Annotated in this window: 51 protein-coding genes (1 of these 51 running past the window's edge); 28 read left to right on the top strand and 23 right to left on the bottom strand. The window is 45.3% G+C overall.

Features of this window, described 5'->3' with window-relative positions; genetic code table 11:
* Positions 1–881, bottom strand: the 5' portion of a protein-coding gene (locus VJL_RS08475; RefSeq protein WP_038877196.1) for a LysR family transcriptional regulator. Its footprint begins 16 nt before the window's first position; the window shows 881 of its 897 coding nt (coding positions 1–881); the start codon lies at positions 879–881; its stop codon lies off the left edge, out of view.
* Positions 882–1,036: 155 nt separating this feature from the next.
* Here VJL_RS08475 and VJL_RS08470 point away from each other — a divergent pair, with 155 nt between their 5' ends.
* From VJL_RS08470 to VJL_RS08430, 9 genes are all read left to right on the top strand, one after another.
* Positions 1,037–1,435 (top strand): RidA family protein, encoded by a 399-nt coding sequence (locus VJL_RS08470; RefSeq protein WP_038877194.1) that lies wholly within the window; start codon positions 1,037–1,039, stop codon positions 1,433–1,435.
* A 98-nt stretch (positions 1,436–1,533) separates the two neighbouring features.
* Entirely contained in the window at positions 1,534–2,994 is a 1,461-nt protein-coding gene (locus tag VJL_RS08465; protein WP_038877193.1) for an aldehyde dehydrogenase family protein, read from the top strand.
* 67 nt (positions 2,995–3,061) lie between these two features.
* A complete protein-coding gene (locus tag VJL_RS08460; protein ID WP_038877191.1) occupies positions 3,062–4,054 on the top strand; it encodes a membrane dipeptidase in 993 nt (330 codons plus the stop codon).
* A gap of 143 nt (positions 4,055–4,197) precedes the next feature.
* A complete protein-coding gene (locus VJL_RS08455) occupies positions 4,198–5,766 on the top strand; it encodes a BCCT family transporter (protein WP_439654159.1) in 1,569 nt (522 codons plus the stop codon).
* 117 nt (positions 5,767–5,883) lie between these two features.
* On the top strand, positions 5,884–7,620 hold the full coding sequence (locus tag VJL_RS08450) for a hypothetical protein (protein WP_038866532.1): 1,737 nt from the start codon (positions 5,884–5,886) through the stop codon (positions 7,618–7,620).
* The gene (locus tag VJL_RS08445) at positions 7,617–8,348 is read left to right on the top strand and encodes a DUF3726 domain-containing protein (RefSeq protein WP_038866531.1); all 732 of its coding nucleotides are present in this window, start codon (positions 7,617–7,619) and stop codon (positions 8,346–8,348) included. The genes VJL_RS08450 and VJL_RS08445 overlap by 4 nt, the downstream gene beginning before the upstream one ends.
* An 830-nt stretch (positions 8,349–9,178) precedes the next feature.
* Positions 9,179–11,521 (top strand): M4 family metallopeptidase, encoded by a 2,343-nt coding sequence (locus VJL_RS08440; protein WP_038877186.1) that lies wholly within the window; start codon positions 9,179–9,181, stop codon positions 11,519–11,521.
* A 71-nt stretch (positions 11,522–11,592) separates the two neighbouring features.
* The gene (locus tag VJL_RS08435) at positions 11,593–13,119 is read left to right on the top strand and encodes a M28 family metallopeptidase (RefSeq protein WP_038877184.1); all 1,527 of its coding nucleotides are present in this window, start codon (positions 11,593–11,595) and stop codon (positions 13,117–13,119) included.
* A 143-nt stretch (positions 13,120–13,262) separates the two neighbouring features.
* Positions 13,263–13,655, top strand: a complete 393-nt coding sequence (locus VJL_RS08430) for a nuclear transport factor 2 family protein (protein WP_081634939.1) — start codon at positions 13,263–13,265, stop codon at positions 13,653–13,655.
* A gap of 85 nt (positions 13,656–13,740) precedes the next feature.
* Here VJL_RS08430 and VJL_RS08425 read toward each other — a convergent pair whose 3' ends face one another.
* Together VJL_RS08425 and VJL_RS08420 are read right to left on the bottom strand one after the other, a co-directional pair.
* Entirely contained in the window at positions 13,741–14,535 is a 795-nt protein-coding gene (locus VJL_RS08425) for a glycine betaine ABC transporter substrate-binding protein (protein ID WP_038877181.1), read from the bottom strand.
* A gap of 155 nt (positions 14,536–14,690) precedes the next feature.
* The gene (locus tag VJL_RS08420) at positions 14,691–15,647 is read right to left on the bottom strand and encodes a LysR family transcriptional regulator (RefSeq protein ID WP_038877179.1); all 957 of its coding nucleotides are present in this window, start codon (positions 15,645–15,647) and stop codon (positions 14,691–14,693) included.
* Between the two features lie 137 nt (positions 15,648–15,784).
* Between VJL_RS08420 and VJL_RS08415 the strand changes: the two genes are divergently transcribed.
* The 3 genes from VJL_RS08415 to VJL_RS08405 all read left to right on the top strand — a co-directional run bounded on the left by VJL_RS08415 (position 15,785) and on the right by VJL_RS08405 (position 18,872).
* Positions 15,785–16,798: a DUF1254 domain-containing protein gene (locus VJL_RS08415; RefSeq protein WP_038877177.1), complete on the top strand. Its 1,014-nt coding sequence runs from the start codon at positions 15,785–15,787 to the stop codon at positions 16,796–16,798.
* A 33-nt stretch (positions 16,799–16,831) separates the two neighbouring features.
* Positions 16,832–17,884: a DUF1254 domain-containing protein gene (locus VJL_RS08410; RefSeq protein WP_038877174.1), complete on the top strand. Its 1,053-nt coding sequence runs from the start codon at positions 16,832–16,834 to the stop codon at positions 17,882–17,884.
* A 118-nt stretch (positions 17,885–18,002) separates the two neighbouring features.
* Positions 18,003–18,872: a LysR family transcriptional regulator gene (locus tag VJL_RS08405; protein WP_227741125.1), complete on the top strand. Its 870-nt coding sequence runs from the start codon at positions 18,003–18,005 to the stop codon at positions 18,870–18,872.
* A gap of 28 nt (positions 18,873–18,900) precedes the next feature.
* On the opposite strand, the gene VJL_RS08400 is transcribed toward VJL_RS08405, so the two are convergent.
* The 3 genes from VJL_RS08400 to VJL_RS08390 form a co-directional block, all read right to left on the bottom strand.
* On the bottom strand, positions 18,901–19,896 hold the full coding sequence (locus VJL_RS08400; protein WP_038877170.1) for an ABC transporter substrate-binding protein: 996 nt from the start codon (positions 19,894–19,896) through the stop codon (positions 18,901–18,903).
* Between the two features lie 205 nt (positions 19,897–20,101).
* Entirely contained in the window at positions 20,102–22,321 is a 2,220-nt protein-coding gene (locus VJL_RS08395) for a hypothetical protein (RefSeq protein WP_038877244.1), read from the bottom strand.
* Positions 22,322–22,597: 276 nt separating this feature from the next.
* On the bottom strand, positions 22,598–23,527 hold the full coding sequence (locus VJL_RS08390) for a sensor domain-containing diguanylate cyclase (protein ID WP_038877167.1): 930 nt from the start codon (positions 23,525–23,527) through the stop codon (positions 22,598–22,600).
* 302 nt (positions 23,528–23,829) lie between these two features.
* Here VJL_RS08390 and artP point away from each other — a divergent pair, with 302 nt between their 5' ends.
* From artP to artM, 4 genes are all read left to right on the top strand, one after another.
* Positions 23,830–24,558 carry an arginine ABC transporter ATP-binding protein ArtP gene (gene artP, locus VJL_RS08385; protein WP_095760771.1) on the top strand — a complete coding sequence of 243 codons (729 nt, stop codon included), beginning with the start codon at positions 23,830–23,832 and terminating at the stop codon, positions 24,556–24,558.
* A gap of 88 nt (positions 24,559–24,646) precedes the next feature.
* The gene (locus VJL_RS08380) at positions 24,647–25,378 is read left to right on the top strand and encodes an arginine ABC transporter substrate-binding protein (RefSeq protein WP_038877165.1); all 732 of its coding nucleotides are present in this window, start codon (positions 24,647–24,649) and stop codon (positions 25,376–25,378) included.
* 1 nt (position 25,379) lies between these two features.
* Positions 25,380–26,069 carry an arginine ABC transporter permease ArtQ gene (artQ, locus tag VJL_RS08375; protein WP_038866518.1) on the top strand — a complete coding sequence of 230 codons (690 nt, stop codon included), beginning with the start codon at positions 25,380–25,382 and terminating at the stop codon, positions 26,067–26,069.
* Positions 26,066–26,734, top strand: coding sequence for an arginine ABC transporter permease ArtM (gene artM / locus VJL_RS08370; protein WP_005388569.1), 669 nt, complete (start codon positions 26,066–26,068; stop codon positions 26,732–26,734). The genes artQ and artM overlap by 4 nt, the downstream gene beginning before the upstream one ends.
* 84 nt (positions 26,735–26,818) lie before the next feature.
* On the opposite strand, the gene VJL_RS08365 is transcribed toward artM, so the two are convergent.
* Entirely contained in the window at positions 26,819–27,649 is an 831-nt protein-coding gene (locus VJL_RS08365) for a LysR family transcriptional regulator (protein WP_038877164.1), read from the bottom strand.
* Positions 27,650–27,767: 118 nt separating this feature from the next.
* Here VJL_RS08365 and VJL_RS08360 point away from each other — a divergent pair, with 118 nt between their 5' ends.
* Positions 27,768–28,415 (top strand): glutathione S-transferase family protein, encoded by a 648-nt coding sequence (locus VJL_RS08360; RefSeq protein WP_038877162.1) that lies wholly within the window; start codon positions 27,768–27,770, stop codon positions 28,413–28,415.
* A gap of 45 nt (positions 28,416–28,460) precedes the next feature.
* On the opposite strand, the gene VJL_RS08355 is transcribed toward VJL_RS08360, so the two are convergent.
* Positions 28,461–30,224, bottom strand: coding sequence for a leucine-rich repeat domain-containing protein (locus VJL_RS08355; protein ID WP_038877159.1), 1,764 nt, complete (start codon positions 30,222–30,224; stop codon positions 28,461–28,463).
* 395 nt (positions 30,225–30,619) lie between these two features.
* Positions 30,620–31,291 (bottom strand): type 1 glutamine amidotransferase domain-containing protein, encoded by a 672-nt coding sequence (locus VJL_RS08350; protein ID WP_038877157.1) that lies wholly within the window; start codon positions 31,289–31,291, stop codon positions 30,620–30,622.
* A gap of 116 nt (positions 31,292–31,407) precedes the next feature.
* On the opposite strand from VJL_RS08350, the gene VJL_RS08345 reads away from it, so the two are divergent.
* Positions 31,408–32,292 (top strand): LysR family transcriptional regulator, encoded by an 885-nt coding sequence (locus tag VJL_RS08345; RefSeq protein WP_038873443.1) that lies wholly within the window; start codon positions 31,408–31,410, stop codon positions 32,290–32,292.
* A gap of 221 nt (positions 32,293–32,513) precedes the next feature.
* On the opposite strand, the gene VJL_RS08340 is transcribed toward VJL_RS08345, so the two are convergent.
* Positions 32,514–34,031 carry an arylsulfatase gene (locus VJL_RS08340; protein ID WP_038877155.1) on the bottom strand — a complete coding sequence of 506 codons (1,518 nt, stop codon included), beginning with the start codon at positions 34,029–34,031 and terminating at the stop codon, positions 32,514–32,516.
* Between the two features lie 192 nt (positions 34,032–34,223).
* On the bottom strand, positions 34,224–35,885 hold the full coding sequence (locus VJL_RS08335; protein ID WP_081634937.1) for an electron transfer flavoprotein-ubiquinone oxidoreductase: 1,662 nt from the start codon (positions 35,883–35,885) through the stop codon (positions 34,224–34,226).
* A 278-nt stretch (positions 35,886–36,163) separates the two neighbouring features.
* On the opposite strand from VJL_RS08335, the gene VJL_RS08330 reads away from it, so the two are divergent.
* A complete protein-coding gene (locus VJL_RS08330) occupies positions 36,164–36,913 on the top strand; it encodes an electron transfer flavoprotein subunit beta/FixA family protein (protein ID WP_038877151.1) in 750 nt (249 codons plus the stop codon).
* Positions 36,914–36,924: 11 nt separating this feature from the next.
* Positions 36,925–37,890: an electron transfer flavoprotein subunit alpha/FixB family protein gene (locus tag VJL_RS08325; RefSeq protein WP_038877148.1), complete on the top strand. Its 966-nt coding sequence runs from the start codon at positions 36,925–36,927 to the stop codon at positions 37,888–37,890.
* A gap of 653 nt (positions 37,891–38,543) precedes the next feature.
* On the opposite strand, the gene VJL_RS08320 is transcribed toward VJL_RS08325, so the two are convergent.
* From VJL_RS08320 to pdhA, 3 genes are read right to left on the bottom strand one after another with little or no spacing between them, the layout of a single operon-like run.
* Complete coding sequence (locus VJL_RS08320; RefSeq protein ID WP_038877145.1) at positions 38,544–39,686, bottom strand: dihydrolipoamide acetyltransferase family protein; 1,143 nt, start codon at positions 39,684–39,686, stop codon at positions 38,544–38,546.
* On the bottom strand, positions 39,683–40,666 hold the full coding sequence (locus tag VJL_RS08315; RefSeq protein ID WP_038873460.1) for an alpha-ketoacid dehydrogenase subunit beta: 984 nt from the start codon (positions 40,664–40,666) through the stop codon (positions 39,683–39,685). The genes VJL_RS08320 and VJL_RS08315 overlap by 4 nt, the downstream gene beginning before the upstream one ends.
* Complete coding sequence (gene pdhA, locus VJL_RS08310; protein ID WP_038877143.1) at positions 40,659–41,753, bottom strand: pyruvate dehydrogenase (acetyl-transferring) E1 component subunit alpha; 1,095 nt, start codon at positions 41,751–41,753, stop codon at positions 40,659–40,661. Before pdhA ends, VJL_RS08315 begins: the two co-directional genes overlap by 8 nt.
* A 595-nt stretch (positions 41,754–42,348) precedes the next feature.
* On the opposite strand from pdhA, the gene VJL_RS08305 reads away from it, so the two are divergent.
* The 3 genes from VJL_RS08305 to yegD all read left to right on the top strand — a co-directional run bounded on the left by VJL_RS08305 (position 42,349) and on the right by yegD (position 44,970).
* Entirely contained in the window at positions 42,349–42,669 is a 321-nt protein-coding gene (locus VJL_RS08305; protein ID WP_038873466.1) for a DOPA 4,5-dioxygenase family protein, read from the top strand.
* Positions 42,670–42,904: 235 nt separating this feature from the next.
* On the top strand, positions 42,905–43,531 hold the full coding sequence (locus tag VJL_RS08300) for a hypothetical protein (RefSeq protein ID WP_038873467.1): 627 nt from the start codon (positions 42,905–42,907) through the stop codon (positions 43,529–43,531).
* Positions 43,532–43,617: 86 nt separating this feature from the next.
* Entirely contained in the window at positions 43,618–44,970 is a 1,353-nt protein-coding gene (gene yegD, locus VJL_RS08295) for a molecular chaperone (RefSeq protein ID WP_038877141.1), read from the top strand.
* A 229-nt stretch (positions 44,971–45,199) separates the two neighbouring features.
* Here the strand turns inward: yegD and VJL_RS08290 are convergent, their stop codons facing one another.
* Together VJL_RS08290 and VJL_RS08285 are read right to left on the bottom strand one after the other, a co-directional pair.
* Positions 45,200–45,676, bottom strand: a complete 477-nt coding sequence (locus VJL_RS08290) for a copper chaperone PCu(A)C (protein ID WP_038877139.1) — start codon at positions 45,674–45,676, stop codon at positions 45,200–45,202.
* Positions 45,677–45,761: 85 nt separating this feature from the next.
* A complete protein-coding gene (locus VJL_RS08285) occupies positions 45,762–46,223 on the bottom strand; it encodes a hypothetical protein (RefSeq protein WP_038877137.1) in 462 nt (153 codons plus the stop codon).
* Positions 46,224–46,598: 375 nt separating this feature from the next.
* On the opposite strand from VJL_RS08285, the gene VJL_RS08280 reads away from it, so the two are divergent.
* Positions 46,599–47,639 carry a hypothetical protein gene (locus VJL_RS08280; RefSeq protein WP_038877135.1) on the top strand — a complete coding sequence of 347 codons (1,041 nt, stop codon included), beginning with the start codon at positions 46,599–46,601 and terminating at the stop codon, positions 47,637–47,639.
* 65 nt (positions 47,640–47,704) lie between these two features.
* Here the strand turns inward: VJL_RS08280 and VJL_RS08275 are convergent, their stop codons facing one another.
* From VJL_RS08275 to VJL_RS08265, 3 genes are all read right to left on the bottom strand, one after another.
* On the bottom strand, positions 47,705–48,001 hold the full coding sequence (locus tag VJL_RS08275) for a hypothetical protein (protein WP_038877133.1): 297 nt from the start codon (positions 47,999–48,001) through the stop codon (positions 47,705–47,707).
* A 117-nt stretch (positions 48,002–48,118) separates the two neighbouring features.
* Positions 48,119–48,454, bottom strand: coding sequence for a hypothetical protein (locus VJL_RS08270; RefSeq protein ID WP_038877131.1), 336 nt, complete (start codon positions 48,452–48,454; stop codon positions 48,119–48,121).
* A 122-nt stretch (positions 48,455–48,576) separates the two neighbouring features.
* Positions 48,577–49,758 (bottom strand): DUF5666 domain-containing protein, encoded by a 1,182-nt coding sequence (locus tag VJL_RS08265; protein WP_038877129.1) that lies wholly within the window; start codon positions 49,756–49,758, stop codon positions 48,577–48,579.
* Positions 49,759–49,847: 89 nt separating this feature from the next.
* On the opposite strand from VJL_RS08265, the gene VJL_RS08260 reads away from it, so the two are divergent.
* The 4 genes from VJL_RS08260 (at position 49,848) to VJL_RS08245 (ending at position 54,243) form a co-directional block, all read left to right on the top strand.
* The gene (locus tag VJL_RS08260) at positions 49,848–50,516 is read left to right on the top strand and encodes a response regulator transcription factor (RefSeq protein ID WP_038873507.1); all 669 of its coding nucleotides are present in this window, start codon (positions 49,848–49,850) and stop codon (positions 50,514–50,516) included.
* A complete protein-coding gene (locus VJL_RS08255) occupies positions 50,488–51,729 on the top strand; it encodes a sensor histidine kinase (RefSeq protein ID WP_038877127.1) in 1,242 nt (413 codons plus the stop codon). Before VJL_RS08260 ends, VJL_RS08255 begins: the two co-directional genes overlap by 29 nt.
* Before the next feature lie 156 nt (positions 51,730–51,885).
* Complete coding sequence (locus VJL_RS08250) at positions 51,886–52,815, top strand: SRPBCC family protein (RefSeq protein ID WP_038877126.1); 930 nt, start codon at positions 51,886–51,888, stop codon at positions 52,813–52,815.
* Between the two features lie 138 nt (positions 52,816–52,953).
* Positions 52,954–54,243 (top strand): alkaline phosphatase, encoded by a 1,290-nt coding sequence (locus VJL_RS08245; protein ID WP_038873495.1) that lies wholly within the window; start codon positions 52,954–52,956, stop codon positions 54,241–54,243.
* Positions 54,244–54,325: 82 nt separating this feature from the next.
* Here VJL_RS08245 and VJL_RS08240 read toward each other — a convergent pair whose 3' ends face one another.
* The 4 genes from VJL_RS08240 to VJL_RS08225 form a co-directional block, all read right to left on the bottom strand.
* A complete protein-coding gene (locus VJL_RS08240; RefSeq protein WP_038877124.1) occupies positions 54,326–54,769 on the bottom strand; it encodes a serine protease external chaperone in 444 nt (147 codons plus the stop codon).
* 12 nt (positions 54,770–54,781) lie between these two features.
* Positions 54,782–56,560: a S8 family peptidase gene (locus VJL_RS08235; RefSeq protein WP_038873500.1), complete on the bottom strand. Its 1,779-nt coding sequence runs from the start codon at positions 56,558–56,560 to the stop codon at positions 54,782–54,784.
* 256 nt (positions 56,561–56,816) lie between these two features.
* Complete coding sequence (locus VJL_RS08230) at positions 56,817–57,152, bottom strand: hypothetical protein (protein ID WP_038877121.1); 336 nt, start codon at positions 57,150–57,152, stop codon at positions 56,817–56,819.
* Between the two features lie 9 nt (positions 57,153–57,161).
* A partial coding sequence (locus VJL_RS08225; RefSeq protein ID WP_038877119.1) for a GGDEF domain-containing protein occupies positions 57,162–57,671 on the bottom strand: 510 nt, incomplete at its 5' end.

Here is a 57,671-nt window from a genome sequence, read left to right as displayed (position 1 = left end):
TCTTCTTGGTAGTTCAAGTAGTGAATGCACAAATCATGAAACGCTTTTGCCTGAGGGGAGATGGTTCTATCCGTCAGAGTAAAGATGCCAACTTGTCTTTCCAAAGGTGGATCGATCAGTGGAATCCAAACCAGTCGAGTTTCGTTGGTCGGGAACGCTAATTTGGGCAAGGTGGTGACACCAATACCAAGCTCAAGAACTGAGAATAAAGACGTGATGTTTTCAACAGAATATAAAGCTTGTTCACTTAGTGCGCGCGCAGGAGTGGGATCGAGTAGGGTACAAGTCCCGTTTCGAATAAAAGGTTGTTCTAACAGTGTTTGCCACTCAATCCCTTCTGGATGCTGAGCGATAGGATTGTCCTTCAAACACACTACACCAATGGGGTCAGAGATTAGCGGGGTAAACTCGATACCGCCTTCGTCTAAATGTGATGGGTTACCTAACGCTAAATCGACTTCGCCTGATAACAAACGGGCTTCGACGCCAGCGGCGTTATCATCAATCAAGCTGACTTCAACGTTTGGGTACTGTTCGCAAAACGCGCCTAGAACACTTGGAATCAATTTAGCCGCAACGGAGGGAACGCTAGCGATGCGTACTCGACCTTGTTGGCCCGCGGCGGCGGCTTTCAAGTCATTATCCAATGCACTGTAGATGTTGAGAAATTGAATAATTTTAGGCAGACAGATTTCACCGAATGGAGTGAGTTTGGATTTATTGCCCGTTTCAAACAGCGTTTGCCCTAGGTTTTTTTCCAGTTCTTTGATCGACGTTGACAGCGCCGCTTGCGAGCGGTTCGCTCTATGTGATGCTGCTCGAAAACCACCTTCCTCGACCACCATCACAAAATGCTTTAATTGTTGAAGCTTGATACTCATGGTGAAACCTCTGCAATCCCTTTATTTACCTTAGTCTTAATAAGGTGATAGATTTTTCTTATCAAATGTAAAAAATTTACCGTTCGATTTATCGCCTGTCAATGTGCAGTATTTAACTATCTTGAAACAAGGTTGTTACAAAGGTTGAAAGGCACGTGAATACTTCTACGAAAAAATACCCAGTCAAAACCGCATTGTTTGCTTCTAAAGCACCACTCGAGTGGGCCATCGTTAACAATGGCACCTTATACACGGCACAAATTCCGATTGATGATACAGGTGCTGTTGTAGAGGGTGGTATCGAAGAGCAAACACGCCAAACCTTCAATAACCTCGTCCATACTTTAGAGTGCGCGGGTGAATCGTTAGACTCCGTTTTACAAGTACTGATTTACGTGACTGATCGTGAATATCTCAAAACGGTTAACCAAGTGTACGCGGAGTATTTTGAGGCGCCTTATCCAAACCGTGCCGCGATGGTGGTAGCAGGATTAGCTCGCGAAGAAATGTTGGTGGAATTTGTGGTGTACGCATCGGCGAGCCAGCCCGAGTAAATTATAAAAGCACAGAGCCAATACTTAGTTGGTTTTGTAAGTCAGATTAATGAACTGGTGGAAGACCACTGGACGTCAGGAAGAACAAGGACAGAACAATGACTTTTATCAATAATGTTCAAGCAGAAAAATCCCTCTATATTGCAGGCGAATGGCAATCGGGCGTTGATACGATTGCCAACATTAACCCTTCAGACATCAGTGAAAATTTAGGTCACTTTGCACAGGCGAGTGAAGCGCAAGTAGAACAAGCGATTCAAGCTGCTAAAGTTGCACAGCCCGAATGGGAAAAAACGCCAATTGAGCGTAAACAAGCGGTATTGCAAGCAATTGGTGATGAGTTGATTGCCCGTTGTGATGAACTTGGTACGTTGCTTTCTCGTGAAGAAGGTAAGCCTTTTGCAGAAGGTCGCGGTGAGATCTACCGTGCTGGTCAATTCTTCCAATATTTTGCGGCTGAAGTGCTGCGTCAAATTGGCGATAACGCGGCTTCCGTCCGTCCAGGCGTTTCCGTCGAGGTAACTCGCGAAGCCGTTGGCGTTATCGCCATTATTTCTCCTTGGAATTTCCCAACCGCTACGGCTGCATGGAAAATCGCGCCAGCGCTTGCTTTCGGCAACAGCGTCATTTGGAAGCCTGCGAACTTAACGCCAGCAAGTGCGGTTGCACTGACTGAGATTATCCATCGTCAAGGCTTACCCGCAGGCACATTCAACCTTGTGTTGGGCAGTGGCTCGCAAGTAGGTAACACGCTTATCAACTCGAAAGACGTAAATGGTGTGAGCTTTACTGGCTCTGTTGATACCGGACGTAAAGTAGCGGCAGCAACGGCACCGAATTTTGTCCGCTGTCAGTTAGAAATGGGCAGCAAGAACGCACTTGTGGTTGCAGATGATGCAGACATTCAAATCGCAGTTGAAGCGACCATTGCAGGCTCTTTCTCTGGAGCAGGTCAGAAGTGTACCGCGTCTTCTCGTCTTGTCGTCATGGATGGCATTCACGATGCCTACGTTGAAGCACTGATCAAACGAATGAGCGAGCTTAAAGTCGGTCACGCTTTAGAAGACGGTGTGTTCATGGGACCCGTTGTGGATGGAAACCAATTGAATGCCAACTTCGAATGGATTGAGAAAGCACGTCAAAGTGGTGCGGAGTTAGCGTTCGGTGGCGAGCATTTGAACTTGAAACATGAAGGCTTCTACATGTCACCAACCCTTTTCCTCAATACGCAAAACAGTTGGGAAGTGAACCAAGAAGAAGTGTTTGCGCCGATGGCAAGCGTGATTCGAGTTTCTGACTTGGATGAAGCCATTGCAGTAGCAAACGATACTCGCTTTGGCTTGACAGGCGGCATCATCACGCAAAGCCTTCGTAATAGCGCCATCTTCAAACAACAAGTTCAAACAGGTTGTGTCATGGTCAACCTACCAACCGCAGGAACGGATTATCACGTGCCGTTTGGCGGTCGTAAAGAGTCGAGCTTTGGTCCACGCGAGCAAGGTCAATACGCAAAAGAATTCTACACCGTGGTGAAAACCGCTTATCAACGTCCTTACTAAGTGAAATAGGGCAGCCGAGCATTCCGCTGCCCAACCTTAAAGGCTCATTAACGTTTAAGGAGTGGTTATGTACCAACAACGGATTGTGATTGATGGATTGCAGTACTGCAATTGGGATAGAGAGTACTTCCAAACGCTGAAGGCGAGCGGTATTACGGCTGTGCATGCGACGATCGTTTATCACGAAAATGCACGCGAGACCTTAACTCGCTTTGCCGAATGGAACCTGAGATTCGAACAAAATGCAGACCTGATTATGCCTATTTACTCGATGGCTGACGTCGAGAAAGCAAAGGCAGAGGGAAAGGTTGGTGTATTTTTTGGTGCACAGAATTGCTCCCCAATTGATGATGAAATCGGCTTAATAGAAGTCATGCGTCGCCAAGGTTTGCTGATTATGCAGTTGACATACAACAACCAAAGCTTGCTGGCGACAGGATGTTATGAGCAGAACGACTCTGGTGTCACGCGTTTTGGTAAACAAGCCATCGAAGAGATGAACCGTGTCGGGATGATCATCGATATGTCCCACAGCGCTGAGCGCTCAACGTTGGAAGCGATTGACCTTTCTTCACGTCCCATTTGTATCAGTCACGCGAACCCAACGTTTGCTCATGATGCGCTGCGCAACAAATCGAACAAGGTCATTAAAGCGCTCACCGAACGTGGCGGCTTGATTGGCTTTAGTCTTTACCCATTCCATCTTCCAAACGGAAGCCAATGCACGCTAGAAGATTTCTGCCAAATGGTCGCGAAAACTGCTGACCTGTTCGGTGTGGATCATTTAGGTATCGGCAGTGATCTTTGTTTAAACCAACCACAGCAAGTGCTTGAGTGGATGCGCAACGGTCGTTGGTCGAAAGCTATGGATTATGGCGAAGGCTCAGCAAACAACTCTGGTTGGCCAGATGCGTTGCCATGGTTCAGCGGCAGCAAAGGCATGGAAAACATTTACAACGGCTTAATGCGCCACGGATTTACTGAATCCGAGGCAGGAAAAATTCTGGGTGAAAACTGGTTCAACTTCCTCACAGAAGGTCTGGAGGCAAGAGAGAGCTAACCCAACTAAACAAGGAATAGCCCGTTAAAAAACAATAATAGGCGGGTGTGAAAGTCACTGTTTGTAGCCGTTCAATGGCAGCTGCAATGAACCTCTGGAGTCAGAGTATGTCTGATTTAACCAATAGCGTGAAAGCTTCAACGATGAGCGTGCCATCAAAGAAGTCTCAAGCAAATCACAACGACACAACAGCAAAAGAAAACTCACCTGATAAGTTGGGGCTTAGTAATCCCGCACTTTGGTATAGCGGCGGCTTTATTGCCCTGTTCGTTGCCATCGCACTGTATGATGGAGAACTCCTTTCAACACTGGTTAATACTGGATTCGCGTGGTCGGTAAAAGTCTTCGGTCCATATTGGCAATTACTGCTTCTTCTCACTTTTCTTATTGGTCTTGGTTTGGCAGCAGGGCGAACAGGCAAGGTGATGTTAGGTGGAACGACCAAGCCTGAAATGGACGGCTTCCGCTGGATGGCAATCATCTTTTGTACCTTACTAGCGGGTGGTGGTGTCTTTTGGGCAGCTGCAGAGCCAATTGCGCATTACGTGAGTCCGCCGCCATTGTATGGCCCACAAGAAAATCCACAGCAAGGTGCGGTGAATGCCTTATCACAGTCTTTCATGCACTGGGGATTCTTAGCGTGGGCAATTGTTGGCAGCTTGACGTCTATCGTGGTGATGCACCTTCACTACGATAAAGGCTTGCCGCTTAAACCTCGTATCTTACTTTACCCAATATTGGGTGAACGCGCACTGAAAGGCCAAACAGGTGCTTTGATTGATGCGTGCTGCATCATTGCTGTAGCGGCAGGGACGATTGGTCCAATCGGCTTCTTAGGTTTGCAGGTTAGCTACGCGTTAAATGTGCTATTTGATATCCCAGATGGCTTTACCACGCAATTGATCATCATTTTGTTTGCCATCGTACTTTACACCGTTTCAGCATTAAGTGGTCTGAATCGTGGTATGCAAATGCTTAGCCGATACAACGTAATATTGGCAATGGCGTTGATGGTTTACATCCTGATATTCGGTCCGACAGATTTCATCTTTAATGCTTATATTCAAGGTGTAGGTAGTATGTTGGACAACTTTATCCCAATGGCGACCTACCGTGGTGATGAAGGTTGGTTGAGCTGGTGGACAGTGTTCTTCTGGGGATGGTTCTTAGGCTATGGGCCAATGATGGCGATCTTTATCGCACGCATTTCCCGCGGTCGAAGTATTCGTCAATTGATTACGACCATCAGTATCATCGCGCCGCTTACGACGTGTTTCTGGTTCACCATTGTCGGTGGCTCTGGCCTAGCGTTTGAGATCGCAAACCCTGGTAGTGTCAGTGCCGCGTTTGAAGGCTTTAACTTACCTGGGGCATTGCTTGCGGTAACACAACAACTGCCAATGCCGATGCTGATTTCTATCTTGTTCTTGATTCTTACCACCATCTTTATCGTAACGACGGGTGACTCGATGACATATACCATCAGCGTCGTCATCAGTGGGGAAACGGAACCGAATGCCATCATTCGTACTTTCTGGGGTGTGGCGATGGGTGTGACCGCATTGATTTTGATTTCGCTGGGGTCTGGCGGTATCTCTGCCTTGCAATCTTTCATTGTCATTACGGCAGTTCCTGTGTCGCTTATTTTGCTGCCATCACTTTGGAACGCGCCACAAATTGCTATCGAGATGGCAAAAGAACAAGGGTTATAAGTCGCTAAAAAGCGATAACCCATAACTGATAAACAATAACGTGGAGCTTGTGCGGGTGATTCCTCCTGCATCCGCATAAGTCTATATTCTTACAATAAAAAATAGGTGGTGAGCAAAATGGATGCACATCGTTCTACTTACACTGAAACAACACTACGCGACGCTGCTATTGTCATGGCGCCAGAAAGGCTAGGGGCTATGCACCAAAACCGAATTAGCTTTGTACGAAGCCTGATTCGTAAAATGGCGAGCCAAGAGTGGCAAGTCAACAAGCATGAATGGCAACTTTGCCCTAGAGGGTTTGGCCATGTGATCTACAAACTGGCGACGCCAGAATACGTTTATCATTTGGTTGTCTTCTGCGATGAAATTGCCGATGAAGAGCGTAATGACCGAGTCATTGCAGAGAAATGGGACGTGACATTCGCGTTAGTGAAAGGCGACGTAAATGTCGAACTTTTAGAGCAGTTAAGAGCTAATGTTCCTTTGCAGGAAGCCGGACGAAATCCAAATAATGTACTAGTTTTAGCGCGAGCGAATAAGAGCGTACGCGTGTTTGAACATATTGTTGCGGCGTTATCTAAAGGCCAACAACCCGAGCCGAAAGAACTGGCGGAAGTAGGGTACATCCTACGTACGACCGCGGTGTATGGAAATGGTAAGTTTGGTATTGCAGATTTCAAGTTGCTTGAGAACAATCCCGATTTCAATCAGTCGTTCAGTGCGCAAATGTGTGCAGTGTATCTATTGCGTGAGTTCAGCCTAGATTGGGTTCATTACTTAGCGCAACAACAGGGTGGCGATAATGCCATCGCACTACATCGTGGGTTACAACGCTATCTTGGTGTGGGGAACGCAACAGGACTGGGCATGGCACCATACCTTATTAACCATCCTTGTATCGTTGACCAATGGATGACGTCGCGTGAACGTGCTATTGCTCAAGTGTTTGCGATGCCTTGCGAGACTCAGCAAGAATCGCCACTAAACGCGTTATTGGCAAAAGCGCAGCGCCACTTAGAGCAAGTGATTACCATCAATCAACATCAAGACCAATTGAATTATAAAGCGATAGAAGACATTAAAGCGTTACAAATTAATCTAAATGCTTTGATTTCGAATCACATCAATTGGGGAGGCTTGATCGAACAAACGACAACAATGAGTTTGGAAGCCCAAGAAATCCTAACATCATGTTTGATCGAGCTGTACCCGTCTTTGGTGGATGAATTTGAGAACCAAATGAATACCGATGAATCTTTGTCGATTCCGGGTGGGAAGTGTGTTCAAGATGTTCTTCAGGTGCTAGAAAGCAAATATCGTTGGTCTATTGATGCCGATTACACACTTTCAGAAAATAACTATTGGTTTTGGTATCGTTCACAAGATAAAGAAGAGCCGCGAATGGGAGTTCGAGGTGAGGAGATTGGTGAAGAGCGAGAGCTGCCACTGGATATAGGTCGACAAGTTAATCGCTACTACCATGCATTGTTGAAATGTCTGCCTGAAACATCACTTGCGGAATTCTTATTGCAAAATCCGCAATACCGAGCGATTACACGACGAGTATGGACCCTTGGTAACCGTGAAATGGGCGACATCCAAATGAATGTGCTGCGAGAAGATGCGCTGCCAATGCATTTGCTACGCTGCAAGCTAGCTGTGTTTGGCGCGACCAAGTTTGACCCGCGTTCAGACCGATGGGTGCGCGTAACCTTCTTCCAAGGCGCGCCGCTCTTGGATGAGGTTCGTGACCCAGCTTATAACGATACATGGATCTTTCCCATCATGCCCGAGCGTGAAGAAATCGCGCAAGGTGACAATCAAAAAATCAGTGGAGGTTTTGCATTATGATCGTCTCGCATAACGAGCTGGTAGCAGCAGTAAACAAAGCCTTTCTTGGTATGCGTCGCCATTGTGGTGAAGCCGATGTGATTGCCAATATGGTTGCCGATTTACAGATGGTTGGTTTGAATGGTGTTCGTCACTTTAACAACGCGAGTTTATTCCTTAATTTGGACTCCGATTGTGCAGTGACTATTACAGGAAATACGGATTCAAGCATCGAAATCGAATTGCATAATGGTAGCGTCGCATGTCATCTGCCTGCAGTGTTGGACTTTGCACTTGAGAAAATGATTAACACGAAATCGGTCACCATTACACTCAAACAATGTCACAATCGATGGTTAGCATACAGTGAGCTCGCAAGGCTTTCAGCAAAGGGGATTGCCTGTCGTGCTCAATGGGTAAACGGGACTAGCCCAAAACGCACCTTGTATGTACTTAACCGAGGGCATATTGCACCAGAGGTTTTTTTCTCTGACCAAGTGGAAGATCACAGTACGGATTACCACAGCATGACAATTGAGCTCTCCGTCAATGATTTTGATATCGAAGCAAGCTCACAAGGGTACTCCATCCACATAGAAGGGGAAGAACTGAGCCGTGCACAAAAGCAATCTTGGGACGAGGGTATTGCTGTCGAAGATGCCGAGTGGGAGACGTTAAAGCAAACTGCTACGGTTTTCCTTGTCGAGAACAGTGAACGTTCTATTCAAGGTGCAGGCGAATTAGTTTGATATTGATGCATTAACGAATAAAAGTGTGAGGTTACCCAAGGGTAGCCTTTTTTATTTTCTTAACGTTGCTCTCTTTCTTAGGTAACTCCACCGTTGTTAATATTATTAAATATAACGAACTTTGGTGGTTATACTTATATCCACTTTGTTTGATTTTGTCCTATCAATAAACATAGTCTTTGTTTTTAATGGTTTTAATAAATCTATCCTTTTACCTCTTGTTTAAAACCTGTTTGTTATTATCTTATTTGTAATTTATCTATTCAGAGTTATTGTTTTTATATTCTCTATGTTGACTACTTTCGATTAATGACCTTTATTTTAATGTGGATTATAGTGGTTGGTATCTACTTTAGTATTACTTAGTCATTTAAATTAAACAGTCTTTAGTGCGATTATAATCATAATCTCAGTGGTGGTTTTTAATTGGGATGGCATTCATTCTGAATTTAAGAGTGATATTTGATTATTGGTTTTTATATTTGAAATTATAAAGTCAATTATGCTAACTTCACCGCTCGGTTCAGTATTGCCCCTCCTTATGTATTTCTAATCATTTAGTGTTAGTAGTATACCTTATTCATAATTGGATAAAACAAACAATATTTTTAAACAAAAATATCTAGTGATAAAAATAATATTTCTTCATTTTATAAATGAGATCTTCTTTCCTAAAAAAAGACCTTGTCATAAATTTGTAATTTTTATTTTTACCAGTTGCATGAATTTGTTTAAGTGATGTATCACAACTATTTTATTGATTTTAATTATCGACTTCGGTGTGTTTTTTTCTGATAGATTCGACTCGAATACATCAAGGAGATAGATAAATGAAAATCAAGAAACGTCTGATAGCTATCGCTGTTGCAGGTGTAATGACGATGTCAGTACATGCAGGTGAATCAGTCACACTAAATAAGCCAGTGAACTTTACCAACTTCTCTGGGCTTAATTCGCAATTAGGTGTTAATAATGCATCTAGCTTTAAACAAGTTAAGAGCATCTACCTAAAGAAGCGTGGTATTTACAAGGTAAAGATTCAACAAAATGTTTGGGGCATTCCCGTATGGGGGCATTCGCTTAATGCGACTCAAAGTTTTAAAGGTGGTGCTTTAAAGGCCGTACAAGGCGATTATTTACGTGTAAACGATTTAGACCGAAGCTTTGTAAAGCCTAAATTGAACCGAGCAGAAGCGTTAAAAGTTGCGTCAAAGAACCTTGAGAATAAAGGTATCGCAGGCAAGTTTCTAAGAAATGTCGAAGATGAGTTATTCATTTATCAAGATGGTAAAAAAACGCGATTGGTTTACGTAGTTTCCTACCTGCTCGCAAACAGCCTTCAACCTTCTCGCCCATTTACCATGTTAGATGCGCACAGCGGCGAAGTTATTGATCGTTGGGAAGGGATTGCTCATGCACAAATCGGTACAGGTCCTGGTGGTAACGAAAAAACAGGCATGTATGAGTATGGCACCGACTATCATTACCTCGACGTACAAGAAGATGGCACCAACTGTGTAATGGAATCGGAGAACGTTGTCACGGTTAACTTAAATGGTGCAACTGAAGGTTCTACACCATACAGTTATGAGTGTCCTCGCAATGAATTTCAAGAAATTAACGGTGCTTACTCTCCACTGAACGATGCTCATTACTTTGGCAATATCGTATTCGACATGTACAAAAACTGGTTCGATACTGCGCCACTTACTTTTAAACTGATGATGCGTGTTCACTATGGAACGGGTTACGAAAACGCGTTCTGGGATGGCCAAGCAATGACGTTTGGTGACGGTGAGAGTTACTTCTACCCATTGGTCAGCCTTGATGTCTCAGCTCATGAAGTGAGCCACGGCTTTACCGAGCAAAACTCGGGGCTGGTTTATGCCAATCAATCTGGCGGTATGAATGAAGCCTTTTCAGATATGGCTGGCGAAGCTGCCGAGTTTTACATGAAGGGCGAGAATGACTGGATGGTCGGCAAAGACATCTTTAAAGAGGATGGGGCATTGCGTTACATGGATGATCCTTCACGAGATGGCTCTTCCATCAACCATGCACAAGACTACTATGATGGTTTGAATGTGCATTACAGCTCGGGTGTTTTCAACAAAGCCTTCTACCACTTAGCAACGACATCGGGTTGGGATACCAAAAAGGCGTTTGAATTGTTTGTGCTCGCGAACCAAATCTACTGGTCACAAGATAGTGACTTTTGGCAAGGCGCATGTGGCGTCAAGAACGCAGCAAACGACTTAGGGTATGACGCCTCTGCGGTTATGGATGCATTCGGCATTGTCGGTGTTGAGCCATGTGCTGAGCCGCCACTGCCGCCAGAGCCAGAATATCAGCGTCTTGAAAACGGTCAATCAGTGACCGTAGATGGCGCAACTGGGTCGAAAACCTATTTTGATATCGAAGTGCCGGAAGGCAAACCTCAACTTACGATCAATCTAACGGTGCCAAACGGTGACCCAGACATTTACGTTGGTTTAGATTACGCACCAAGCTCGAATGAAAACATTTGTTCTAGCTTGTCTGTTAGTGATGAAGTGTGTGTGATTGAGAACCCAGAGCAAGGTCGCTATACCGTGAACGTATTTGGTTACGCTGAGTATGACGGTGCAGAGCTAACGGCAACGTACGACGATAGCAGTGCAAACCTTCCTCCAGTAGCCTCGTTTGATCAGTCTGTCTCTGGCAAAACGGTGACACTTCATAGCACAAGTAGCGATAGCGACGGCAGCATCGTTTCTTACCAATGGAGCCTAGGTGACGGTAGCGCTCAAACCGGCGAAATGGTGACGCACACTTATGCGGCAGCAGGTGATTATGCGGTGACGTTAACCGTAACGGACGATGCAGGCAGTGCCACATCAATCACACAAACGGTGACGATTGAAGAAGGTCAAACAGATGCGTTCCCGCTGAAACTCCACTTCGGTAACAAGTTCCCGAATGGTAAGGCTCGTGTGAAGCTGTCTTGGAAGTATGACACTAACGATTACTTCATTGTTAAACGTAATGGCAAGAACGTAGGTGCAACAGACTTTAAGTCTTACGTCGACCAGTTTGAGCATAACGGCACTATCGACGTGGAATACCAAGTGTGTACTTCGGGCAACGTATGTTCTGAAACCAAGCGTTACCGATTCATCAAACCAAACAAATAACAACGCAATAGCAAAGGGCTCCAGACGGAGCCCTTTTTTCGTCAGTAAGGTTAGTAAAGGAAAATACCAACATGAAAAAGAGTCTTTTAGCATCGGCATTGTTGAGCTGTACGTTGAACAGTAGCGTCGTTGCCAACGAATTGACCGATAAAGGCCAAATTTGGATCACCACCGATGCGGATGCAGTGCACCTTATTACCAAACACGGAGCCAAGGTTTATTCTGATTTCTTTGGTGCTCGTCCAGCTGTGGTCGCAAAAATATCGCCAGATCAATTAGCGGCATTATCCAGTCATATGCACCATGAAAAGCATCGCTGCGGTGGTTATATGGTGCACCCAGACAAAGCCAGTGCATTGAAAGCCGCAACCATGCCAACCACATTGAAGACGTTTAACAAACCGATGATCAGCCATCATGACACGGTTGAGGCTCTCATCAATCAAGTAGAGCCGACGAACTTGGTGAAGACCATAGAAGGCATGACGTTATTTACTAATCGCTTTTATACCACCGTTACGGGTGTTGAAGCCTCTGATTGGTTGCTGGCGCGTTGGAACCAAGAGATTGAAGGAGTCTCTTATGCTTCTGCGGAACAAATTTCCCATCGCGGCTACCCACAAAAATCCGTTGAAGTGACGTTGCTGGGTGCGAAATACCCTGAAGAAATTGTTGTCGTGGGTGGGCACCTAGACTCTACAGCTGGCGCATGGACAGAAGAGGGAACCATATCTCCGGGCGCCGATGACGATGCTTCTGGTATTGCAACGGTGACTGAGTCACTTCGCTTAATGATTGCCAGCGGTATCCAGCCAGACAGAACCATCAAATTCTATGGTTATGCAGCGGAAGAAGTTGGACTGAGAGGCTCACAAGACATCGTTGAAATGCTGAAAAACGAAAAAGCCAACGTGCTATCCGTGTTGCAATTAGACATGACCAATTACAGCGGTTCTGCGCATGATATTACGTTCATCACCGATTATACCGATAGCAACTTGACGGCATTTTTGTCTGAGTTGATTGATGTGTACACGCCTGAAATCACCTACCAGTTTGATCGCTGTGGCTATGCATGTTCTGACCATGCCTCTTGGCACAATGCTGGCTATCCGGCGGCCATGCCATTCGAAAGTTTGTTTGAAGACTACAACCCGAATATTCATACCCAATTTGATACGTTGGAAAATTCAGACCCGACCGCCTCGCATGCCAGTAACTTTGCAAAGCTTGCTATCGCCTATTTGATTGAATCAAGTATGGATAGCACGACTGGCGTGACCCCCTTACAAGATGGTGAGCCCGTTGAGAATTTACGCGCAGGCTATGGAGAAGAACAGTTCTTTAGTTTTGAAACTCAAGAGGAGGGGAAGGTGACCATTTCCTTGTCTGGGCCAAGAAGTGGTGATGCGGATCTCTTTGTAAAATACAACGATCAAGTGTCAGTCAGTAACTTTGATTGTCGTCCATTCCAAAATGGGAGCAATGAACAATGTGTTCTAAATAAACCGGCAGGGACGTTCAGCATTATGGTGCGAGGTTATCGTAATTTCGACCAAACCAGTCTTGTTGTCAGGTTTGAGAAAACGACCAACTGATCGTAAAGAGCACTTCTCATCAAACTCTAAAATGCCGCATGACACAATGCGGCATTTTTGTTTATTCGTTATGAGGTAAATGCTCCGCGCTTTGATTCTCGACTACGCTTTGTAGACGATCGCGAGTTGAATAGGAGAAACCCATGAGCACCTTGCAAATCGATATTGAAGGGAACAAACGTAATGCAATTGCTTTCTATGAGATGGCATATCGAGGAAACCCAAGAAAAGCGGTCGAGCTTTACGTCGGGGACGAGTATATTCAGCACAACCCGTTAGTGGGTAATGGTCCTGATCCTTTTATCGCTTACTTCGAGAGAATGCAGGAAGAGTACCCAGAGAAAGACATTACGTTTGTTCGCGCAGTCGCAGAGGGCAATTTAGTGGCGCTTCATACGCACCAAACGTGGCCTGATGACGTGGAATACGTGACGATGGATTTCTTCCGCTTTGATTTAAACGGCAAGATTGTCGAGCATTGGGATGCTTTGCAAGAAATCCCGAAAGAGTCAGCAAACGGGAACACCATGTACTAACTTAACGTGCTTTACCATGCAATTTAGCAATGGTGTAATGTGACAATGTAAGCAAGGCAAAGCACTATAAACCGCCTAAAGCTTGTTAGAACTGGTTGTATAACCACTCACGTGTCACCGTGTCTAACTCTCGTCCTTCTCGACTGATTTTGTAATCCAATTCCGCAATGATGTCGTTTGAGAAACGTAGCGCGTCCAATCTATTCAGCTCATCTTGAGTAAATTTATCTGATTTGTCTTGGCGCAATAGCAAAACGGCTTTATCGACAATACCCAGCAAACTTTTTGGTTCTGCGATTTCTCGAATTGCGTACTTATAGTGAAGAAATTGAGGCTTCCAAAGTGGCACGACAACCCATTGTTTGTTCTCTACCGCCTTCTCAAATGCAGTAAAGCAATCTTCTTCCGTCCCCGTATGGAAACGGTAACCTGCTTCGGTCAGAGCGTATTGGTCCATCATCTTAATCGAAAAGCGCGTGATGCCCGCTCCAGGGTTGATGCCTTGAATATCCGATTTCATCTTCGCCACGACTTCTGGTTTCGTCAGGTCGCTTACTTCTGATACCAACTCTTCAGGCACGTAATCGGGCACGCCCCAAAGCGCGTATGGTTCGTAGTGTAAGCCCAGTTCTAGCAAGGGTTGTACTTCCTCTACCGATGCTTTGTAAATGCCGTGGCTTGATGGTAACCAAGCCGTAGAAAGCATATCGATTTCACCGGATTTGAGTTTTGAAAAGTTCTCTTCATGAGGTGAATAAACGCGCTCAACCTCAAAGTCCATATCATTGAGCACGTGGCTAACAAGAGAAGCGGTAACGCGGTGGAAAGAAAGGTTAGTGACACCAAGTTTTATCGTTTTTGACGCGTGAGTACCAGTCATACTGAAATCCTTATTATGGAGCAGTGCGAAGGGGAGTCATGCACTGCTTTGTGACGGAAATAGTAGGCTTACTGTGAAGAGGGATAAACAGCGCTGTCTTTGAGTCACTGTCAAAAATGATTTGATAATGACGCGTAAAGGAAAGCGCTGACAGCTCAGGAATTGACTTGGTGTTTATTCGATTGTGCCGCGTTTAGCGCATTTACTAACGAAGCTTGAATCAGTTTCCCCAACTGACTGGCAGCAAATTGATTTGAGTAAAAAAGACCAATCTTCATGGATGGAAGATAGCTGTTCATATCGAATTTGGTGTTGATCGTCGTGTGTTCTGTCGATGCTTTTTGGGCAAACAAATGATTGACGGGCATTAAGGCATCGGAATGCTTGAGCGTTGTCAGGCAGAGGTTGGCGTTGTCGCTGCGCAGAATAATGTTCGAGCTAAGTTTGAACTTACGAAGCGTGTGCTCAATTTTACTGTTCTTGGCCGTGAAGTTAGGAATGATGGATACCACGAGTGGATACTGGGAGATTTCCTCCAGAGTGACAGACTTATCGCAAAGAGGGTGAGCTTTTCGAGCGATCAAACGAAAGTCGGCAGGCAAAACAGACTGGTGAACTAAGTCCTTAGAAACATCTATCGGATAATAATTGATGCCAACCTGAATTTTGGTGTTGAGTATTTGTTGTTCTGTGGATTCCGACCAATTGACCAATCGAACCGTGGCATTGGGAAAATCCTGTTTAAGTTGCAAATACACATCATCGGCTAGGGCATAGTACATCGCCGAACTTATCGCGATGCTGATTTCACCCGAATATGCTTGTGTTGATACTTGGTTGGAATCAGCATAAATGCTCTCTAGCTCAAGCAGCAACGGGGTGACTCGTGAGACCAATTCATCGCATTTCTCTGTTGGTATAAAGCCTTCTCTCGTACGAACAAACAGTGGGTCATTGAGCTGCTCACGAAGCTTCTTCAATCCTTTACTCACGGCCGACTGGGTGACGAACAAACGCTCTGCGGTTCTTGCTGTACTTTGCTCTTCGTGGAGCGTAACCAACAACAGCAATAAGTTTAAGTCTTTATGAATAAACAATTTTTCGTTGAGCATCTCGATTCTCTTTTGGAATTGGCAGGGTGAAAATAAGTCCCTTATGGAATGTTATTGCTTAGGTTAAGGTTGGTCAACAGATAAACATTGGAACCTTAATACTCCTACATAAAGCACTTAACATGAGTACGCTCTCCATGAAAAAGAAACTATTAACGCTTTCACTCTCCACACTTGCCTTAACGGGTGCAAGCCATGTATTGGCTGAAACACTTGTCCCTGTTACTGAGAAAAACTACGAGTTTGCGGAATCTGATCTCGCGTTCAAAAACATCACTAAACTGGTTGGTTCTAACAAGTGGTTTCACTTTCCAGGCCTGACGCCTTTGGATAACCAAACGGTTGTTCGTATGAATCGCGACACCATTTATTCGGGTTATGTTGCTGATTTGTCGAAAGGTGGGAGTATTACCATTCCAGACACCGGCGACCGTTACATCTCGGTGATGGTGGTGCAAAACGATCACTACATCGACCAAGTTTTCTCGACGCCGGGAACGCATAACATTGAGAGCCAAACTGACTTTGCGATGATTGTTGCTCGTGTGCAGATAGATCCAAATGACCCTGCTGATTTGCTTCGAGTAAAAGCCATACAGAATAAACTCAAAGTGGCCACAGGCTCGCACCAAGAGCACATCATGCCGAACTACGATATGACCCAACTAGTCTCTGTCCGTGATGCGTTGACAAAAGAAGGCGCCAAACTGGGCAATCAAAAGAACATGCAAGGCGCTCATGGTGAGGTGGATCCTCGCATGCATATGTACGGCACCGCCATTGGTTGGGGAATGTTGCCTGATGCCGAAGCGCAATACTTTTCTTACTACAGTTCTGGCGAGGTCGCCAATCCAGACAACTGCTCTCAAGCCACTTACCAAGCACCAAAAGTAAAAGGCAATGGCTTCTACTCGCTGACCTTATACAACCACGAAGGTTATATCGCTTTCGATAAAGCGGTTCTGAACAAAAACAACATCGAGTACAACCAAGATGGCTCATTCACGGTGAGCTACGGTCACTGTCCTAAAGGCACTAAGAATGCCATGCCAGTGGCGAAAGGGTGGGATGTCATGATGCGAATCTACAAACCGGATCTTACTCAAACGGAATCCTACCAGTTGCCAGAACCGAAAGTGGTTTCTCAATAACCCATCACACCCTCAGATTTAGGAGTCACCATTATGAACAAAACGATACTAGCGTTATCGACCCTTACTTTGATGTTTACGACAGGGTTACAAGCGAAAGAAGCAACTTTGGACAATGTTGTCACTGATTTTTCCGATCAGCCAACGAAAGAAACAGATTGGTATATGACGCGTTTGCAAAAAGAAGTGCCAGTTAATGCCTATAAGCACAATCGCATCCCATCGAGCAAAGATCACCAGTTCGTGATTCGTGAAAACGAAGACACGATGTACAGCCATGCAATACTGGATGTCACCAAATCGGCAACCATTACCATGCCTGAGTACGATGAATATGCGATTGTTCAGGTAATCGACGAGAACCACTTTACGATTGCAGAAGTCTATCCGGGTCAGACACTGCGTTTGACGCCAGATATGCTGAGCTCTGGTAATCATGTATTCCTAAACACGCGAGTAGCGGCAGCTGATAACCAAGATCCTAAGGCGTTGAAGAGGGCACATGATTACCAAAACGCCATTAAGTTGTCTGCTGAAACTCGCCACCCTTACGTCTCAAAAGGGTTTGCTGAAAAAGAAGTATTGGCTGCGCGAGCGACGGTGCAAAAGTTACGTCCGTTTATCCCTAAACCCTTCGATATTTTTGGCAACAAAGGTCAAGTTGATCCTATGTCGTTTGTGATTGCCTCTTCGGCTGGATGGGCGGGTTTACCCTCTGATGCGGCGGTGTACTTGCCACAAATTCCGGGGAACAAAGGGGAAACGCAATGCAGTTCTTTGACCATTAATCCGCCACCGCTTCAGTACGATCGTCACGCATTCTTCAGCATGACGGTATACGACAAAGATGGCTGGATTGCAGATGATGATTTTGCGGTTTCGAGCAAACGCATGACGCCAAATGAAGACGGTACTTACACGTTCCGCTTTAACTGTGAAGGACAAGCCAACAACTTAACCGTCAGAGAAGGTTGGAGCGGGTTATTAAGAATGTACTTGCCGACATCTAAGCAAGCGATTCAAAACTATGTGGTGAACGACTACTTGAAGCATTCTCGCTTGGTGAAAGGGGCGGGTAAGCAGTAGTTCTGTCTCTTGCTGCCAATAGTCGGTAACCAATTAGCAATAACCAACGAATAATGAGTCACTGTTTATGGCAGTGGCTCGCTTTCGTTTTAACTCAATACACGCGAAGCAAATGCTCATGCCTAAGCCCATTGATTTGAACCTAATCAACACCTTTCTCGTCGTAACGGAGAGCCAATCTTATACTAAAGCGGCTGAGCAACTTGGTGTCACACAACCTGCCGTCAGTGCATCGATTCGGCGATTGGAACAGGCCTCCAATAAAAAGCTATTTGTAAAAAGCGGGAGAAGTATTGAGCTGACGCATACGGCACAAGAGCTACTGCCACAATTGAGACAAGCGCTGAGTATCATTGATAATGCGATGACTAAACCGCAATCATTCAAAGCCTATTGTTGTGACTTACCTTTATTAGGGCTAAGCCCTATCGACAATGTGATCTTTCATGAATCCACACAAGATGCTGGTGAGCTGTGTGACTTCCTATACCACCGAAAAGCCGACATCATTATTGGCAGCATTGGTAATAAACCTACTTCAATCATTGTGGAAGACCTTCATCAAGAACCGTTTGTAATTATTGGTCGAGCGAATCATCCAAGGCTTGGTAAAAGGCTTGATATCGATGCGTTTCACAACGAAAAGCATTGCGTTCTCTCATCCACTTGGAGTGTGGAAACTGAGTATGAAGCGGCATTAAACGTGACGATTAAAGCGAATCAAATCGAAGTGGTGACATCATCTTATCTTGGCGTGCTGACTAACGTAGCTCAGCGAGACTGTTTGGGTGTTGTGCCTTTGTCGGTGGCGAAAAGGTGGGGAGATGCTCTCAACATTCGTTACTTTCAGAGTCCGTTTCCAAGTGGCCAATTTACGTTTCAGATCGCTTATCACAAACGACACGCGGACTGTGCAGAGCATCGGGCAATACGGCGAGTGCTAAAAGAAAGGTTAAGTCTCCCCCTGTCATCACAGCATTATTCTTGAGCCGTTAACAAGGGGAGTAAGTAAAGAGTTAAATCGCTTTTTCTACCTTCGCAGCCACGTCTGTCGATACCCATGTTTTCCATAGTTCAGGATAGGTTTCGAAGAAGTAGTACATCGCTTCTTCTGCGTCCGCTTGGTTATCTTCCATCCATGCAAGTAACTGACTCATCTGCCGATTGGTGAACCCGCGTTTTTGCAAGTAGGTGTAAGCTTGTGGCTCTTTATTGGCAAAGGCTTCGGTTGTAACGGTATGAACCGGTGAAGGTGGGTACATGGTCACTTTTGGAGATTCACACTCAGGTTGCGTTGTACAGTTGCGGTATTCTTCCACATCTGTGCCGCTGCCGAAGTCGACTTTCACCATGTCATACTTGCCCAATACGGGCGTCGGTGACCAGTAATACCCGAACCAAGGTTTTTCACGTTCATAAGCTTTCGCGATAGTGCCAGCCAGCGCCGCGCCCGAACCTGGGTCAATCATATCGAAGCCGTATTTCTCGAGTTCCATAGCATCAAATAAGTGCCCGGAGGTGATTTGGCACGTCCAACCGGCAGGGCAGCTGTAGAACGCAAATTTCTCGTCATCTTCTGGGTGCTCAAACAACTTGGCGTGTTTAATCACACCTTCAATGGTTGCCAGTTCCGGAGACTGCTTTAGCAGATAAGAAGGAACCCAAAAGCCTTCCTCGCCACCATTGACCAAAGATTCTCCAGCGATGCGCAAGCGCTTATCCGCAATGCCTTTGTCTAACGCTTCCTTAATTCCGTTGGTCCATAGCTCAGGAGCAATATCAGGTTGGCCTTTTTCAATCATTGAGGTGCCAGTCGGTACGCTATCACCCGGGATAAGTTCTGCATCGCATTGGTAGCCTTCATTAAGAATGAACTGGTCGATGTGCGCCATTAAACTCGCCGAGTTCCAGTTCATATCCGCTATGGTGATTTCACCACATTCACTAGCATAGGATTGAGCAGAAAAAGCGGACAGCAGCAAAACGGAAAGAACAGACGGTGTTGTCTTCATGTGACTGAATTCCCTTATCATTGTCATTTGATTCAGTATATCCACAAGGTTTATGAAGATTCAGAGAACAGGGCGTTATCTGTGAAGTTGAAAACGAAGAGAATCGGAAGATTAAAACGTTAGGCCCGCGCTCTCCCGTTAACGCCGAAATCAGCAATTAGAATTGGGAAAGAGTGGAAGTCAACGCTATGCTTGGCATGCCTAATCAATACAGCAAAAACAGCCCTTCATAACCTCCAATCTCTATTTGCGATACATACTCGCCAATGTTGCCATTTCTATCTATTGGTCTCATTGGCTTATCTAAATGGATGGTGATTTTCGGCGCAGAGAAATAGTCCACGCTCTTGCCGAAAAAGTCGGTGCGGTACAACACTCTGCCTTTGCTGAACTCACGAGCTAACACCATTTCTGTTGGGCCTTGAGGGACTACATTGGTTTCTGACTGATAAGCAAAGTATGTATAGGTAGGCAATACGTAAGCTAACCCATCAGGAAGATCGGCATGAACGACTTCATTCATAGTTGAATCACCAATGATGGTGTAATCCGAAGGAGTAGGCGTGCTGGTGGACATCATTAACGGGGTCGCCATCATATTCTCTGGGACTTGATTCGCTGGGGCTCCTAAATCGATAGCAAGCAATGCACTAGGTTGATAAGCAATATTCTTTGGTACACCAGCCTTCCAAAAGTTATCGGCGGTGGTGTTATTACTTCCGTACTGATAACTGCTGTTCCATTGGTTAAAGTAGCTACGGTCAGGATGATGGTTTAAATAGAACGCGGCCAGTGCAGAATATTGGTCCTGTTTCCAATTCTCTTCCGTGTTACCAAAGTATTGAACGCGACCATGACGAGTTGTCGCTTGAAAAATCACCTTTTGATCGGCTTTGGCTAGAGCTGAATTATCCCAAAATTTGGCTAAACCGGCATAGCCGCTAAAGCCCGTAGAAGGAAATAGATAGTGCTCACGTAGATACAATGAACCGGCGTTGATTAAGTGTGACTGACCATTTCTTCCGTACAGATTTGCTGTCCCAATGTTTAGGCCAATCAACGAATCTATGTGCAGTGTCGCGAGTTTGTTTAAAAATGCCGAGAACTGTGCTTTATAGAGCTCATCGGCATCTTCACTACCGGCCACAAAGCCTAGTTCCTCAACAGTACCACCAGAGTAAACATAAAACTGATTGGGACCGATGAGTTTGTTCGTATCGTCATTGTAAGCACCATTCAAACCTTGTTGTGCCCACTCTGTTTGATAATAATTATGCATTGCTTGAGCAAATTGTGGATTGGTAAGATTGGTCAGTGCCCATGATGAGCTTTGGTTCCACATACGACCAAATGGGATCACGCGAGATTCCCATCGGAAGCGGGCAGTGGCTTGCTTGTTCGTGCGATTTTTATACTCACTCCAAGAGAGATAGTTGTCTTGATTTAAGTCTGCTGATTTGTCAAAACCACGGATTTTCCGCCACCCTTCAATAGATTGACCGTTGTACGTTGTTGTTGGTGCATCGGACAGGTTCACGATCTTGAAGGTGTTTTTTAACTTCACTTCTTTTAAGCGAGGGCGATGATCGACGTTGTCACCTTGCCAAGTAATTTTAATCGTGTATAAACGCCCTCCATCGCGCAAAAACGTCGAGCCAAAATACTGACCACCGCCATAGCTCAATCCGCTACCATCATGGGTGGTAGCTCGAATCCAATCTGAAGGAACCGACCAAATGACGGTTTGGTTTTTGGTCATGTTTTCGGTTTTGTCTTTCTTAATATTGACGCTTTTCCATTGCGATACTTGACCAAATGCATTGGCGGCAGAAGGGTACTCAATCTTGAAAGTGCCGCCTTGAGCAAACTGAGAGAATTTAAATACTAAGCGGTCGAACTGCTCGGAATGGTAGACATACAATGCGCCACCATTATTGGTTTGTTCAAACACATCTGCATCCCAAGGCGGTTGCTGGTAGAGCGAAAAACCGGCATGGTCGGCACTTGCTGTATAACCGACAATCATTGGTTTTCGATTGAGCAATGTGTTTTCACCATGGGTTTTATCGACTTCTGCAATGATGGTGTCTTCAGAAAAATGCAGAAAGTAATCTTCGTAATCGATGCCATTTAAGTCTGCTTGATTACGAATTGTGTTTTCCAGCCAACTCGAATTGAGCTCTAGTTTTTGGTTGTACATGTAACCAATGGCGTTAACGCGTTCGTTATCACTTTTGTTTTGATAAGCACCAAATACAACATCGGCATTATCCAACTCCCATTCAAGTGCCGCGGCAGCGGAAACAGGAGTGTCTCGCAAATCGATACCTTGCTCATGTAGTCCGGGTAATATGACCGCAGTGCTGGCCAAAATAGTAGGCGAAAGAAGGCTCAAAGAACCAAGCGCAAGACGATATGGCTTCATCATTGATTTGTCCCTATCAAAAACGTCGATAACTCAAATTGCGAGTCAAAATACGAGAAAAGTATTAGCGATAGGTATGACCAATTCAAGAAATGGCCGGAATGTAACTGCTTTATAAATTCTTTATGGTTCGAATAATCTTTGTGAATCAGCTTCTTCTAAAGTAAGTATGGGCATTCTCAATTTTGAATCTTGAAGGATAGGGGATTTGCTACGCGAGATTTTTCTCAAAATGAGAGAGTTAGATAGTAGCAATTGTTGGTTCAAAGTGAAGACCTAATCAGTTGAGCCGTGGATTAACCTGAAGTGTGTTGCTTTGTCTCTGCCGGTATTTTTGGAGTGGTATAGAGCTAAGTCTGCTTGGTGAATCAAGTCTTTAACAATGTGATTTGCCACCCCATAAGATAGATGTGAGGAGTTTTTTGTAAAAGTAGTCGCTCCAAAACTACAAGTAACCTTTTTATAAGGTGATTTTAGTTTGTAGAGAGCGTTTTGTAATCTGCGTATCAAACCCAGAGCGGATAACTCATCGGTTCGTGGTAACAATAAAATGAATTCTTCTCCTCCATATCGAGCAATGATGTCATCAATACGCTTAGTATTATTTAGTAAGCTTGAAATTATGGTGAGAATTTCATCTCCTGCTAGGTGCCCGTATAGGTCGTTAAAAGTTTTAAAGTTATCAATATCAACAAGTACTAGTGAGAAGGTGTGATCGCCTCGCATAATAAATTCAAAAATACTCTCAAGAAACTTTCTTCTATTAAATAAACCTGTCAGGGGATCTTTATACGCCATTTCTTGCAACGACTTATTCATACTAACTAGTTGCTTATTGTTGAGGTCAGAATAGCTGCTTGAGTTTTTTTCAGAAGTAATGTCCTTGGCTACCGCGTATAACAACCCTGTTTTTCTTTCTGGATTCGAAGTCCATAGCAGATCTTTGTAGTTTCCCGATGAACAAATGTATCTATTGCGAAATGCAATTGTAGGTATACCTAATGATAATTTTGATACTTCTTGAATTGTTGCTTGTATATCTTCTGGATGAACAAATTGCATGAAGTCTCTGTCTACTAATTCAACTTTTGACCAACCAAGTGTTTTTTCAAAGGCATCATTGACATATTTAAATTGCCCCTCAAGAGTGGCAACGCAACACAAATCGATAGACATATTAAAAAAATGCTCAAGGTCGTAATCCATAGGTGTTGCCTGCCTTAATTTATGCTTAATACTCGCGAGAGGAATTTTACAAAACAGAGTCTAGTACATCGTGTTGAATAAACTAGTCATATGCAACGTAAATCACAATAAATGTTGAAATAATTGATCGATATAACAATTGCGGTGTGTGCATATCTAAAATCTAACTAGTCAGATGCTCTGCTTTGGTGGTTTATTCTCATACAAAAAATTAACAATCTAAATTTTTATACATTTTTATTGCATAAAATCTCTTTCTTGCTAGTATAACTCCCAGATGACAATTAATGCAGTATGGCAGCATGAGTATTCAAGTTAAAAGTATCAATAAGTCTTACGGCGATACCCAAGTTCTACACGATGTCAGTTTTAATTGTGAAAGCGGTGAAACGCTGGTGTTACTCGGTCCAAGTGGTGCAGGGAAGAGCTCTCTACTACGTGTTCTTAACCTTCTTGAAGGGGCGGATAACGGCCAGTTAAACATCGCTGATGACGCATTCGACTTTTCAACTGAAATCAAAGAGAAGCAAGGTTTAGCGCTTCGTCGTAAAGTGGGCATGGTGTTCCAACAGTACAACCTATGGCCACACATGACAGTGATGGAGAACCTGATTGAGGCTCCGGTAAAAGTTTCTGGCATGGATAAAGAAGAAGCGAAGAAGCAGGCAATGCAAATTCTCGCAACGCTGCATTTGGCAGACAAAGCGGATGCATGGCCGATGCAACTTTCTGGCGGTCAGCAACAACGTGTGGCGATTGCCCGCGCACTGATGATGAAACCAGACGTGTTGCTCTTTGATGAGCCTACCGCAGCACTTGACCCTGAAATCACGAATCAAGTGGTCAAAATTATTAATGATTTAAGCGAAACCGGAATTACACAAGTAGTTGTGACCCACGAGGTGGATTTCGCCAAGAAAATCGCGAGCCATGTTCTATACCTAGAACAAGGACACATCGTAGAACACGGCACGCACGACGCATTTGTTAATCCGCAAACCACTCAGTTTGCCGATTACCTAAATCACTAAATTACGTTTTTAAAGTTCAGTCTATTTAACAGATAAGCTCGGCTGTCATTGCGAGTGTCAGCCCACTAAGTACACACGGAGTATTGCAATGAAAAAGATTCTACTAGCTTCACTAATCGGTCTTGTCTCAGCGAACGCAGCAGCACAAGAAGAGATCAAATTCGCGATGGAAGCGACTTACGCACCGTTCGAATACATGGATGAAAACAACCAAATTCAAGGTTTTGATGTGGATCTGGCGAACGCACTATGTAAAGAAATGGAAGCAAAATGTACCTTCCACAACCAATCTTTTGACAGCCTGATCCCTGCATTAAAATTCAAGCGTTACGATGCGGCTATCTCTGCAATGGATATTACTGACGCGCGTTTGGAGCAAGTGAACTTTTCTGACCCTTACTACGACAACTCAGCAGCGTTTGTTTCTATCAAAGAAAAAGTGGCCGATCAAAAAGCACTAGAAGGTAAGCGTGTTGGTGTTCAAAATGGTTCAACACACCAAAGCTACCTGATTGAGCAAATGCCAGGCGTAACAGCGGTTCCTTACTCAAGCTACCAAGACGCATTCATCGATATGAAGAATGGCCGTATTGATTCTGTATTCGGTGACACAGCAGTCGTAGCAGAATGGTTCAAGAAAGAAGATAACCTAGCGTACGTGGGTGAGCACGTTACTAACCCTAAATACTTCGGTAACGGTTTCGGTATCGCAGTAAACAAAGGTAACGACGAGCTAGTGAACAAGCTGAACACGGCTCTGAAAACAGTGAAAGCGAACGGCCAATACGACGTAATCTACAACAAGTACTTCGGTAAGTAATATGGCACTAACGGGTTATTCTTTATCGCTTGTTCAAGCTAGTTGGATGACTGTCCAGCTAGCCTTCACAAGCCTTTTAGTCGGTTTGATTCTGGCAGTGGTATTCGCCAGTGGTGAAATGTCTCGCCGTGTTTTCGTTAAATGGCCAATGACGGCGTTTGTGACGATTGTACGTGGCTTGCCAGAAATCCTTGTCGTGTTATTTATCTATTTTGGTTCGACGCAGGTTTTGTTTTTAATCACCGGCGACTTTATTGAAGTTAGCCCGTTCTTGTCTGGCGTGGTGGCGTTGTCATTGATCTTCGCTTCTTATGCTTCTCAAACTCTACGTGGCGCATTGAAAGCGGTTGGAAGAGGGCAAAGAGAGGCAGCAAGTGCACTCGGCATCAGTCAAGCACACGCTTTTGTTCGAATTGTTTTGCCACAAGCAGTAAGGCATGCACTGCCAGGTTTAACTAACCAATGGTTGGTTCTGCTAAAAGATACCGCACTTGTATCATTGATTGGTGTAACGGACTTGTTGAAGCAAGCGCAGTTAACATCAGCCGCCACGCACGAAGCCTTTACATGGTATGCAACGGCCGCTGCAATTTACTTAGTGATTACGCTTGTTACGCAACGTGCAGTGAAAGTGATTGATAAGAAGTTCTCAATTCAAGGCATGAGCATGGGACAGGAGGCGACCGCATGAACGAACAACACGTTTGGCAAATGCTGGATGGCTTAGGCACTAGCCTTCAATTGACCGCCGCTTCTTTGGTGGTGGGCTGTCTCTTAGCTCTGATGATGACGCTGACTCTGATCCTACGTACTCCGGGTTTGCATTGGGTAAGCCGTGGCATCATCACCTTGTTCACAGGTACACCTTTGTTGGTGCAGATCTTCTTGGTGTACTACGGTCCGGGTCAGTTTGATGCAGTAAGAGAAAGTGTATTCTGGACATGGTTAAGCCAACCTTGGTTCTGTGCGATGTTAGCGCTAGCGCTGAATACTGCCGCGTACAGCACTCAGTTGTTCAAAGGAGCGTTTAACGCGATTCCTTCTGGCCAATGGCAAGCGTGTCGTGCTCTGGGTATGAACAAAACGGCAACGCTGAAAGTGCTGTTGCCATACGCCATTCGTCGTGCTGTTCCGGCTTACTCGAACGAAGTGATTTTGGTCTTCAAAGGTACGTCCCTAGCAAGCACGATTACGATCATGGATCTGATGGGCTATGCGCAGCGCATTAACGCGCAAACTTACGATACGTTGACGGTATTTGGTATTGCTGGCGCGTTCTACCTAACGGTGAATGGTGTGCTGACTCTCATTTTCCGTCAGGTAGAGAAGAAAGCATTGGCGTTCGAAGCTGCGTAATTCCTAACGTCACATTCAATTTCACGATGCCTCTGCTTACTGACTCTCAAGCAGGGGCATTTTTTATTTGTATCGTATTAAAGCTCAAGCCATTAATTCAACCAATTGCGTTAAGCATTCTTTGTCCAGTATTGGATGAGGCTCGACACTTGTGACCAAAACGATATCCACTGAAGGCAGCGATGGCATATCGTCTAAGATCTTAAGATCCTCGCTAACGCTAATACTGCCCATCGCACCGATAGCCATGCCTGAACGTACAATCGCTCGTTGTGCAGAGGCCGTATTGCAACACGCCAGTAATTGATAAGGAATACCACGTTTGGTTAATCCGTCTACCGCTGCCGCATGGTATTTACAGTCGGTTTGGAATAGGGCGAGAGGGAGAGGTTGGGCTTGCTCGATGTCAAAGTCAGGGTGAGCAATCCACACGCCTTTGTCGCTTGCTAGCCAGTATCCTTCTTCACTGTCCGGTGCTCTTGTCACAATAGCGGCGTCTAGCTTTCCTTCATCCAGCTTTTCTCTCAAGGTGATGCTTGGCTCACTGAAGACTTGAATCGAACACGTGGGTTCAGATTGTTGTAATACACGAATGACTTTAGGCAGGATATTGTCGTTGTAATCTTCTGGACAACCTAAGCGAAGAGGACGCTTATTTTCATAGCGTTTCACCTGTTTCAGCGCTTGATTGTGCAAGCTGACCAATTGTTCGGCATGAGAGCGCAGTGCTAATCCTGCTTCACTCAATACTAGGTTGCGGCCTTCTTTTTCAAACAAACTGACACTGAGTTCGTCTTCCAGTTTACGCATTTGTGCACTGAACGCTGATTGGGTGCGATTGATCTGCTTGGCAGCACGAGTGAAACTTCCTGTTTCGACAAAAGCCAGAAAGCTGCGTAACGCATCGATATCCATATCTAAAACTCATCCATCGTTTTTGTTGAAGTGTTCCATCAAAACTATCCGTTAGTCCCCTTAAATACAATCAGATATTGTGATTGGGTAATCAAAACACGAACCGCATGGAGGCGTCATGAAACTGTTTATTGCTAACCAAAACTACTCAAGCTGGTCACTGCGCTCATGGCTGATCTTTTCTCAATTCAAACTGGATGTGAAAGTCACCAAGCTCAAATTATTCACAGAAGATTTTTACAAAACCTTGGAAGGTATTACACCAACCGCGAAAGTACCTACCTTGGTGGATGGAGGTGCAACCGTGTGGGATTCATTAGCGATTTTGGAATACGTTAACGAGCAATACTTGCAAGGTAGAGCATGGCCAAGTAAGTCTGCAGAACGAGCTAAAGCACGCGCCATTGCCTCAGAAATGCATTCGGGTTTCTTTGACTTAAGAAACGAACTCCCAATGAACATTCGCGCGCGCAGAAAAGTCGATCTAACGGATGGTGTACGTAAAGATATTGCACGCATTGACGCCATTTGGGCAGAGCAAGCCAAGCTGCATCCGAATGGTTGGCTATTTGGAGAATGGTCAATCACCGATGCCATGTATGCACCAGTGGCATTGCGTTTCCAAACTTATGGCATAGAGCTATCGGAAGGTGCCAAAGCCTACCAACAGAAGGTGCTAGCAAGTGAAGCTTTACAGCAATGGCTGGAAGAGGCGAGCCAAGAAACGGATATCGTAGAAGAAGATGAAGCAGGGGTAGAAGCTTAACGGCACTAGAGCCTCACTTGATGGGAGGCTCTATTCAAAAACACCTTATTTACTTTTCATACATTGAAGTACTTCTGTTCGCTCGAAATGATTTTCTTCTGCGTAGCTCCCCATTAAACACCCTGTATAAAAGAGAAAAGCATTTTTCAGAGCGTCTTTACTGTCAAACTTGCCCTTTTGTTTTTTGATTTCTTGAGCCATTACTGACTGGCAGCTCTTGGTATAAGGCTCAAGAGCTTGTTCACATTTACTAGTACTATCGAACCCAAAACAGCGCTGAAAGGCGGTTTCTTTACAAACATAACTAGAACCTTTGCTGAATAAGTTTTGCATGACCAGTGCTTCCTTGATTGAAGTGAGTTCTTTCGGATCATCCATATTGACTAGCTGGAAGGCTTTTTTTGCTACCACGCTATCGCGGTAAAGTATCTCGAGTTTCCAACGGCCGGACACCAGCTCGCTTTTATCGCCGAAATACCACATCGCGAGGTTACGATCATGCTTAAACATGGTGTCAGGCCAAGTGGATTCGGTGAACCCTTTGCCCGTTTTAGGATCGACAATCTTTGGATGCGTCATCCGGACGGTAATGGGGAATTTGTTGGTTTTTGCAAGGCTAGGCTCTACTTCACCCTGTGCATTCTTGGGCAACGTAACCGAGTATCGAAAGCCAATGTACTGGCCGAGTTTTGGCATCACCATTTGTGTTGGAGTCAAGGTGTACTCATTTCCCTCTTGCGTTATTACACCACCTTCAATGATGCTGACACGAGGAGATAGTAGGTTTGAGATGTTTTTCTCTTCGCTTGCTTGAGAGGTTGTCGTTAGAGTGGCGGCATAAGGTGAACCCTCGACTGAAAACAGATCAAACTCATGACCTTTAGGCAATGTAATATCATAAAGTGGGTTGTTGAATGCTGTGAACTTCTTCAAGGCCAGTTGTTGAGTCAGGTCCAGTTTGGTCAATTTATTATTGTTTAGCTCTAGTGACTTTAAGTCTGGGTTTTTACCCAATTGGAATTCGGCTAACTGGTTATAGTCTGCTTTAACTTCTTGCAGCTGTGTCTGCTGGCTTAAGTCCAAACTGGTGAGCTTATTATTGCGCACGTTAAGGTGCTTAAGATTCGCGTTTTTCGACAAATCAATCTCTTGCAATTGGTTTGATTGAAGAGATACGTGTGAAAGCTTTGGGTTATGGCTTAAGTCGATCGTAGTTAGGCTGCCACTTCCAAGAAAGAGCGTCTTGAGTTCGGAGTTTTGGCTAACGTTAAGCTCTGTCAGTTTATGGGCACTGAATCCAAGGTCGCGCAACCGTGATAGGTGGCGAACGTCTATTTCTGCAATAGGCATTTTGTAGGCGTAGAGACTTTTCAGCTTCGAGTTCTTATTGATGTTGAGCTGTGTCAGGTTGTTTTCTGAAACAGTCAGAGTTTCAAGCTCCGGGTTATGAGAGAGGTCGATATCTGTCAATTGGTTGTTCGCCAAGATCAGGCGTTTGAGCTTTGGATTATTTGTAGTATCGACGCTTTTAATACTGTTATTTAGGAGAATCAGGTCTTCTAGTGTAGGGAAAAATTTAATTTCTTCCACAGAGCTAATGTTATTGTTGGAGCAGTCGAGTTCGGTCAAAATATTTGGTGAAGACGCTTCGTAGCCAGAAAAGCAATCAGCAAAGTTTGGGTCGACGAACTGAATGTCTCCAATAGTTTCTGGAGTGGAACAATAAGCAAAACCGGATAACGCCAAACCACTTGTTGCCATCACCATTTTACCGGATAACCGGATTCGGTTTACCACTGACGCCTTCATATATGAATCCTTTTCGAAGTATTTTCTTTTTAGTTTTAGGTGCTCAATTGCCTTGCCGTTAGTGAATACGGTTTCGACAATGAATAGAGCAACATTGAATAGATCTTTAGCAGTTTACGCAATTTCTCAAAATAAAACTGTAGGTAAACTACCGGAAATATTAGCTTTTTCATCTAAAGTTTTCGAATGGTGATCAAGGTGACGTCGGTGGTTATGGCGTGGAAGGGGCGAATTGATATCGGGATAAACATGTGAAGCACAGCTACCATTATATTCGCAGGTCTAACACTATACTTCACAGGTTTATGGCAGTACTGAGCAGCGAACATTAAAGTCGTGGAAGTTGCTATATGGCATCTACCACGCTCTATATCCGCTGCTTAACAATCGTTTGATTACCCCAATAGTTCCACAATTGCTTTCCCTACACCGTGTGCGCTAGTTGGGTTTTGACCAGTGATCACACGTTCGTCTACAATCACAAACTCTTGCCACGGCTGTACTTTTGAGTAGCGTGCCGCGCCACGTGCTAGGGATTCTTCCAAAAGGAAAGGGATATCATTGATGGTACCAAAGTCGATTTCTTCTTCACGGGTAAAACCTGTCACCGATTTAGACGCAAGCAGTTTCTCTCCATTGCTAAGCGTGATAGGCAGTAGGGCGCCTGGACCATGACAAACGGCTGCAACGATGCCGCCATCTTCATAATGCTTTGCAGAGATTTGTGCGAAATCTTCATTGGTCGCTAAGTCAGAAAGTAGACCAAAACCTCCTGGGTAGAAGATTGCATCGTAGTTGTCAGCGTTGATTTGTGAAACTGGAATCGTGTTGTTGACACGGTTTTGGAAATCATCATCAGCCAAGATTTTTGTGTTTACCGCATCACCTTCAATGTTTGTTCCATACAGTGGGGCTTGGCCTCCTTTGATAGAAGCAATGTCGTAATCGAAGCCCGCACCAAGTAATTCTGCAAGTGCATGGGTGAGCTCTGGTGCGTAGGTGCCGTTTGCTTGATCGGTTTCGCCGAGTGTCGCGTGGTTCGTTACAACAATGAGTACTTTCTTCATGATGGGGTCCTTTTGGGTTGCTGTATTTTGTTGAGCACCTTCATACTAATTGCTAATCAGATAGGTGATAATAGAGGTAATTAGCAAAACATTATTGCCATATGGCAAAGGTGACTATGGACAGCTTTGAAGGTATCAACGAATTTGTTACGGTTGCGGAGAGCTTAGGGTTTTCTTCTGCTGCGAAACAATTGGGTTGCAGTACCAGCCATGTGAGTCGACAAGTGACAAAGTTAGAGGAACGTTTAGGCGTTGCCTTGCTAGCACGTTCGACACGGATGGTAAGCTTAACGGAAGCAGGGCAAGCGTATTACCAACAATGTAAAGAGTTGGTGATTGGGCTTCAGCAAGCCAATGAGCAACTCACCACACAGCAAACTCAATTGAGTGGTACGTTACGAGTGAGTGCTGCTGGTGCGTTTTCTGAAAATCACGTTGCACCAGCGTTGATGGCGTTTGCGAAACAACATCCGAACCTCACGGTAGAAGTCAACTTCAATACAAGTATGGTCAATTTTATTGAAGATGGTTTTGATTTTGCCATTCGTTACGGACGCCTAAGTGATTCTGGTTTAGTCGCGAGAAAGCTAGTCGATCGCCCCATGGCAGCGGCGGTGAGTCAGAATTATATCGACGAGCATGGTTTTCCTACTCATCCAACACAACTCAAGCACCACAGTTGCATCATCACGAACAAGGATGTTTGGTTATTTGAAAAAGATGGTAAGGCGCTAGATGGCGTGAAAGTCCAAGGACGATGGAAAAGCAACAACGCTAAAACGGTTTTGCAAGCTTGTGAAGACGGATTAGGCGTGGCGTATCTACCAAAGAGTAGCTTTAACGACGCCATTTCTTCCGGGCGATTGGTACCAATCTTAGAGTCTTATTGGGGAAGTGGTAATAGCAGTTGGATCGTTTATCAGAATCGCCACTTTCTGCCTCTAAGGGCTAGATTGGCCATCAACTTTCTACTTGACCATTTTGCTGATTGGCAGGAGTAGGGAGGGGTATTTCGAAAGCAAATAAAGCCGCGATGAACTGCGCTATGGGTGACAGGCGATATCTGCTTTTTTCTAAAAGTATCCGACCGTGATGAACGTCGGTTATGCGACTCTTAGAGATGAGGTATAAGGGCTTGAGACATAAAAATACGGAGTACAGATACCAGCGATAATATCCGTACTCCGTAGGCTTAGTGCTTTATCAAACTAAGTGTTAAACATTAATTCCGTTGTGGTTGCGTCATGGCATCCACGACTTGCTCGATACTCAAAGAGCTGCCTTTGGTTGCAGGGAACTCTTTAAAGGTTTCAAGGAATTTTCGAACGATAGCCTGCGCTGGGACAAACATCCACATTTGGTCTGCGTAGAAGTGTCGGACATAAAGCGCTGAGTCTGGTCCTACTTCAAATGGGTCCATACGTAGGTTAACGATCAACGGCCAGCTTGGCGTTTTACGATAAGCCTCGTTGATGGCCCCTTCCATGATGGTGAAGTGAATCTTCCAATCTTTATAACGCAGAGCGTTTAAGTGGCCGCCGGCATCAAAGTAGAAGATTTCATTACGAGCACCAGTATCTGTTTTACCGGTAAGTAGGTCTAACTGGTTATAGCCATCGAGGTGCGCTTTAAAGGTTTTGTTATTGGCTTTATGACCTTTAAGTAGCTTCTCTTTTACGTCTGGCTCACCCACGGCGGCCAATAGCGTTGGCATCCAGTCTTCTTGAGAGAAAATGTCGTTGATGACCGTACCCGGTTTGATTTGACCCGGCCAGCGAACCATCATAGGTACGCGGAAGCCGCCTTCCCAAGTTGTACCTTTCTCGCCTTTAAATGGTGTTGTACCACCATCTGGCCATGTGAATTTCTCTGCACCGTTATCGGTACTGAAAATCACGATGGTATTGTCGGCTACGCCCAGTTCGTCAAGCTTCTTAAGCATCACGCCAACTTGATCGTCCAGATCCATCATGCCGTCGGCATAAAGGCCATAACCAGATTTCCCTTTGTATTCTTCACTTAGGTGTGTCCAAACGTGCATTCGCGTCGAGTTGTGCCAAATGAAGAAAGGTTTGTCGTCTTTCACGGCTTTTTCCATGAAGGCAAGACTGGCTTCCATAAACTCTTGGTCAACGTTTTCCATACGCTTACGGGTGAGTGGGCCTGTGTCTTCAATTTTTCCGTCAGCGGTGGATTTAAGAACACCGCGAGGACCGAATTTTTTACGGAACTCAGGATCTTTAGGGTAGAACTCTGATTCTGGTTCCTCTTCAGCATTTAAGTGGTAGAGGTTACCGAAGAATTCATCAAAACCGTGGTTAGTAGGTAAGTGCTCGTCTTGGTCTCCTAGGTGGTTTTTACCAAACTGACCCGCAACGTAGCCGTGGTTTTTCAGTAGCTCAGCAATGGTTGGGTCTTTGGCTTGAATCCCTTCTTTTGCTCCAGGCATACCAATCGTAAGTAAGCCTGTACGGAATGGGTGCTGACCGAGAATGAACGATGCACGACCCGCAGTACAACTTTGTTGCGCGTAAGCATCCGTAAAAATGGCACCTTCATTGGCAATGGTGTCGATGTTTGGTGTACGACCGCCCATCATGCCATTGTGATAAGCGCTAATGTTGTAAACACCAACATCGTCGCCCCAAAATACTAAAATGTTGGGTTTATCTGCTGCCAACAGACTGACAGGCGCGACCGCGCTCATCAATACGAGAAACTTCCTCAATATCCTCTTCATCGAGTCCTCCTGGACAATAAGTAGAATTCATTTCTTTTGTTGTGATTGATGCAAATTGACCGTGAACTGCTTAGTTAATTGGCAAACTAAGCATAGTACACGTGATTGATTTGTTAGATTTTTGATGGATTTAAATTATCAATTGTTCAGATAAAAGAGGCGTGATAGCGAATCACCATCACATTATAAGTGCTACATGTTTTGATAGCTTGGTCCGCCGCCACCCTCAGGTGCTTTCCATGTGATGTTTTGCGAAGGATCTTTGATGTCACAGGTTTTGCAATGCACACAGTTTGCGGCATTAATTTGAAATGTTCGCTCGCCTTCTACTTCTACCACTTCATACACGCCAGCAGGGCAGTAGCGCTGGCTTGGCTCATCAAACTTCTTCAAATGGACTTGAATCGGAATATGAGGATAGGCGAGTTGCAAGTGGCAAGGCTGATTTTCTTCATGCTGTGTACCAGACAAAAATACTGATGAGGGTTTATCGAAGCTGATTACACCATCTGGTTTCGAGTATTGAATAGGTTGGCACTCATCAATTGGTTTCAGCTGTTCATGATCGTGCGAAGGATCAGTGATCGTCCACGGTATTGGTTTCTTAACCAGAGGTTGCCACAGATTGTGTTCGAAGGTGGAAAGTGCGCCGCCGAGTACGCTGCCGAATTTGTGAATGTTTGCACTAAAGTTACGTGTGTCACTGAGTTCTTCATACAACCATGAATCTTCAAACTTGGTTTGGTAATCCGGTTCCGAATTGGATTGTGTGAATGCTTCGGCAATGGCTTCTGCGGCTAACAAACCGGATTTCATCGCAGTATGGCTGCCTTTGATCTTAGCGACGTTCAAGGTACCTGCATCACAGCCGATCAACAGACCGCCGGGAAATTGCTGTTTCGGCAGAGAAGACAACCCACCTTTTGCAATGGCTCTTGCGCCATAAGCGATACGTTGAGCGCCTTTCAAATGTTGTTCGATTGCAGGGTGGTGCTTAAAGCGTTGAAATTCGTCAAACGGACTCAAGTAAGGATTGCTGTAATTCAAGTCGACAATAAGCCCAACGGCGATTTGGTTGTTCTCCATGTGATAGAGAAAACCGCCACCCGTGGTGTTGGATTCACTCAGGGGATAACCTGCAGAATGAATCACGTTGCCTGATTGATCTTTGGCATCGACAGGTAACTCCCAAATCTCTTTAAGCCCGAGCGCATAATGTTGCGGTTGTTTATCGTCGTCTAAACCAAATCGTTGGATGAGCTCTTTACCAAGATGACCTCGGCACCCCTCGGCGAATACTGTGTATTTGGCTTTTAACTCAATACCGGCTTCAAAGTTGGGTTTGGCTTCTCCTTTCTTGTCCAAACCCATGTCGTTGGTGTTTACCCCTGTAACAGCGCCAAATGCGTCGTAGTTAATCGTGGATGCGGCGAAACCGGGATAGACCTCTACACCAAGCGATTCAGCTTGTTCTGCTAACCAACGACACAAGTTCGCCAAACTGATGACGTAGTTGTTTTCATCATTGTGCATTGGGTTAGGGGTAAGAAAGTGGGGAACACGAATGTGATTAAGTTCTGTGGTTAGGTACAAGAAGGCATCGTTTTTTACAGCGGCGGAAAGAGGCGCGCCCATGCTTTGCCAATCAGGAAAAAGCTCGTCTAATGCACGTGTTTCGAATACCGCACCAGATAAGATATGTGCGCCAACTTCTGAGCCTTTTTCTACCACACAAATAGACAGCGGCTCACCCTCACGTTCTTGGTTGAGTTGCGCTAAGCGGCATGCTGCACTCAAACCTGCAGGTCCGGCGCCAACAATCACAACATCAAATTCCATGCATTCTCTTTCCATCTTCTTGCTTCCTTTATGCGAAACCTTTCTTTGTGTTTCAGGTGCTTCTTCTATTACGCAGTGCTCGTATAAAGAACTATAGTCCAGTTGACGTAAACGTAAACTAAACTAAGCTCAAATGGTAACGTCATAGGGCGTGATAAAGATTTTGAGTGACAATGTCACAATGCATTTTTTGTTAGCAAGGTAATGAAAAAGCTGAGCTTTAACACCAATCTTTGTCACGCATGACCCAATTGCTAGGACGCGTATCGCTTTGCGATCTGCTAGGAGGGAATGTGAAAGTACTGGTTGCGATTAAACGTGTAATTGACCCTTACGTTAAAGTAAGAGTGAAATCTGATGGTTCCGGTGTGGAAACCAACAACGTGAAAATGACGATGAACCCATTCTGTGAAATTGCGGTGGAAGAGGCTGTTCGCCTTAAAGAAGCTGGGGTAGCAGAAGAGGTGTTAGTGGTGTCGATTGGTGACGCCAGTTGTCAGGAACAATTGCGCTCAGCGCTCGCATTAGGTGCGGATCGTGCGATTCATATTGATGTTGAACAGTCACCAGAACCGCTTGCGGTCGCGAAGTTACTCAAAGCTGTGATGGAGCAAGAGCAGGCTCAATTGGTGCTTCTGGGTAAACAGTCAATCGATACGGATAACAACCAAGTCGCGCAAATGATGGCGGCACTGACGAATCGTCCGCAGGGGACATTTGCTTCGGAAGTGAAAGTAGAAGGGGAAACGGTTCTGGTTACGCGAGAGATCGACGGTGGCTTAGAGACGCTCAAACTGGATTTGCCTGCGATCATCAGTACGGATTTACGTTTGAATGAACCGCGTTACGCCTCGCTACCGAATATCATGAAAGCGAAGAAGAAGCCGCTATCGGTAATGACGCCAGACTTCTTTGGTGTGAGTGTTGAGCACTCTCAGCAAGTGCTGGAAGTCATGACGCCGCCTGCCCGTAAAGCCGGTGAGATGGTTGGCAGTGTGAGCGAGTTAGTCGACAAGCTCAAAAATGAAGCGAAAGTGATTTAGGAGGCATAACCATGGAAAACAAACCGTTAGCAACCTTGGTCGTGGTGGAGCACGATAACCAATCACTTTCAGCGGATACATTACGTGCGTTGAGCGCGGCTTCTCAGATTCAACAATACGGTGCCTCTTTGCCTGTCACCGCCTTGTTAGTCGGACATCAGTGCAGCTCAGTATTGAATGAGTTGAAGTGTGTGCAAGGTATCTCACAGATCATTGCGATTGATGCTGCTGAATATCAGCATGCACTGGCAGAAAATCTATCTACTTTGATTGCCGAAGTTGGTCGGGATTATTCGCATATCCTAGCTCCCGCGAGTACCTTCGGTAAGAACTTGATGCCCCGTGTCGCAGCCTTACTGGATGTAGGGCAACTGTCAGATGTGATTGCGATTGAATCGCTCGATACGGTTATTCGCCCCATCTATGCCGGTAATGCGTTAGCCAGAGTTCGCTCGGACGATACAACCAAAGTGATGACGATTCGGAGCTCAGCGTTTGACGCAATTACTGTGCTTGATTCTGCAGTAGTCGAGAATGTCGTGACGTTAGAAACGGTCATTAAGGCCGAGCACATCGAGTTCGTTTCACAACAAAAAGCGGAAAGCGAAAGACCAGAACTACCGGCGGCAAACGTCGTGGTCTCTGGTGGTCGTGGATTAGGCAGCAAAGAGAATTTCGCGCTGGTGGAACAACTTGCCGACAAGCTTGGTGGGGCAATTGGTGCATCACGTGCTGCGGTAGATGCTGGCTTTGTGTCTAACGATTTGCAAGTTGGGCAAACGGGTAAGATTGTCGCGCCTCAACTGTACATTGCTGTGGGTATTTCCGGTGCAATTCAACATTTAGCAGGGATGAAAGATTCCAAGGTGATTGTGGCGATCAACAGTGATCCTGAAGCGCCAATCTTCCAAGTCGCAGACTATGGTTTGGTAGGTGATTTGTTTGAGATTATGCCGGAATTATTGGAGAAGGTTTAAGTTCGGTATTTGTCGGGCGTCATTCCCTAGAGCGAAGAATGAGTGAGTAGGGAATCCCTTCTTGCTCACTACTTTAAGTCGTCATTCTGAACAGCGAGGAACGAGCGCGATTCAGAATCCGCTATTAAAGTGCGCTGTGGGTTCTTACTACGAAAGACCTTCGGTGTTCGTTGTGCTTAGATTCCTAGTCGCGCCTAGGCTTGCTGGAATGACGCGCTAGAGTTTCTTGCTAACAGTCAAATTCTTAAGTCGCTTTTTGCTGAGTGCAAACCAAACCGCCTCATTCCCTAGAGCGAAGAATGAGGGGGGTAGAGAATCTTATTCTTGCTCACTAATTTAAGTCGTCATTCTGAACAGCGAGGAACGAGCGTGATTCAGAATCTATTGTCAAAGTGCACGGTTGGTATATCGCTATGAAAGCCTTTCAGTGCACTTTGCCATTAGATTCCTAGTCGCGCTTAGGCTTGCTGGAATGACGCGCTGGCGTTTCTTATTAAAAATCATATTATTAGGACGATTTTACTGAGTGAAAACCAAACTGCGTCATTCCTTAGAGTGAAGAATGAACGAGTAGGGAATCTCTCATTTAAATTCATCTTCAAAACAAAAGGGCTTCAAATCGGAAGCCCTTTGTTATTCATGGCAAAAGCTGCTTAAACGCTCGCTTTTCTTAGGTGTTCTGCCAGCACTTTTGTGAACCTTGCCGCTTCGCCGCCGGTACATGCACGGTGGTCAAACGTAATCGACAACGGCATGGCTTTCACTGCTACAGCTTGCCCGTCTCGAATTACAACCTTCTCAATGATTCGACCTGCACCGACAATCGCGACTTGTGGCGGCGTGACCACTGGTGTTGCGTAAATGCCTGCAATTGCGCCAAAGTTTGAAAGCGTAATGGTGGCGTGCTGCAACTGCTCACGACCGATCTTACGTTCACGTATGCCTTGCACCGTTTGGTCTAACCAACGACGTACTTCTTGAGGCTCATATTCGTCGGCATGTCGCAGAACAGGCACGTACAAGCCGTGTCGGCTGTCTACGGCGATACCAATGTTCACCGTGCTGTGGACACAACGTGTCATGGTTTCGGCATCGAACCATGCATTCATAGCCGGCTCTTCCTGACACGCATGCACGATCGCTTGGACCAGACGAATACTGATGTCTTCGCCTTGCTTCCAGCCATCTAAGACAGCTTCCTCAGTAATTGTCACTGCCGCGACATTGTGATGGGACTCCGCCATGGTCGATACCATGGTTCGGCGTGCGCCTTTGAGTACTTCTGTACCGGGGCGTTGTTTGCCGGCTTCGTCGTAAATGTCGGCGTCGACAATCAAACCGTCCGGACCACTGCCTTTGACCAAATCCAAATCCACACCCAGTTTCTTCGCTAGTAAGCGAGCAGAAGGAAGTGCTGTGATGAGATTATCCGGTGATGGGTTGTGTTCGCCACCAATCCAGAAATCATCCACATTCACGCTGTGTGCATGTTGGGAGACATTACCAACCACGGTTGCAGCATCGGCAGTTTGTTTTTTCTCGGAGACAGTTTGTTCTGCTCCCGTTTCATCGATTTCCAGAAGTAGAGCACCAATGTTGATTACGTCGCCTTCTTCACCATGACGGCTCACGATGCGGCCACCATAAGGCGCAGGGACGTCTACGGTCGCCTTTGCGGTTTCGACAGTAAGCACCACTTGATCGAGCTTAACCATATCGCCAACACTAATATGCCATTTCACAATTTCTGACTCAGCGAGACCTTCGCCGAGATCGGGTAAGTTAAACGTCTTCATTTCCAATCCTCCACGAGTTCGCGCGCGGCGAGCACAATGTCTTCTTCCTGAATCATGTAATAATCTTCGTTGCGGTAGTACGGCATGATGGTATCCATGCCCGTGACGCGTTTTGGTGGCGCTTTGAGTAGGCACATCGCATGTTCTGCGGTTCTGGCTAGCAGTTCTGAGCCGACACCACAGGTTTTGCTGGCTTCATGGACCACCAAGAGGCGTCCGGTTTTCTCTAGCGAACGGAAGATGGTCGCGGTATCAATGGGTTTGATGCTGGCTAAATCAATTACCTCAACTTCGATACCTTGATTGGACAGCGTTTGAGCCGCTTGCAGTGATTCGACAACACACGCTCCCCAAGTCACTAACGTAATGTCGCGACCTTTGCGAAGGGTAAAACAAGTGTCGAGAGGTAGCGCTTCGCCGTTATCCACCACTTCAGATTTCACAGTGCGATAGATACGTTTCGGCTCGAAGAACATCACCGGATCGTTGCTTCGAATGGCTGCTAGGAGCAAACCATAAGCGCGTTGCGGTGATGAAGGAATCACAACCTTAAAGCCTGCGGTGTGAGCAAATAACGCTTCGACGCTTTCGGAGTGATGCTCTGGTGCGTGAATACCGCCACCAAAGGGCGCGCGGAATACCGCAGGGCAGGTGAGTCGACCACGGGTTCGGTTACGCATTCGCGCTGCATGACACATCAGATGCTCCAATGCAGGGAAGACAAAGCCTTGGAATTGAAACTCGGCTACAGGTCGTAAACCTTGCGTTGCCATACCGACAGTGACTCCGCCAATAAGTGCTTCAGCTAGTGGTGTGTCGATAACGCGCTTAAGACCGTATTTTTGTTTGAGTCCTACAGTGGCGCGGAATACACCGCCGTTATCACCCACATCTTCGCCAAGGACGATGACATTTGGGTCGTGTTCCATTTCATGATGCAGTGCGAGGTTCACTGCTTCAACTAACGTGAGTTCAGTCATGTTTCCCTCCCTGCATTCGCATTGCTTTATTGATTAGCTCATCCCTTTGCGCATGAAGCTCTTGGGGCAGGGATTCATAAAGGAAATCAAAGCCCGTTTCAGGCGCTTGATTTGGCATGTTGAGATAACGCTCAACGGCGAGTTCAACTTGTTCTTTGCAATGTGCTTGCCACTCTTGCTCTTTCTCGTTATTCCAAACGCCTTGATTGGTGAGAAAGGCTTTAAGTCGACGAACAGGCTCATATTGCCAAGCCGTTTGAACCTCGTCCTCGTTACGATAGCGGGTCGCGTCGTCGGCGGTGGTGTGGTCGCTCAAACGGTAGCTTACTGCTTCAATTAACGTTGCGCCTTTGCCTTTTCTCGCTCGTTCAAGGGCGCTCAATGTTGCATCAAACACCGCGACGACATCGTTGCCATCCACCGTAATGCCGGGGATACCAGCACCTTTAGCTTTTTCTGAGAGAAATTCCGCGGCACATTGCAAACTGCGTGGTACGGAGATCGCCCATTGGTTATTGTTCACCACAAAGACTAATGGGATGTTCCAAGCGCCTGCACAATTAATGGATTCAAGGAAATCGCCTTTGGAAGTGCCGCCATCGCCGCACATCACCAAAGCGGCATCGTGATTGCCTTGGATTTTCAGTGCCGCCGCAACACCAACGGCATGGGTACACTGAGTTGCGATTGGGACACAGAAGGGGAGATCTTTACTAGGAAAAGGACTGCCTTCAGGCGCGAAGTCGCTGCCGCGTTCATCGCCTCCCCAATATTGCAGGTTCTTTTCCATTCCTATGCCACGGCACCACATGGCGGGCATATCACGATAATAAGGCACGAAAACATCGGTGGTGTTAAGCGCTCTGCCCACAGCAATACCAACAGCTTCCGAGCCAAGGTGTGATGGGTAGGTGCCCAATTTCCCAGTGCGTTGCAGGGCAACGGCTTTGTTATCGTAGGTCCGGGTTAATACCATGTCTTGGTAAAATCCGACCAAAGTTTCAAGATCAGCCCAGTTGGGTAGTTGGCTGACGAGGTTCCCATCATGGTCGATAAACCGATGCATGGGTAATGCCTGAACGTTCATCTCAAGCTCCTTTTGACGCTGCGGGTCTTTTGGACTGCAGCTGCTCATTATTTCGATCTCAGCCTGTATGGGTACTCAGGCTTTGATATCAGCGCAAAAGGTCATACCTAGGATTGCAGTTGTTTTTGATAGTTATTGACGCATCTGTCGTTCGTCTCTCTAACAAAACTGTGTTCTGGAAAAATACAAGGCGTCGCTTGATACTGCTGTTTACACCGCCTAATCCAGTGATGAATCTTGATATAACCAGATACTGTAAGTGTAAACAAAATGTTAAATTATGCTTTGATTTACGCAATGATCCACAGTAAAATTTCGCTTACAGTGTATTTTTATAGGATAAAACACTGGTTTTAAGAATTGTACGTTTTCAGAATTGAATGGAATCACTGACTTTGACCAGAAATTTGCGACAAAATTACGCTGTGAAATTTTACAACTTGAATGGTTTTTAAGCACTTTGAGGTGATAATTCAGTAACACGTTATTCTCGTCGTCACGCTTTGACTAGATAGAGTCACTTGTCACTTCCCAAGGTTGGGGAATGCATGTAGTGTGACCCATAATTAAAGTCTGTGATACTCATGGAGAAGTTATGTACCACATTCATGTTTATTTTCCGCTTCAGCAGCAGGAAAAAGCTCAAGCCTTGAATGAAATTATTCGTCAAGAACGCCAAGACGTGCTGCGCGTTTTTCCGTTAGTGTGTAAATTGGTTGGGCCCCATAAGATGCCAATGTTTGAACTGCACGTTGAATCCGTGAGCGAGGAATTTATCGCTTGGTTAGATACCATTCGAGGTGGCTTCTCTGTCTTAATCCATCCAGTCAGCGATAACGAATTACGTGATCACACAGAACATGCGATTTGGCTCGGGCGCGAACTCGGAGTATTTGAGGAAAAGCTCGAAGCGTAAATCGTCGGGGTAGGCGACGTTTCCCCTCCTTGTTCGTCCTACCCAGATTCAGCAATTCCGTCCATCGTGTGCTAAACCTAAATAACGATAGTGATAAAAGAGTCATCATCGTATGTTCTTATATTTGATGTTTAGCAACGCATTAAAACAAGATTTAGCATATAAATCAGGGAAGTGCAGTATACGACCCCAACGCCATTGGCAGTGGAAAGGACATTTCTAGAGGGGAAAGGGGATGCTAACAATACTCTTGGTGGCACTAGCGCTGTATATCTTTTGGCTGTTGTTTCGTAATGGCCCTGCATTTGCCGAGCGTGTGCCAAGTAAAAAACGCAATTGGGTCGGACCAACCGCTAACCAAGAAGAGTGGCAAGGCTATTGTTCAGAAGTCTTTCAACCATTCAGTTCTCAAACTACCTTTTATGCCATCGCCTATTTTGCTAACTTCGTTGCGGCTGCGAATGCGATTTCGTGGTCGATCATTTATGAAGGTGACTATCCCATCATCATGAGTCGTTTTGGTAGCTATTTCATCGTTAATACGCATGATGCGCTGTTGGTTTCAGGGTTTGTCGCGTTGGCGTGCTTTATTATAAATTGGCAACTTGCTGTCCATTGCGCAGGAATCATGAGCCAATATTTGGTGCGCATACTCATCATTAACCGCACTCGTTTCGTAGCGATTAGCTTAGTGTTTTGTAGCTATTTTGCATACTTACTTACAGTAGGCATTTTTTGGCTCTTCCACGATGGATACTCGATTTGGCATGGGCTTACGCTCACTCCGGTATTTCTGCTTTTGGCGTTGCTTCTTGCGTTTGTACTGCCATCAATGAAAAAAGAGCCTGTAGAGAAAGACTAAAGCAAGATTCAATTCAAGTTGTTGCGCTAGAATTTCCACGACTGTTGAGGTAGGATTGCCGACCTTTTTTGTCAGTGGGAGGACTTATGTACATCGGTTTTGACTATGGCACCGCAAACTGTTCGGTGGCGAAAATGGAACAAGGTGAGCCTCAGTTGCTTAATCTTGAGGGGAGTAGCCCTTACATTCCTTCCACCCTTGCGTCACCAACGCGTGAATCGGTGTCTGAACACCTATTTCGTCATCGTAATATCAAGCCTTTTGATAAAGTGGGTGAGCAAGTTCTGCGTCGCGCTATAAACTTCAACCGCGAAGAGAGCATTGAACTTGAGCCTGAAGATATGGCGTTTGGACAAGCAGCGCTGAATCGTTACTTAGAAGATCCTCGCGATATTTACTATGTGAAGTCACCGAAGTCTTTCTTAGGTGCATCTGGCCTGCGTGACGTTCAGTTAAGTTTCTTTGAAGATCTAGTGTGCGCCATGATGGACAACATCAAGTCGCAAGCTGAGAGCGATGCGCAGCAAATCATTACTGATGCGGTGATTGGTCGTCCTATCAATTTCCACGGACGTGGAGGAGAAACGGCGAACATCCAAGCAGAAGGTATTCTCTTAAGAGCAGCAAAACGTGCTGGCTTCCAAAATGTTGAGTTTCAATTTGAGCCTGTTGCCGCGGGTCTGGAATATGAAGCGACGCTAACGGAAGATAAAACCATTCTGGTGGTCGATATTGGCGGTGGTACGACAGACTGTTCTTTGATTCAAATGGGACCATCTTGGCGTGGTAAAGCGGATCGCACAGCAAGTCTGTTGGCGCACAGTGGCCAGCGTGTCGGTGGTAACGATTTGGATATTGCATTGGCGTTCAAACAACTGATGTTCCCATTTGGTATGGAGAGCAAGATGGAGTCGGGCATCGTTATGCCAACCACACAGTTCTGGAACCCAATTGCGATCAACAACGTAGAAGCGCAGAGTGACTTTTATTCTCGTGAGAACCTTTCGGCGTTGAAACTTCTGCACAAGCAAGCGCAAGAGCCACAAAAGCTTGCTCGCTTGTTAGAGGTTTACCATGAGTCTCTGGGTTATAACATTGTCCGTCGTGCGGAAGAGGCGAAAGTCGCGCTTTCTGAACAAGCGTCTTACCATGCGGGCATTAACTTGTTGTCTGAGTTGATTGAAGTCGATGTTCAACGTGATGAGATGATTGAAGCGATTGAATCACCGAAGAATAAGATGACAGCGTTAGTAACAGAAGCGGTAGAGCAAGCGGGCGTAAAACCGGATGCAATCTTTATGACCGGCGGCTCGGCACGTTCACCTATTTTGCGTGATGCAGTGCAGACAGTATTGCCAAATATTCCGGTGGTGAGTGGTAACTACTTTGGTTCGGTAACCGCAGGTCTAGCGCGCTGGGCAGAGGTTTGCTTTAAGTAAGACTGAGTTAGCTGTTAATAGATTCCTGATCTCGCCTAGGCTCGTCGCAGTGACGAAGGGTGATGTGTTGAGCACTAAGCCACTCAAACTTTGATAGAAGACTAAATGGGGTCACTCCCTAGAGCGGGGCACGAGCGAGTAGGGAATCTCTCAAGTACACATAATTAAAGTCTTAAGTACCAAAAGCAAAAGAGCCCGCTGAAGTCGCGGGCTCTTTTCGTTTAAGCGATTAATGGTGGTGCGTGTGCTTTTCCATGTGGTCTTTTTTCTCAACCGCCATTTCTACTTCCACTTTACCTGCTTTTTTGAACGTCAAAGTCACAGGGAAACGGTCGCCTTCTTTTAGCGTTTGGGTTGGGTTGAAGATCATGAGATGGAAGCTGCCTGGCTTGAATTCCACTTTCTGCTGAGGCTCTACCACGACTTCATCAATCTTAATCATCTTCATCATGCCGTCTTCTTTGGTGTGAGTATGAATCTCTACACGGTCAGCAATCGGTGTTGAAGCTGCAATCAGCGCGTCATCAGCATCATCTAGGTTACTTAGCTGGAAGAAACCGCCAATTACTGGCGCATTTGGTGGTGCTTCACGACTCCAAGGATGATCGATGTGAATCTTGCCTGCTTCGTATTCGTGAGCGAGACTCAGTGGGCTCGCTAATAGAGCAATAAGAGCGAAGGCTGTGGTTTTCATTGTTTTAAGCATTAGTGTTTTCCTTTTGAAATTTTGCTTCTCCGAATCGTTTGTTCGATCGGATTAATTGTTATTGTTGTGCGCCACATGCAGAGCATTAGGCAAGGAAAGCACGAGGTGGTGATTGTTTTGGTGCGACGTGTTTATACACTTGTCGACCACATAGGGCGAAGTCGTAGGATATTAATGTGTGCTTGCGGCGTCGCAGCCAAAAGATGGTGGCAAGAAAGAGCCCTAACGCAACGGAGATAAAGAATTGAGCGGCTTGCAATAACGGACATTTAAATTGGATGCTGTCGTGCAGATTGAGATCTTGAATGAAGTCTGAGTTGGGAAGTGCATTCGCTTGAATTAACTCGTTAACATCGACCCATTTAAAGCCATCTGCAGTACACAGTAGCACCTTCTCATCTTGTACTTGGTTGAGCCAGTTTTCACCGTGAATTTGCGTAGGGTTGAGCGCGACGGTGGATGTCAGGTACAACTGAAACAGCACTGCGATGATTATCGCTACTGCGCTTACAGTTGGTTTTCCTGATTGTATTTTGACTGTTTCCATACGACGCGATACTTCATTGTTTCGGCGCGGGATACTAACAAATGAGCGTTAAATTGTAACTGGTAGTTTATAAAAAGGTGATGTGAGTGTGTTTTATTTGTTTTGTGGATTATTGTTCTAAAGATAAATATCTAAAATTGCGTTGCTCACAGCACAGCTTAACCTGTTGGCTTGCTGAATGGTGCGGATTTGATTGGTGATTTTACGTGCTAAAATCGCGCTTATTCGATTCAAAGTGACTATCTATTCTTCACTTGTTTTCCATTAACGGAATTATGACAGTAATTTAATAAAGGATACGGTATTCTCCGCACCTTTGTAGTTGCCTGAAGCGCCCGTCATATAAGGGTTGCGGAATCTTAAGAAATTTCTCCAATGAAATACGAACAACAGATCGGATATCGATATCCTAAAGGTCGCTTTGCGATGGTGAGCGTGTATGCGTTTACTGGTGCAGCGATTTTAGCATCGACTATTTTCTCTCTTTTACTGTTTTTGTCGATTGATGAAAACCCAATGATGCAGGCGCTATTTGGCGGTTTGGCCATCATATTTGAAGCGGGTAAATTTTACGCTTGGTATGAATACGGTGAGCGTCGTGCCCATCGCAACTACGCAGGTGCCTTAACGGCATTGGTGTTTTATTTGGTTCTCGCTGCCATTTCTATTGGTGGCAGTATTGGTGGTATCAACAGTGCGACCAACAGTGCACAAAGCCATATCTCGGTAGAGCAGGCAAAAGTTGAAGCCTACAACCGTCAGATTGCATCAATCGATAAACAGATTGAACTGAACAACATGGCGGCGCAAAAGTACATCGAAATGGAGCGTATCGCGACAGGTGTCTCTCGTATTCAAGAGCAAAACAAGAAATTGCGTGAAGAACAGCAACGCCTAGCGACGGAACGCGACAGCTTACCGCCAGTAGCGCAAGGTTCGGTGATCGGCTTGATTGACAGCTTGGCGAAAGCATTCGGTACTACATCGTCTCAAGCGCAGCTGAGTTTGGTGGTCTTCTTATCAATCTTGTTGGACTTCTTCGCAGCGTTTTTCGTTGGATTGATTGGTGAAGAGAACCGCTTCCGTCATTACTTCCGCAGAAACGATGGTATTACGCTAGCGAACGTTCGTGATATTGAACTCGAACCGGCGGGTTACTTACCTCATATTAAAGAGGAAGAACAACCTGAAATGTCTGTGCCAATTGAGCCAGAAGAACCAAAGACGTTATTAGAACAAGTGAGTGATGCGCTAAAAGGGCATCAAGTGACATGTACTAAGAAAGCCGTCGCGAAGCAGTTCCGACTTTCAGCAGAAGAAGTTGATAAAGTATTTGAAGAATTGGCTGAGCTTGGTTTAGTCGGTAAGAAAGCGAATCACCATTACCATTGGATTGGTCAAGCTGAAGCGGCTTAAGCATTTCGAGCGAAAAACAAAAGAGCGTCCATCTGGGCGCTCTTTTTGTACGCGGAAACACAGCATTAATCCGTGATGATTTTCTTGGTTGTGTTCTTAAGAGGTTTCTTTTCTTTTTCTGGCATTGCAGCATCAACTGCTTTACCTGCAATCCCCTCATCTGGCAGAGCGTCTTTGCCCGCTTCTACGGTGGTATCTTTCAACGCTTCTTTTGGGGTACAACGACCACCAACACCAACAACCGCTTTGGTTGCCGTTGCTTTCGCGGCTTTTTCAGCATCACAGTCGGGGTCCATTACGCCTGCATAGCTGGCTGTAGAAACAAACAAGAAAAGAAGGAGGGCCAGATTACGTATTTTCATTCCAGTTACCGTATTTATGTAAACATGCATTAAGTGTAACTGAGGGATTCTGATTTGCAGGAAAAGAAAAGTGCCGCCAAAGCGACACTTGTGGGTTTCTGTTGTAATTTCGGAAGTTTAGTCGTTCGCGAGCTCAATTTCTCTTGCGATATTTTGATCACCTACAACCACACCATCAACCTCAATCGTTGCACCATCTAGGTTGGCTTCCTGTACTCCTTCGAGTTGAGTATTGCTATCAATCACGACGGTTTTGGTTTGAAATTCAGGCCCATGCTCGTTTTGGCAAGCAAGAACAAACGTTCGGGAGTCTGCGTTATAGCTGTTTACTAAACCGGCGCACTCAAAAGATTCAACTCGCTCTGGTGTTGCATCAGCCTTTGTTGCAGCAAAACTGCTTGCTGAAGCACAAGCGCTGAAAATCATCATTAGAGGCAGTGTTATTTTACGCATTATTAATCCCTCATTTGGTCATACGTATCTGTTGTAAAGAGGATAGAAGAAAAGTCGATACGGGAGGAAAAGAAGCATCAAATTGTGATGCTTCTTAAATATTTGCTTGTATTTACATTACGTTAGTCGTCGTGACTTTCTGCTTCTACTTCACGTGCTACGTTTTGGTTGTTGATGATCACACCTTCAATTTCGACTTTAGTGCCGTTTAGATTGTGCTTTTCTAAGCCTTCAAAGCGAGTTTGAGCGTCAATCACAACGGTGTTGTTGGACATGACTTGGTCTGCATCATTTTCACAGCGTGAAACTTGGAACGTTTCCGTGTTTACGTTGTAGTTTGTTACCACACCTTCACATTCAAACTCTTTACCTTGCCAGTTACTGTCGTGGTCACCATCAAAATCTGGGCCGTCGATCTCGACTTCGGTCGCCGTGCGAACGCCATTTTTCATTACAGACGTTACTTCAACTTCTTGGCCTTGTTTCAAGTCGGTTTTAGTCCCGTCTTCAAAGCGGGTCGCGTTATCGACAACGAAGTTACCACGGTAGTTTAGTGAGAATTGGCTGTAGTCATTAGCGACCCAAGTAACAATGCCTTCTACGTCGTTATCACCGATCAAGCTGTCGTAGTTTTCGACTTCAACTTCTGTAGCCATGAAAACATCGCCTTGCATCGTACCTTCGGCTTCTACCCATTCGCCAACGCTCAAACCATCAACTCGGTCATAAGAGACTGTGATGTTCGCACCTAGTTTGAATGTACCGTTATTGGTGTCAATGCTTGAGATACGACCTTCAATTTCATCAGGACCGTTGTAATCGAAATCAAACTTAACGACGGATAGCACTTTGTAGCCCGCATCAGCGGTTGGTAGTGAAGACACCATAACCCAGTCGCCTTGGTCGATTTCATCACTTAAACCTTCAAAATGAAGTTCAACACCGTTTACCGTGAACGTTTTGTTTATGTGGTCAATCGCGGTCACCGTGCCAGTCATGGTCGGTTCTAGCGTAACAACAACCGGTTCCTCTGTTGATTTTTCTGTTCCAGAACCCACTTGAACCATCATGTTTGGCTGAACGGCGCCAAGGTTGGTTTCTTTTGAACCATACATGACTTCAGAAACGCGGTAGGTGTAGCCATTTACTGTAATGGTGCTTTTCGCTTCGTTTACGGACTCAACCGTACCAATCGCTGAGCTTGGTTTTGCTGCCGGTTGAGGTGAAGAGCTGCCACCGTCACCAGAACCACCACAACCCGATAATGCCATGCCCACTGCGGCTACAAGCGCTAATTTTTTCATGATTTATACCTGTTTTTGAAAGCTTATTTATGAATTTGGTTGTATCTTATGATGCGTATCGTGAAGTGTTCGTGAAGAAACGTGAGCCTATGAAAATATTAATTGTCGATGATAATCACAATGTTTCAGAAACTATTGCCGATTATCTGGAATTGGAAGGGATGACGATAGATTGCGCTTATCATGGAGAGGCCGCGCTAAATTTAATTCAAGAAAATCATTATGATGTGATCATTATGGACATCATGATGCCGAAACTTGATGGCATCAGTACCGTCCATAAACTGCGTCAAGAGTATCTATGTGGTACGCCGATATTATTTTTAACCGCCAAAGATACGTTAGACGACAAAGTTGCCGCGTTTCAAGCTGGGGGTGACGACTATTTGATGAAGCCATTTGCAATGCAAGAGTTGAGTTTACGTGTGCATGCACTGGCAAATCGAGGCCCGAGACAAGATGTTGGCACGCTCAAATTTGCCGACATTAGTTTGGATGTGCGTACCGACCAAGTCACAAGAATGGGTAAAGCACTCAAACTGAGTCGTATTCAAACTAAGATCTTAAAACTGTTATTAAAGCGGGCTCCGGCATCGGTATCTCGAACCGAAGTTATTGAGGATGTCTGGGGGGATGAACCTCCGGGCAGTGATGCGTTGCGTAGTCATATTTACGGGCTAAGAACTGCACTTGACAAAGGGTTTGATGATTCTAGATTAGAGACCATTCATGGACAAGGTTACCGACTTAAAGCATAAAGATTACCCAAGCATTTATCGCAAAATTCGTTGGGGTTTTGGCCTTATGACGTTTGCGATGTTTACGTTGTTTTGGTCATTAATTTATGTGGCAGAGAACAAACTGGAAGTGTTGAGCTTGCATCACTGGCTCGATACTGAAGTGGTTCTATACAAAGAGAATTACAAAAAGCAGGGTTGGGATGCCCCTTTGCCAAACGTGATGGAGTTTGATTCCTACTGGAGCAAAGCTCCGACACCTGATTGGTTGCTGTCGTTTAAGTTTCCAGGCTTCTATGAATACCTATTAGGTGAAGAGGATAAGCACTTTGTTGTCTTCGAGCACCCATCTGGTGAAGGATTGATGTACATCGTCTTTCAAGATGATTCCGATGATTATCTGGATGAGTACGAAAGCTCGTTGCATCAGTTTACTTTTTTCTTGGGTGGCTTGTTTTCCATCATCATGGTTGGCTACGGTGTTTACATGGTGCGAATTCTTTCTCGTCCACTGGCTAAAATTGAAGGCAAAATCGGCTGTATGCCGCCGGACCAACCCGCGTTTGAAGTCGATACTAAGTTCAGTGAAACCCGACATATTGAGCAAACTTTGCTGGACAGTAAAAACAACATCGCAGGTTACTTCCGACGAGAGCAAGAGTTTAGCCGATTTGCATCACACGAACTTCGAACGCCCATCATGGTAATAAAAGGCTCTGCAGATATTTTAAGCCGAGTGCCAGATCAACCACGCGTCGCGCAAAAAGCCATTGCGCGTCTTCAACTGGCCAGTGAAGAAATGCGGGTTCTAACGGAAGCTTTCTTACTGTTAGGGAAAGAGAATGTTGAGCCGCAGCACTACGGCGACCATGAATTGATTATTTGCCTCAATCAACAGCTAGAAGAGCTTGCTCCTCTGTTTGCTAAACAAGGTGCAGAGTACCAGTTAAGTGAAAAAGACAGTGGTGTGGTGCATGCGCCTGAGAGTTTTATCACCATTGTGATCAATAACCTGATTAAGAATGCATTCAGCTACAGCGTTGGTGACATCGAGATTGAACTGAATAGCACTCAATTGGTGGTTGTGAATCGCCATGATGGTAATGAGACCTACAATGCCGGTTATGGCTGTGGGCTTGTGATTGTGCAACGCATCTGTGAGCGCATGAGTTGGCCGTTTGAATTAGAGGATGATGGTGTAAGGTTTACGGCCAAAATCGACTTTGTTTCCTGATTGAGCACTTCGATTAGGGGAGTGCTTCGAACGGTGTGAATAACGAAAAGCCAGAGATTTCACTCTGGTTTTTTGTACCTAACTGCCAGTGAAAAAAGAAAAAACACTGATATGAATTAGACTCTAGGGAGTGGAAGGGAAACTCAAGGAGCGACTATGCTTTCGTACCACGTAAGTAAGAGCGTTGAAATCGAAAAGACGCAAAGCGAGATTATCGATTACCTCAAAGATTTTAAGAATTGGCCGGAATGGTCTCCTTGGCTTATTTTAGAGCCGGATTGCGAGCTAACTTACAGCAATGAGCAGGGGCTGGTCGGTTCCGGCTATCAGTGGAACGGGAAGCGTGTTGGTACTGGGGCTATGGTCTTAGAGAGCACACAAGAACATCGTTTAGATATGGAATTGCACTTTTTCCGCCCTTTTAAAAGTCATGCGAAAGTGACGTTAATCGTCACGCCATCAGAGAAAGGATCTGTGGTGGAATGGCAGATGCAATCAAGCGTGCCGTGGTTTTTATTCTTCTTGAAAGGCATGTTTAAAAGCATGATTGAGATGGACTATGAACGTGGGCTGCGCATGCTGAAGCGCCAATTAGAGACCGGAACTGTCTTATCTGAATTGGTTGAAGTCGGTAGTCGTCAGCAAAATGAAATTAACTACATTGGCTTAACGGGTTCCGGCATGATGAATGATCTGGGACCAATCATGCAAGATCACATTGAACGATTATTTGACCTCGTAGAAAAAGAGAAGCTACCTGTGACCGGGGAGCTCTTTTGCTATTACTTATCCATGGACATGAAGCGTGGATACTTTGAATTTATTACCTGTTTACCAGTTAAAGCTGGCGTTGCCGCGATGAGGGATTTTGTTGCGGGAACCATTCCTGCCAGTGACACCTTTGTTGTGGAGCATAAAGGTGAATATTGGTTTCTGGGTAATGCGTGGTCAATGGCGATGAGTGTGACTCGGCATGATGGTGTTAAAGTGAAAAACAAACCTTTAGGTATTGAACGCTACTTAAACAGTCCGCATGATACTGAGCAGGCTGAGCTGCGCACTGAGGTTATCTTATTTAAGAAATGATGTGCGTTGTAAAACTATGAACTAACGCCATGTTTCATCCTAACTGCATGATAGTATTCGTTAATGCTTTAACATTAGAACGATACTCAAGTTGATGAGTGCCATATTGGCATCATCGCATTATGTCATGGATGAGATATGAAACTGAAAACCCCTCTAATAACTGCCTGCTTATTTGCCAGTCCTGTCTTTGCCAGCGAGGCGCCTAAAAACATCATCTATATGATTGGTGATGGGATGGGACCTGCCTTTACCTCTGCCTACCGTTATTATCATGATGACCCAGCCACAAAAGAGATTGAGCCGACGGTGTTTGACTCGATCTTAGTTGGTATGGCAAAGACGTATCCTGATGACGTCACCTATGTTACTGACAGTGCAGCAAGCGCGACGGCACTGAGCAGTGGCATTAAGAGTTATAACGGTGCTGTGGCGGTTGATGTCGATAAAAAGCCAGTTAAAACCATGCTTGAGATGGCAAAAGAGCAGGGGATGACGACTGGATTAGTTGCAACGTCACAAATTAATCACGCCACGCCAGCGAGCTTTGCAGCTCACAATGAATCTCGTCGAAACTATGATGAGATTGCCAATGACTACATTGATAACAAAGTCGATGATCAGTTACCTGTTGATTTATTACTTGGTGGCGGTGTGCGTTATTTTGAACGTGAAGATCGCAATTTGGTTGAAGAATTTAAACAGCAAGGTTACCAGTACATTACCGATTTCAAAGACCTTCCTGCATTGCAAACTTTACCTGCGTTAGGCCTGTTCGCAGATAAGGCATTTCCATTTGCGCTTGATGAGAATCCCACTCGTCTAGAGGAAATGACCAACAAAGCTCTCTCACTGCTGCAACGTCGAGATAACGGTTTTTTCGTTATGATTGAAGGCAGTCAAATTGATTGGTGTGGCCACGCGAACGACATTGCGTGCGCGATGGCAGAAATGGATGACTTTGCCAAATCGATTGAATTGGCGAAAGCTTATGTCGATGCGCATCCAGACACTTTGTTGGTGGTGACGGCTGACCACTCCACAGGCGGTTTAACTATCGGTGCAAATGGACAATACCAATGGGATACAGAGGCGATTAAAGGAGTTCATCAAACTGCATGGCCCTTAGCGATGTCATTAGCGCAGTCTCACGATATGATCAAAACATGGAATGCTTCTGTGGATTGGGAATTGTCGAAAGAGCAAGGTAGACAACTCGCTTATGCGAAATTAAGTGAAGAACCAGCGAAAGCGCTTTATAAAGAAGTGAAAGACATCATCAACAAGAAGAGTTTTACTGGTTGGACGACGAAGGGCCATACCGCTGTTGATGTTCAAGTGTTCGCTTACGGGAAAGGGGCTGATAAGTTTGTGGGCTCACAGAACAATACCGATATTGCCAAGAAGTTGATCGGGTTTATTCAATAAATTAGATTGAAGCTGATTAGTAAAGAAAATGCCTCAGCGATTGCTGAGGCATTTTTATCAGCCAACTTCTCTTGCTAGAGAATTATTGTGCACGGTATTTACCGCTGTTTAGTTCAATTTTAGACGCTTTTACGCGACTGTCCGCATTTAGGTAATCACTGATGCCAAGAAGATCTTGGCCTTCTGATGCTTTAAACACCGCGGATTCACCTTGTGCGAAGACAACTTCAAGTTTCAGCTCCTTTGCTACAGCCTTTGCATCCGTAGGACTTTTTACTGTTACAAAGATAAGGCCTGTGGCTTCAGATACGTTACTAAACGCGTTCTTAAACACCTCATCACCTGCATGCAGTTCAGCGGCTTCAGATAAGTTATCGACTGATAGCTTACGGTAGTCTTGGCCGTTAACTTCTAACGCGTCAGAAGCGACGAATAGCTCAGGAGTTGGTTGCTCTGCCAATTGCTGTGCACTTGCAGTTGCCGCCATTGTTGAAAGAGCCAGAATAGAAAAAGTCATAAATTTCATGTGATTGACTCCTTAGTGACCGAAGATGCGCATAGACCAGTTTTTTATAACCCCTGGTTGTGCGTTGTTTGCCATCGGTACATCATAGATAGCAGAAGAGTTGAAATATGCAATGAATGAGAATACTTCATCACCGTTGGTATCGATCGCGCGTAGCGTCCATTCGCCTTTCGCATTCTCACCGTAGAACTGGTTCGACAGCATTAGTTGGTTTTCATAACCTGCCACTGTTGGATCAAGTGATTGACCAACAAGGCCGTTGCGAGGCGTTTGTAGAACAGAACGCGTACCTGCTGGAGAAATTAGTTCAATTGCCAAATCTGGTAGGCGTGAGTGTTCCAGCGTTAGCTTAACTTGAACAGACTCAACCGTTAAGTCTTCAGTGATCGCAACAGCAGAAGAGCCGCCCGTTAAGCTTGCATCTGGAACGCTCACTTCAGTTGCATTGTTTGCCCATGGCGTAATGACTTGTGCAGGTAGAACGTTGTTTGTCATACGTGCACGCTTCATTGCTTCATCTAGGTTAACGGCACCAAAACCATAGAAGGAATGGAAATCAACGCCCGCTGCGTTTTTTTGCCATGGTGAAATAGCTTCATAACTGACAACTTCACCTTGGTTGTTGACAAATTCAAGTGCAACACCTGGGTGATCTTTGTCCGTGACACTTGCTGTTTCTGCAAGAAGAGCACGAACATCACGAGCTGATAACGCGTGGTTTGTCGACATGATTGCGGCAATCGCACCAGAGGTGTTTGGAGCAGCAGAAGACGTACCATTCATCGTGCTGGTGTAGTTACAGTTTGGATCTTGCTCTGTACCGCCATGCAAGCCATTAATACCCAAATCTGCGCTGGTGTTTTGACCTTCTTCACAGCCCATTAAATCCGTTGTTACCATTGCTGGAAAGTCTTGGCCGTATTCACCCGCTGGTGCAGCAACCCAAACGTTTGTACCTACAGACGAGTAACTTGCACGTGTACCATCGGCACGTAATGCACTAGTGACTAGGTTGTAGTAACTTGCGTTGTCATAAGACTGCTGTGAGTTGTGCATTGGTAAGCCTTTGTTACCACCACCGGCGAAGAAATCGCCTGGAAGAACGAAGAATCGGCCAGTATTGAAGTAACGATAACCGTTACCTGCAGACTTAACGAAGACTGCTCCACGGCCCCATGCGTTACTTTCACTCACATCTTTCATTACATCCATTTCGAGTTTGAACTGAGGATCATTCTCGTCGAATGGAATAGGGGTAAGTGGGCTAAAGCCATAACTTTGGTTGAATACGCGCACGTCGCTGGTAGACGCGTCTGCACCGTGAGAAATTAACCAACCTTCAAGCGTTTGGTTAGCGAGCCAGTTAAAGCCCATCAAAGAAGAGCGAGAAGCGACACCGCGAACGCCTTCACCGTTATTACCGACAGCACTGATCAAACCGGCAACGGCAGTACCGTGACCATTTGCATCGACTGGGTAGTCGGCTGGGAATGAAGAGTCTTCAACAAAGTTTCTGCTGCCTGTGACTACGTTACCTGCAAGGTCTGGGTGGTCGATTTGAACACCAGAATCGATAACGGCAACTTTCACCCCAACGCCAGCAATACCCATTGCTTGTGTCAGGTTGGTGTTTAAATCGTTACCCGCAACCGCAGGATTGGCCGCGAACGCCGTTTGTCCTGTGTTGTTTAAGTGCCATTGCTCTGAATAGAGCGGATCGTATGCCGAGACGGCAGGAGAAATACCTACTGCCAACATCGCGGCGAATAGGCGATTAATGCGTGTTTCCATTTGTGACCTCATTGTCTTTGTTTGGAATTTTTGTCCCTGTTCGATACTCCTTTAAACAGGTCTAAACAAAGCTAGCGGTTAACTAAGGAGACGAAAACTGTTTACATCTTATTTACGTTCATTTTTCGACGCACGACATTATCTTGACGTTAACTGCTTGAAGTCACTTGGGATTCTAGATATTTGACTGGAAGATAGCGTGTTTAAAAAGCAGGAAAACTAGAGTAATTTCCTGCTTTTTATGGAATGGGGTGATTTATATGGCAGGTTGTATGGTTGCCTCAGATTCTGTAGGGGCTTGTTCTTTACGAGACAGCAGACCGTCAACTACCTTTTCAACATAAAACTTCTTAAATTCTTTATCGCACCATTTCTTGTTCAAACCGCGACGGTTGAATTCAGCACCGATTGCTACTCGAGTTTGATTTGTGGCGCGATTGTAGTAGAGCGTTTCGCATAATTGCATGTTACTCATTTGCTGAGCGTACACATTAACACTGCTACTTCGCATTCCAAGTTGGGAAGCTTGTTGGTTACTGCATGCAGCCAAAAAGAAAGGGGCAAATGCAGCAAGAATCCATATTTTTTTCATTGTGCTTTTCTATGACGTCGAGTGAATTTTGTGCTGGTTACGACCAGCTTGTTTGGCATCATACAGAGCTTGGTCCGCGGCAAAGAACCACTTATCCCACTCTTGTTTGATCGATTGAGCGCTTAACTCGTTGACCGCGCCGAGAGAGATTGTGGCGCTTAGCGACTGTGAGTCAACCTCTAGATTGTTGTTTTCTACTGCAAGTCTCAAACGGTTGAGTGTTTTTGCACAGTCGTCGACGTGACGGATTTCGAACAATAATACAAACTCTTCACCACCCCAACGAACTAAAAGATCGCCAGAGCGTGTCGCCTCATCCAAAATAGTGGCGACATGTATCAGCATCTTATCGCCTAAGTCGTGCCCGTATTGGTCATTGAACGATTTGAAGTGGTCGATATCAATGACCGCTAAGGCAAACTTTCTATCTGGACTGCGACGAGCCATATTTTCCAACCAGCTAGGAAGGTAGCGGCGGTTATGGACTTTAGTTAGCGGGTCTGTTGTGTTCTGTTGCGC

This window comes from Vibrio jasicida CAIM 1864 = LMG 25398 (assembly GCF_000400365.1).
Classification (GTDB): domain Bacteria; phylum Pseudomonadota; class Gammaproteobacteria; order Enterobacterales; family Vibrionaceae; genus Vibrio; species Vibrio jasicida.
The sequence above is the reverse complement of the archived record's forward strand: the minus strand, read 5'-3'. Positions and strand labels throughout refer to the sequence as shown.

Excerpts from the sequence above, each read along its gene's own strand:
- VJL_RS08465 (WP_038877193.1), top strand. The coding sequence starts at position 1,534 with ATGACTTTTATCAATAATGTTCAAGCAGAAAAATCCCTCTATATTGCA.
- VJL_RS08460 (WP_038877191.1), top strand. The coding sequence starts at position 3,062 with ATGTACCAACAACGGATTGTGATTGATGGATTGCAGTACTGCAATTGG.
- VJL_RS08455 (WP_439654159.1), top strand. The coding sequence starts at position 4,198 with ATGAGCGTGCCATCAAAGAAGTCTCAAGCAAATCACAACGACACAACA.
- VJL_RS08450 (WP_038866532.1), top strand. The coding sequence starts at position 5,884 with ATGGATGCACATCGTTCTACTTACACTGAAACAACACTACGCGACGCT.
- VJL_RS08445 (WP_038866531.1), top strand. The coding sequence starts at position 7,617 with ATGATCGTCTCGCATAACGAGCTGGTAGCAGCAGTAAACAAAGCCTTT.
- VJL_RS08440 (WP_038877186.1), top strand. The coding sequence starts at position 9,179 with ATGAAAATCAAGAAACGTCTGATAGCTATCGCTGTTGCAGGTGTAATG.
- VJL_RS08435 (WP_038877184.1), top strand. The coding sequence starts at position 11,593 with ATGAAAAAGAGTCTTTTAGCATCGGCATTGTTGAGCTGTACGTTGAAC.
- VJL_RS08430 (WP_081634939.1), top strand. The coding sequence starts at position 13,263 with ATGAGCACCTTGCAAATCGATATTGAAGGGAACAAACGTAATGCAATT.
- VJL_RS08425 (WP_038877181.1), bottom strand. The coding sequence starts at position 14,535 with ATGACTGGTACTCACGCGTCAAAAACGATAAAACTTGGTGTCACTAAC.
- VJL_RS08420 (WP_038877179.1), bottom strand. The coding sequence starts at position 15,647 with ATGCTCAACGAAAAATTGTTTATTCATAAAGACTTAAACTTATTGCTG.
- VJL_RS08415 (WP_038877177.1), top strand. The coding sequence starts at position 15,785 with ATGAAAAAGAAACTATTAACGCTTTCACTCTCCACACTTGCCTTAACG.
- VJL_RS08410 (WP_038877174.1), top strand. The coding sequence starts at position 16,832 with ATGAACAAAACGATACTAGCGTTATCGACCCTTACTTTGATGTTTACG.
- VJL_RS08405 (WP_227741125.1), top strand. The coding sequence starts at position 18,003 with ATGCCTAAGCCCATTGATTTGAACCTAATCAACACCTTTCTCGTCGTA.
- VJL_RS08400 (WP_038877170.1), bottom strand. The coding sequence starts at position 19,896 with ATGAAGACAACACCGTCTGTTCTTTCCGTTTTGCTGCTGTCCGCTTTT.
- VJL_RS08395 (WP_038877244.1), bottom strand. The coding sequence starts at position 22,321 with ATGAAGCCATATCGTCTTGCGCTTGGTTCTTTGAGCCTTCTTTCGCCT.
- VJL_RS08390 (WP_038877167.1), bottom strand. The coding sequence starts at position 23,527 with ATGGATTACGACCTTGAGCATTTTTTTAATATGTCTATCGATTTGTGT.
- artP (WP_095760771.1), top strand. The coding sequence starts at position 23,830 with ATGAGTATTCAAGTTAAAAGTATCAATAAGTCTTACGGCGATACCCAA.
- VJL_RS08380 (WP_038877165.1), top strand. The coding sequence starts at position 24,647 with ATGAAAAAGATTCTACTAGCTTCACTAATCGGTCTTGTCTCAGCGAAC.
- artQ (WP_038866518.1), top strand. The coding sequence starts at position 25,380 with ATGGCACTAACGGGTTATTCTTTATCGCTTGTTCAAGCTAGTTGGATG.
- artM (WP_005388569.1), top strand. The coding sequence starts at position 26,066 with ATGAACGAACAACACGTTTGGCAAATGCTGGATGGCTTAGGCACTAGC.
- VJL_RS08365 (WP_038877164.1), bottom strand. The coding sequence starts at position 27,649 with ATGGATATCGATGCGTTACGCAGCTTTCTGGCTTTTGTCGAAACAGGA.
- VJL_RS08360 (WP_038877162.1), top strand. The coding sequence starts at position 27,768 with ATGAAACTGTTTATTGCTAACCAAAACTACTCAAGCTGGTCACTGCGC.
- VJL_RS08355 (WP_038877159.1), bottom strand. The coding sequence starts at position 30,224 with ATGAAGGCGTCAGTGGTAAACCGAATCCGGTTATCCGGTAAAATGGTG.
- VJL_RS08350 (WP_038877157.1), bottom strand. The coding sequence starts at position 31,291 with ATGAAGAAAGTACTCATTGTTGTAACGAACCACGCGACACTCGGCGAA.
- VJL_RS08345 (WP_038873443.1), top strand. The coding sequence starts at position 31,408 with ATGGACAGCTTTGAAGGTATCAACGAATTTGTTACGGTTGCGGAGAGC.
- VJL_RS08340 (WP_038877155.1), bottom strand. The coding sequence starts at position 34,031 with ATGAAGAGGATATTGAGGAAGTTTCTCGTATTGATGAGCGCGGTCGCG.
- VJL_RS08335 (WP_081634937.1), bottom strand. The coding sequence starts at position 35,885 with ATGGAAAGAGAATGCATGGAATTTGATGTTGTGATTGTTGGCGCCGGA.
- VJL_RS08325 (WP_038877148.1), top strand. The coding sequence starts at position 36,925 with ATGGAAAACAAACCGTTAGCAACCTTGGTCGTGGTGGAGCACGATAAC.
- VJL_RS08320 (WP_038877145.1), bottom strand. The coding sequence starts at position 39,686 with ATGAAGACGTTTAACTTACCCGATCTCGGCGAAGGTCTCGCTGAGTCA.
- VJL_RS08315 (WP_038873460.1), bottom strand. The coding sequence starts at position 40,666 with ATGACTGAACTCACGTTAGTTGAAGCAGTGAACCTCGCACTGCATCAT.
- pdhA (WP_038877143.1), bottom strand. The coding sequence starts at position 41,753 with ATGAACGTTCAGGCATTACCCATGCATCGGTTTATCGACCATGATGGG.
- VJL_RS08305 (WP_038873466.1), top strand. The coding sequence starts at position 42,349 with ATGTACCACATTCATGTTTATTTTCCGCTTCAGCAGCAGGAAAAAGCT.
- VJL_RS08300 (WP_038873467.1), top strand. The coding sequence starts at position 42,905 with ATGCTAACAATACTCTTGGTGGCACTAGCGCTGTATATCTTTTGGCTG.
- yegD (WP_038877141.1), top strand. The coding sequence starts at position 43,618 with ATGTACATCGGTTTTGACTATGGCACCGCAAACTGTTCGGTGGCGAAA.
- VJL_RS08290 (WP_038877139.1), bottom strand. The coding sequence starts at position 45,676 with ATGCTTAAAACAATGAAAACCACAGCCTTCGCTCTTATTGCTCTATTA.
- VJL_RS08285 (WP_038877137.1), bottom strand. The coding sequence starts at position 46,223 with ATGGAAACAGTCAAAATACAATCAGGAAAACCAACTGTAAGCGCAGTA.
- VJL_RS08280 (WP_038877135.1), top strand. The coding sequence starts at position 46,599 with ATGAAATACGAACAACAGATCGGATATCGATATCCTAAAGGTCGCTTT.
- VJL_RS08275 (WP_038877133.1), bottom strand. The coding sequence starts at position 48,001 with ATGAAAATACGTAATCTGGCCCTCCTTCTTTTCTTGTTTGTTTCTACA.
- VJL_RS08270 (WP_038877131.1), bottom strand. The coding sequence starts at position 48,454 with ATGCGTAAAATAACACTGCCTCTAATGATGATTTTCAGCGCTTGTGCT.
- VJL_RS08265 (WP_038877129.1), bottom strand. The coding sequence starts at position 49,758 with ATGAAAAAATTAGCGCTTGTAGCCGCAGTGGGCATGGCATTATCGGGT.
- VJL_RS08260 (WP_038873507.1), top strand. The coding sequence starts at position 49,848 with ATGAAAATATTAATTGTCGATGATAATCACAATGTTTCAGAAACTATT.
- VJL_RS08255 (WP_038877127.1), top strand. The coding sequence starts at position 50,488 with ATGGACAAGGTTACCGACTTAAAGCATAAAGATTACCCAAGCATTTAT.
- VJL_RS08250 (WP_038877126.1), top strand. The coding sequence starts at position 51,886 with ATGCTTTCGTACCACGTAAGTAAGAGCGTTGAAATCGAAAAGACGCAA.
- VJL_RS08245 (WP_038873495.1), top strand. The coding sequence starts at position 52,954 with ATGAAACTGAAAACCCCTCTAATAACTGCCTGCTTATTTGCCAGTCCT.
- VJL_RS08240 (WP_038877124.1), bottom strand. The coding sequence starts at position 54,769 with ATGAAATTTATGACTTTTTCTATTCTGGCTCTTTCAACAATGGCGGCA.
- VJL_RS08235 (WP_038873500.1), bottom strand. The coding sequence starts at position 56,560 with ATGGAAACACGCATTAATCGCCTATTCGCCGCGATGTTGGCAGTAGGT.
- VJL_RS08230 (WP_038877121.1), bottom strand. The coding sequence starts at position 57,152 with ATGAAAAAAATATGGATTCTTGCTGCATTTGCCCCTTTCTTTTTGGCT.